Origin of the sequence: Dehalogenimonas sp. THU2, assembly GCF_039749495.1 — a bacterium.
GTDB lineage: Bacteria > Chloroflexota > Dehalococcoidia > Dehalococcoidales > Dehalococcoidaceae > Dehalogenimonas.
This window is the reverse complement of the sequence record NZ_JBDLLU010000004.1, coordinates 57006-111544: the sequence shown is the minus strand read 5'-3', so window position 1 is coordinate 111544 and position 54539 is coordinate 57006. Positions and strand designations below refer to the sequence as shown.

General features: G+C 56.0%; 67 protein-coding genes, 1 tRNA gene, 1 pseudogene and 1 riboswitch (1 of these 70 only partly in view). Of the genes and pseudogenes, 36 read left to right on the top strand and 33 right to left on the bottom strand.

Annotated features, from left to right (window positions below; all coding sequences use genetic code 11):
• Window positions 1-291, top strand: the end of a protein-coding gene (locus ABFB09_RS03335; protein WP_346999859.1) for an ATP-binding protein. It extends 1110 nt beyond the left edge of the window; the window shows 291 of its 1401 coding nt (coding positions 1111-1401); its start codon lies beyond the left edge, outside the window; it ends in the stop codon at window positions 289-291.
• 103 nt (window positions 292-394) lie between these two features.
• Here the strand turns inward: ABFB09_RS03335 and ABFB09_RS03330 are convergent, their stop codons facing one another.
• From ABFB09_RS03330 to ABFB09_RS03290, 9 genes are all read right to left on the bottom strand, one after another.
• Entirely contained in the window at window positions 395-724 is a 330-nt protein-coding gene (locus ABFB09_RS03330) for a cupin domain-containing protein (protein ID WP_346999858.1), read from the bottom strand.
• 624 nt (window positions 725-1348) lie between these two features.
• Entirely contained in the window at window positions 1349-2530 is a 1182-nt protein-coding gene (gene coaBC / locus ABFB09_RS03325; protein ID WP_346999938.1) for a bifunctional phosphopantothenoylcysteine decarboxylase/phosphopantothenate--cysteine ligase CoaBC, read from the bottom strand.
• Window positions 2530-2904: a hypothetical protein gene (locus ABFB09_RS03320; RefSeq protein WP_346999857.1), complete on the bottom strand. Its 375-nt coding sequence runs from the start codon at window positions 2902-2904 to the stop codon at window positions 2530-2532. The genes coaBC and ABFB09_RS03320 overlap by 1 nt, the downstream gene beginning before the upstream one ends.
• A gap of 39 nt (window positions 2905-2943) precedes the next feature.
• Window positions 2944-3711 (bottom strand): type III pantothenate kinase, encoded by a 768-nt coding sequence (locus ABFB09_RS03315; RefSeq protein ID WP_346999855.1) that lies wholly within the window; start codon window positions 3709-3711, stop codon window positions 2944-2946.
• Window positions 3695-5266: an NAD(P)H-hydrate dehydratase gene (locus ABFB09_RS03310; protein ID WP_346999853.1), complete on the bottom strand. Its 1572-nt coding sequence runs from the start codon at window positions 5264-5266 to the stop codon at window positions 3695-3697. Before ABFB09_RS03310 ends, ABFB09_RS03315 begins: the two co-directional genes overlap by 17 nt.
• A 54-nt stretch (window positions 5267-5320) precedes the next feature.
• Window positions 5321-6097, bottom strand: a complete 777-nt coding sequence (locus tag ABFB09_RS03305; RefSeq protein ID WP_346999852.1) for an MBL fold metallo-hydrolase — start codon at window positions 6095-6097, stop codon at window positions 5321-5323.
• On the bottom strand, window positions 6094-6774 hold the full coding sequence (locus tag ABFB09_RS03300) for a queuosine precursor transporter (protein ID WP_346999850.1): 681 nt from the start codon (window positions 6772-6774) through the stop codon (window positions 6094-6096). The genes ABFB09_RS03305 and ABFB09_RS03300 overlap by 4 nt, the downstream gene beginning before the upstream one ends.
• Before the next feature lie 23 nt (window positions 6775-6797).
• Entirely contained in the window at window positions 6798-7766 is a 969-nt protein-coding gene (locus ABFB09_RS03295) for a magnesium transporter CorA family protein (protein ID WP_346999849.1), read from the bottom strand.
• Window positions 7767-7853: 87 nt separating this feature from the next.
• On the bottom strand, window positions 7854-8639 hold the full coding sequence (locus tag ABFB09_RS03290) for a sulfite exporter TauE/SafE family protein (RefSeq protein ID WP_346999847.1): 786 nt from the start codon (window positions 8637-8639) through the stop codon (window positions 7854-7856).
• A 170-nt stretch (window positions 8640-8809) separates the two neighbouring features.
• Here ABFB09_RS03290 and ABFB09_RS03285 point away from each other — a divergent pair, with 170 nt between their 5' ends.
• Complete coding sequence (locus ABFB09_RS03285) at window positions 8810-9112, top strand: helix-turn-helix transcriptional regulator (RefSeq protein WP_346999845.1); 303 nt, start codon at window positions 8810-8812, stop codon at window positions 9110-9112.
• Between the two features lie 215 nt (window positions 9113-9327).
• Window positions 9328-9717 carry a hypothetical protein gene (locus ABFB09_RS03280; RefSeq protein WP_346999844.1) on the top strand — a complete coding sequence of 130 codons (390 nt, stop codon included), beginning with the start codon at window positions 9328-9330 and terminating at the stop codon, window positions 9715-9717.
• A gap of 111 nt (window positions 9718-9828) precedes the next feature.
• Here ABFB09_RS03280 and ABFB09_RS03275 read toward each other — a convergent pair whose 3' ends face one another.
• From ABFB09_RS03275 to ABFB09_RS03255, 5 genes are all read right to left on the bottom strand, one after another.
• Window positions 9829-10677 (bottom strand): 3-hydroxybutyryl-CoA dehydrogenase, encoded by an 849-nt coding sequence (locus tag ABFB09_RS03275; protein WP_346999936.1) that lies wholly within the window; start codon window positions 10675-10677, stop codon window positions 9829-9831.
• 14 nt (window positions 10678-10691) lie between these two features.
• The gene (locus ABFB09_RS03270) at window positions 10692-11453 is read right to left on the bottom strand and encodes an enoyl-CoA hydratase-related protein (RefSeq protein WP_346999842.1); all 762 of its coding nucleotides are present in this window, start codon (window positions 11451-11453) and stop codon (window positions 10692-10694) included.
• A 133-nt stretch (window positions 11454-11586) separates the two neighbouring features.
• Complete coding sequence (gene yedF / locus ABFB09_RS03265) at window positions 11587-12168, bottom strand: sulfurtransferase-like selenium metabolism protein YedF (protein WP_346999840.1); 582 nt, start codon at window positions 12166-12168, stop codon at window positions 11587-11589.
• Window positions 12169-12172: 4 nt separating this feature from the next.
• A complete protein-coding gene (locus tag ABFB09_RS03260; protein ID WP_346999839.1) occupies window positions 12173-12928 on the bottom strand; it encodes an acyl-CoA dehydratase activase in 756 nt (251 codons plus the stop codon).
• Between the two features lie 172 nt (window positions 12929-13100).
• Window positions 13101-14375: a double-cubane-cluster-containing anaerobic reductase gene (locus tag ABFB09_RS03255; protein ID WP_346999838.1), complete on the bottom strand. Its 1275-nt coding sequence runs from the start codon at window positions 14373-14375 to the stop codon at window positions 13101-13103.
• 419 nt (window positions 14376-14794) lie between these two features.
• Here ABFB09_RS03255 and ABFB09_RS03250 point away from each other — a divergent pair, with 419 nt between their 5' ends.
• From ABFB09_RS03250 to ABFB09_RS03235, 4 genes are all read left to right on the top strand, one after another.
• Window positions 14795-15085, top strand: a complete 291-nt coding sequence (locus ABFB09_RS03250) for a hypothetical protein (protein WP_346999836.1) — start codon at window positions 14795-14797, stop codon at window positions 15083-15085.
• A gap of 46 nt (window positions 15086-15131) precedes the next feature.
• Window positions 15132-15206 (top strand) — tRNA-Met (locus tag ABFB09_RS03245).
• A gap of 52 nt (window positions 15207-15258) precedes the next feature.
• Entirely contained in the window at window positions 15259-16059 is an 801-nt protein-coding gene (locus ABFB09_RS03240) for a hypothetical protein (protein ID WP_346999835.1), read from the top strand.
• A gap of 70 nt (window positions 16060-16129) precedes the next feature.
• The gene (locus ABFB09_RS03235) at window positions 16130-17932 is read left to right on the top strand and encodes an ATP-binding cassette domain-containing protein (protein WP_346999834.1); all 1803 of its coding nucleotides are present in this window, start codon (window positions 16130-16132) and stop codon (window positions 17930-17932) included.
• Window positions 17933-18319: 387 nt separating this feature from the next.
• On the opposite strand, the gene ABFB09_RS03230 is transcribed toward ABFB09_RS03235, so the two are convergent.
• The 3 genes from ABFB09_RS03230 to ABFB09_RS03220 are packed head-to-tail and all read right to left on the bottom strand — an operon-like array spanning window position 18320 to window position 20145.
• On the bottom strand, window positions 18320-18598 hold the full coding sequence (locus tag ABFB09_RS03230) for a DUF2277 domain-containing protein (protein WP_346999832.1): 279 nt from the start codon (window positions 18596-18598) through the stop codon (window positions 18320-18322).
• Between the two features lie 24 nt (window positions 18599-18622).
• Window positions 18623-19504, bottom strand: a complete 882-nt coding sequence (ispH, locus tag ABFB09_RS03225; protein ID WP_346999830.1) for a 4-hydroxy-3-methylbut-2-enyl diphosphate reductase — start codon at window positions 19502-19504, stop codon at window positions 18623-18625.
• Entirely contained in the window at window positions 19501-20145 is a 645-nt protein-coding gene (locus ABFB09_RS03220; RefSeq protein WP_346999829.1) for a lysophospholipid acyltransferase family protein, read from the bottom strand. Before ABFB09_RS03220 ends, ispH begins: the two co-directional genes overlap by 4 nt.
• Before the next feature lie 231 nt (window positions 20146-20376).
• Between ABFB09_RS03220 and ABFB09_RS03215 the strand changes: the two genes are divergently transcribed.
• Entirely contained in the window at window positions 20377-21135 is a 759-nt protein-coding gene (locus ABFB09_RS03215) for a class I SAM-dependent methyltransferase (protein WP_346999828.1), read from the top strand.
• 29 nt (window positions 21136-21164) lie between these two features.
• Here ABFB09_RS03215 and ABFB09_RS03210 read toward each other — a convergent pair whose 3' ends face one another.
• Window positions 21165-21587 carry a hypothetical protein gene (locus tag ABFB09_RS03210; protein WP_346999827.1) on the bottom strand — a complete coding sequence of 141 codons (423 nt, stop codon included), beginning with the start codon at window positions 21585-21587 and terminating at the stop codon, window positions 21165-21167.
• A 145-nt stretch (window positions 21588-21732) separates the two neighbouring features.
• Here ABFB09_RS03210 and mtnA point away from each other — a divergent pair, with 145 nt between their 5' ends.
• The 5 genes from mtnA (at window position 21733) to ABFB09_RS03185 (ending at window position 24557) form a co-directional block, all read left to right on the top strand.
• The gene (mtnA, locus tag ABFB09_RS03205) at window positions 21733-22737 is read left to right on the top strand and encodes an S-methyl-5-thioribose-1-phosphate isomerase (RefSeq protein WP_346999826.1); all 1005 of its coding nucleotides are present in this window, start codon (window positions 21733-21735) and stop codon (window positions 22735-22737) included.
• 50 nt (window positions 22738-22787) lie between these two features.
• Window positions 22788-23201, top strand: coding sequence for a hypothetical protein (locus ABFB09_RS03200; protein ID WP_346999825.1), 414 nt, complete (start codon window positions 22788-22790; stop codon window positions 23199-23201).
• Window positions 23202-23209: 8 nt separating this feature from the next.
• Complete coding sequence (locus ABFB09_RS03195; RefSeq protein ID WP_346999824.1) at window positions 23210-23575, top strand: DUF1801 domain-containing protein; 366 nt, start codon at window positions 23210-23212, stop codon at window positions 23573-23575.
• Between the two features lie 80 nt (window positions 23576-23655).
• Window positions 23656-23907: a glutaredoxin domain-containing protein gene (locus ABFB09_RS03190; protein ID WP_346999823.1), complete on the top strand. Its 252-nt coding sequence runs from the start codon at window positions 23656-23658 to the stop codon at window positions 23905-23907.
• An 89-nt stretch (window positions 23908-23996) separates the two neighbouring features.
• Entirely contained in the window at window positions 23997-24557 is a 561-nt protein-coding gene (locus ABFB09_RS03185; RefSeq protein WP_346999821.1) for an archaemetzincin, read from the top strand.
• Window positions 24558-24607: 50 nt separating this feature from the next.
• On the opposite strand, the gene ABFB09_RS03180 is transcribed toward ABFB09_RS03185, so the two are convergent.
• Entirely contained in the window at window positions 24608-25114 is a 507-nt protein-coding gene (locus ABFB09_RS03180) for a zf-TFIIB domain-containing protein (protein WP_346999819.1), read from the bottom strand.
• A gap of 154 nt (window positions 25115-25268) precedes the next feature.
• Between ABFB09_RS03180 and ABFB09_RS03175 the strand changes: the two genes are divergently transcribed.
• Window positions 25269-25463: a hypothetical protein gene (locus ABFB09_RS03175; protein WP_346999818.1), complete on the top strand. Its 195-nt coding sequence runs from the start codon at window positions 25269-25271 to the stop codon at window positions 25461-25463.
• 185 nt (window positions 25464-25648) lie between these two features.
• Here ABFB09_RS03175 and ABFB09_RS03170 read toward each other — a convergent pair whose 3' ends face one another.
• From ABFB09_RS03170 to ABFB09_RS03150, 5 genes are all read right to left on the bottom strand, one after another.
• Complete coding sequence (locus tag ABFB09_RS03170) at window positions 25649-25957, bottom strand: DUF134 domain-containing protein (RefSeq protein WP_346999816.1); 309 nt, start codon at window positions 25955-25957, stop codon at window positions 25649-25651.
• 9 nt (window positions 25958-25966) lie between these two features.
• Complete coding sequence (locus tag ABFB09_RS03165; RefSeq protein WP_346999815.1) at window positions 25967-26350, bottom strand: NifB/NifX family molybdenum-iron cluster-binding protein; 384 nt, start codon at window positions 26348-26350, stop codon at window positions 25967-25969.
• 302 nt (window positions 26351-26652) lie between these two features.
• Window positions 26653-26835 (bottom strand): YegP family protein, encoded by a 183-nt coding sequence (locus ABFB09_RS03160; protein ID WP_346999813.1) that lies wholly within the window; start codon window positions 26833-26835, stop codon window positions 26653-26655.
• A 23-nt stretch (window positions 26836-26858) separates the two neighbouring features.
• Window positions 26859-27329 (bottom strand): large conductance mechanosensitive channel protein MscL, encoded by a 471-nt coding sequence (gene mscL, locus ABFB09_RS03155; protein ID WP_346999812.1) that lies wholly within the window; start codon window positions 27327-27329, stop codon window positions 26859-26861.
• 186 nt (window positions 27330-27515) lie between these two features.
• Window positions 27516-29603: a glutamine synthetase III gene (locus ABFB09_RS03150; protein ID WP_346999935.1), complete on the bottom strand. Its 2088-nt coding sequence runs from the start codon at window positions 29601-29603 to the stop codon at window positions 27516-27518.
• A 452-nt stretch (window positions 29604-30055) separates the two neighbouring features.
• Between ABFB09_RS03150 and ABFB09_RS03145 the strand changes: the two genes are divergently transcribed.
• Together ABFB09_RS03145 and ABFB09_RS03140 are read left to right on the top strand one after the other, a co-directional pair.
• Window positions 30056-30484 (top strand): hypothetical protein, encoded by a 429-nt coding sequence (locus ABFB09_RS03145; RefSeq protein WP_346999811.1) that lies wholly within the window; start codon window positions 30056-30058, stop codon window positions 30482-30484.
• Between the two features lie 125 nt (window positions 30485-30609).
• Window positions 30610-31368 (top strand): SDR family oxidoreductase, encoded by a 759-nt coding sequence (locus tag ABFB09_RS03140; RefSeq protein ID WP_346999810.1) that lies wholly within the window; start codon window positions 30610-30612, stop codon window positions 31366-31368.
• Between the two features lie 244 nt (window positions 31369-31612).
• On the opposite strand, the gene ABFB09_RS03135 is transcribed toward ABFB09_RS03140, so the two are convergent.
• On the bottom strand, window positions 31613-33625 hold the full coding sequence (locus ABFB09_RS03135) for a thioredoxin domain-containing protein (RefSeq protein ID WP_346999809.1): 2013 nt from the start codon (window positions 33623-33625) through the stop codon (window positions 31613-31615).
• A 224-nt stretch (window positions 33626-33849) separates the two neighbouring features.
• On the opposite strand from ABFB09_RS03135, the gene ABFB09_RS03130 reads away from it, so the two are divergent.
• From ABFB09_RS03130 to gatA, 4 genes are all read left to right on the top strand, one after another.
• Window positions 33850-34881, top strand: coding sequence for a DUF4870 domain-containing protein (locus ABFB09_RS03130; protein ID WP_346999808.1), 1032 nt, complete (start codon window positions 33850-33852; stop codon window positions 34879-34881).
• A gap of 790 nt (window positions 34882-35671) precedes the next feature.
• The gene (locus ABFB09_RS03125) at window positions 35672-38314 is read left to right on the top strand and encodes a valine--tRNA ligase (RefSeq protein WP_346999807.1); all 2643 of its coding nucleotides are present in this window, start codon (window positions 35672-35674) and stop codon (window positions 38312-38314) included.
• Window positions 38315-38429: 115 nt separating this feature from the next.
• The gene (gene gatC / locus ABFB09_RS03120; protein ID WP_346999805.1) at window positions 38430-38717 is read left to right on the top strand and encodes an Asp-tRNA(Asn)/Glu-tRNA(Gln) amidotransferase subunit GatC; all 288 of its coding nucleotides are present in this window, start codon (window positions 38430-38432) and stop codon (window positions 38715-38717) included.
• A 9-nt stretch (window positions 38718-38726) separates the two neighbouring features.
• Window positions 38727-40187 carry an Asp-tRNA(Asn)/Glu-tRNA(Gln) amidotransferase subunit GatA gene (gatA, locus tag ABFB09_RS03115; protein ID WP_346999804.1) on the top strand — a complete coding sequence of 487 codons (1461 nt, stop codon included), beginning with the start codon at window positions 38727-38729 and terminating at the stop codon, window positions 40185-40187.
• A 149-nt stretch (window positions 40188-40336) separates the two neighbouring features.
• On the opposite strand, the gene ABFB09_RS03110 is transcribed toward gatA, so the two are convergent.
• Window positions 40337-40810, bottom strand: coding sequence for a hypothetical protein (locus ABFB09_RS03110; RefSeq protein ID WP_346999803.1), 474 nt, complete (start codon window positions 40808-40810; stop codon window positions 40337-40339).
• A 32-nt stretch (window positions 40811-40842) separates the two neighbouring features.
• A riboswitch (ZMP/ZTP riboswitch) is annotated at window positions 40843-40922 on the bottom strand.
• 98 nt (window positions 40923-41020) lie between these two features.
• Here ABFB09_RS03110 and ABFB09_RS03105 point away from each other — a divergent pair.
• The 7 genes from ABFB09_RS03105 to ABFB09_RS03075 all read left to right on the top strand — a co-directional run bounded on the left by ABFB09_RS03105 (window position 41021) and on the right by ABFB09_RS03075 (window position 45067).
• The gene (locus ABFB09_RS03105) at window positions 41021-41407 is read left to right on the top strand and encodes a TfoX/Sxy family protein (protein ID WP_346999801.1); all 387 of its coding nucleotides are present in this window, start codon (window positions 41021-41023) and stop codon (window positions 41405-41407) included.
• On the top strand, window positions 41404-41682 hold the full coding sequence (locus tag ABFB09_RS03100; protein WP_346999799.1) for a glutaredoxin family protein: 279 nt from the start codon (window positions 41404-41406) through the stop codon (window positions 41680-41682). Before ABFB09_RS03105 ends, ABFB09_RS03100 begins: the two co-directional genes overlap by 4 nt.
• Complete coding sequence (locus ABFB09_RS03095) at window positions 41679-42185, top strand: ferredoxin-thioredoxin reductase catalytic domain-containing protein (RefSeq protein WP_346999797.1); 507 nt, start codon at window positions 41679-41681, stop codon at window positions 42183-42185. The genes ABFB09_RS03100 and ABFB09_RS03095 overlap by 4 nt, the downstream gene beginning before the upstream one ends.
• A gap of 74 nt (window positions 42186-42259) precedes the next feature.
• The gene (locus ABFB09_RS03090) at window positions 42260-42736 is read left to right on the top strand and encodes a DUF6174 domain-containing protein (protein WP_346999796.1); all 477 of its coding nucleotides are present in this window, start codon (window positions 42260-42262) and stop codon (window positions 42734-42736) included.
• Between the two features lie 68 nt (window positions 42737-42804).
• Window positions 42805-43275, top strand: coding sequence for a hypothetical protein (locus tag ABFB09_RS03085; protein WP_346999794.1), 471 nt, complete (start codon window positions 42805-42807; stop codon window positions 43273-43275).
• A gap of 116 nt (window positions 43276-43391) precedes the next feature.
• Window positions 43392-43877, top strand: coding sequence for an Lrp/AsnC family transcriptional regulator (locus ABFB09_RS03080; RefSeq protein ID WP_346999793.1), 486 nt, complete (start codon window positions 43392-43394; stop codon window positions 43875-43877).
• Window positions 43878-43888: 11 nt separating this feature from the next.
• Window positions 43889-45067 (top strand): aminotransferase class I/II-fold pyridoxal phosphate-dependent enzyme, encoded by a 1179-nt coding sequence (locus tag ABFB09_RS03075; protein ID WP_346999791.1) that lies wholly within the window; start codon window positions 43889-43891, stop codon window positions 45065-45067.
• Window positions 45068-45181: 114 nt separating this feature from the next.
• On the opposite strand, the gene purU is transcribed toward ABFB09_RS03075, so the two are convergent.
• Both purU and trpS read right to left on the bottom strand, forming a co-directional pair.
• The gene (gene purU, locus ABFB09_RS03070; RefSeq protein WP_346999790.1) at window positions 45182-46036 is read right to left on the bottom strand and encodes a formyltetrahydrofolate deformylase; all 855 of its coding nucleotides are present in this window, start codon (window positions 46034-46036) and stop codon (window positions 45182-45184) included.
• Complete coding sequence (gene trpS, locus ABFB09_RS03065) at window positions 46033-47007, bottom strand: tryptophan--tRNA ligase (RefSeq protein ID WP_346999789.1); 975 nt, start codon at window positions 47005-47007, stop codon at window positions 46033-46035. Before trpS ends, purU begins: the two co-directional genes overlap by 4 nt.
• A gap of 187 nt (window positions 47008-47194) precedes the next feature.
• Here trpS and ABFB09_RS03060 point away from each other — a divergent pair, with 187 nt between their 5' ends.
• From ABFB09_RS03060 to ABFB09_RS03025, 8 genes and pseudogenes are all read left to right on the top strand, one after another.
• The gene (locus tag ABFB09_RS03060) at window positions 47195-48103 is read left to right on the top strand and encodes an SPFH domain-containing protein (protein ID WP_346999788.1); all 909 of its coding nucleotides are present in this window, start codon (window positions 47195-47197) and stop codon (window positions 48101-48103) included.
• Window positions 48104-48205: 102 nt separating this feature from the next.
• The gene (locus ABFB09_RS03055) at window positions 48206-48637 is read left to right on the top strand and encodes a MerR family transcriptional regulator (RefSeq protein ID WP_346999786.1); all 432 of its coding nucleotides are present in this window, start codon (window positions 48206-48208) and stop codon (window positions 48635-48637) included.
• Between the two features lie 21 nt (window positions 48638-48658).
• Window positions 48659-49096: a flavodoxin domain-containing protein gene (locus tag ABFB09_RS03050; RefSeq protein WP_346999784.1), complete on the top strand. Its 438-nt coding sequence runs from the start codon at window positions 48659-48661 to the stop codon at window positions 49094-49096.
• A gap of 211 nt (window positions 49097-49307) precedes the next feature.
• Window positions 49308-50282 (top strand): TerC family protein, encoded by a 975-nt coding sequence (locus ABFB09_RS03045; RefSeq protein WP_346999783.1) that lies wholly within the window; start codon window positions 49308-49310, stop codon window positions 50280-50282.
• Window positions 50283-50285: 3 nt separating this feature from the next.
• Window positions 50286-50606 carry a TfoX/Sxy family protein gene (locus ABFB09_RS03040; protein ID WP_346999782.1) on the top strand — a complete coding sequence of 107 codons (321 nt, stop codon included), beginning with the start codon at window positions 50286-50288 and terminating at the stop codon, window positions 50604-50606.
• A gap of 474 nt (window positions 50607-51080) precedes the next feature.
• Window positions 51081-51209 (top strand): annotated as a pseudogene (locus ABFB09_RS03035) (glutaredoxin domain-containing protein); the annotation flags it as partial.
• Window positions 51183-51557, top strand: coding sequence for a PDZ domain-containing protein (locus tag ABFB09_RS03030; RefSeq protein WP_346999933.1), 375 nt, complete (start codon window positions 51183-51185; stop codon window positions 51555-51557). The pseudogene ABFB09_RS03035 and the gene ABFB09_RS03030, both read left to right, overlap by 27 nt.
• Before the next feature lie 32 nt (window positions 51558-51589).
• Window positions 51590-52135 carry a GNAT family N-acetyltransferase gene (locus ABFB09_RS03025; RefSeq protein ID WP_346999781.1) on the top strand — a complete coding sequence of 182 codons (546 nt, stop codon included), beginning with the start codon at window positions 51590-51592 and terminating at the stop codon, window positions 52133-52135.
• Window positions 52136-52175: 40 nt separating this feature from the next.
• Here the strand turns inward: ABFB09_RS03025 and ABFB09_RS03020 are convergent, their stop codons facing one another.
• Window positions 52176-52514 carry a nitrous oxide-stimulated promoter family protein gene (locus ABFB09_RS03020; RefSeq protein WP_346999780.1) on the bottom strand — a complete coding sequence of 113 codons (339 nt, stop codon included), beginning with the start codon at window positions 52512-52514 and terminating at the stop codon, window positions 52176-52178.
• Window positions 52515-52522: 8 nt separating this feature from the next.
• The gene (locus ABFB09_RS03015; protein WP_346999778.1) at window positions 52523-52924 is read right to left on the bottom strand and encodes a hypothetical protein; all 402 of its coding nucleotides are present in this window, start codon (window positions 52922-52924) and stop codon (window positions 52523-52525) included.
• Between the two features lie 175 nt (window positions 52925-53099).
• Between ABFB09_RS03015 and ABFB09_RS03010 the strand changes: the two genes are divergently transcribed.
• Window positions 53100-53513 (top strand): cupredoxin domain-containing protein, encoded by a 414-nt coding sequence (locus tag ABFB09_RS03010; RefSeq protein WP_346999777.1) that lies wholly within the window; start codon window positions 53100-53102, stop codon window positions 53511-53513.
• Window positions 53514-53609: 96 nt separating this feature from the next.
• Here ABFB09_RS03010 and ABFB09_RS03005 read toward each other — a convergent pair whose 3' ends face one another.
• From ABFB09_RS03005 to ABFB09_RS02995, 3 genes are read right to left on the bottom strand one after another with little or no spacing between them, the layout of a single operon-like run.
• A complete protein-coding gene (locus ABFB09_RS03005; RefSeq protein WP_346999776.1) occupies window positions 53610-53864 on the bottom strand; it encodes a YtxH domain-containing protein in 255 nt (84 codons plus the stop codon).
• Between the two features lie 48 nt (window positions 53865-53912).
• Window positions 53913-54167, bottom strand: coding sequence for a YtxH domain-containing protein (locus tag ABFB09_RS03000; RefSeq protein WP_346999775.1), 255 nt, complete (start codon window positions 54165-54167; stop codon window positions 53913-53915).
• 47 nt (window positions 54168-54214) lie between these two features.
• The gene (locus tag ABFB09_RS02995; protein WP_346999773.1) at window positions 54215-54487 is read right to left on the bottom strand and encodes a YtxH domain-containing protein; all 273 of its coding nucleotides are present in this window, start codon (window positions 54485-54487) and stop codon (window positions 54215-54217) included.
• Window positions 54488-54539 lie beyond the last annotated feature (52 nt).

The following is a 54539-nucleotide window of genomic DNA, read 5'->3' as shown; positions in this document are numbered from 1 at the left end:
GTGTCGCTTAGTAATTCCGAACTGGACGGCAAACCTGCAGTTACCGCCGCCGTATCCGATACCGGCGAGGGCATCGCTGCCGACGAACTGAATCACATCTTCGACCGTTTCTACCGTGTCGAGGATTCCCGTGCACGGAGTGAAGGCAACGGGGCCGGGCTGGGACTGGCCATCGTCAAACAAATGGTCACCGCCCATGGCGGGAAGGTGCGGGTCGAGAGCATTCCGGGTCATGGGACTACTTTTTATATCATCCTGCCGGCAGAAGCCAAATCCCAAGCACTAATCTAAATATCCTAAACAAATCCAAAACATTTTGAATTTATAATTTTGGATTTTGAGATTATTTAGTGCTTAGATATTAGGATTTAGGATTTTCGGTCTTGATTTTGGATCAAGACCGGATCATCACCAGCAGCATTTTGAACGGCTTGGTGGCGCGTAAGGCGTGGGGTTCGTTTGCCGGCATGATGATCATCTGCCCCCCGGTTACGTGGTGCAGCTTACCGGAAATCGTAACATCGGCTTCTCCATCCGCGGCATAAACGAAGGCGTCATACGGCGCCGAGTGCTCCGACAACCCCTGCCCTGCGTCGAAGGCAAATAGGGTGATCGTGCCCGCCGGCCGGTCGGCCAGGGTGCGGCTGACCACGGCGCCAGCCTGATAATTGATCAGTTCGGCCAGCATCAAAGCTTGAGCCGATAAATTTTCTTTTTCCGTCATGTTATCTCCTCTCGAGATGTCGTTGTAATAGTTTAACATACCTATCCTGAAACTTATGCCTGCGGATCATCTGGCGATCATCCTACCCAAAAGACCAGTGCAAAAACTCCCTTTTTGCATGATGCAGCCAGGTGACCAATAGGTTATCATCTCCGTAACGAGGGTCACCCTCAAGATTAAGATCAGGAGGCGACAATATGGGATGGTGGATAGGCGCCGCATTCTTCTTCATCCTGCAGCTTGTCTGAATAATTGCAGTGATGGCGGGCGTGTTCCGCAAGAAAGAAAAACCCTGGAGCAAAAACTCGATGACCGGTTATGCCATCCACGGCACCTCCGCTCTGCTGGCGCTGTGGATGTTCGTGAACGCGGTACAGGCATAAGGGAGGAATGAAATGAGCGCATTTTACAAAGGCCTGGGATACACTTTACTCGGTATCGGCATAGTCTGAGCCGTCAGCATCGTCGCGGCGGTCGCCGCGGATGACGCGCCCTCTTTCCTGTCACAGATACCGGCCGTGATCTTTCACGTAGTCTCGATGATAGGCGGGTTTTATTTTATCGGACTGGGGTATAAGCATAAGAGAAGGGCGGTTACGGCCGTTTAATACCTGCTCTAGACCATCACTCTATCCCGTTGGCCATCCAATCGATAATAGCCTCCCCCACCTCACGCTTACTCATCAGCGGCAGGTCTTCGATTCGACCATCCTTGAACAGCAGCGTCACCTTGTTAGTGTCCGCGCCGAAACCAGAGCCCGTGGCGGTCACATCATTAGCGACGATCAGATCCAGGTTCTTGGCGGCAAGTTTCTTTTTGGCATTTTCGATGAGGTCGCGGGATTCAGCGGCGAAGCCGACGCGGATGAAATCGCCCTGGATCTCAGAGAGAATATCCGCCGTGGGTTCCAGTTTCAAGTAAGGCGAAATCGAGTCTTTTTTGATCTTATCGGCGGCAACTTGAGACGGTCGGAAATCAGCCACCGCGGCTGCCATAATGAGGGCGTCGGCGCCCTTGACCGCTTCTTTTACCACTGTCAGCATTTCCCCGGCGGTTCCCACCCGAAACACATCCATCCCGGTGGTATCCGGCAGATCTATCGTCGAAATGAGTTTCACTGTGGCGCCGCGGTCACGGGCGGCAAGCGCCAGCGCGTAACCCATCTTGCCCGAGGACCGATTGCCGATATAGCGGACAGGATCCACCGGCTCGCGAGTTCCGCCGGCGGTAACCACAATGGTTTTACCGGCCAGGTCGCCGTTGCGGCCGAGGACCATATGCACCGTCGAGAGAATCGCTTCCGTCGCGGCCAGGCGTCCCCTGCCCTCGGTGCCGCAGGCCAGCCGCCCGGTCTCCGGTCCGACGAAGGTGAAGCCGCGGCATTCCAGTTTCTGGATATTCTCCTGGGTGACGGTGTTCTCATACATATTGCAGTTCATGGCCGGGGCGATGATGACCGGCGCCCTGGTTGCCAATACTGTCGAAGCCAGCATATCATCGGCGAGGCCGCAAGCCAGCCTGGCGATGGTGTTGGCGGTGGCGGGAGCGATGAGGACGATATCCGCTGCTTCGGCTAAGGAAATATGCTCGATCGAGAACTCACCGGTCATCTCCCACATCGAAGTTACGGCAGGGCGGCCGGTGATCGCCCGGAAGGTCAGGGGCGTTATAAATTTCTGGGCGGATTCGGTCATGATAACCTCAACCGTCGCCCCAGATTGCACCAGTTTGGAAGCGATATCAGCCGCCTTGTAGGCGGCGATACCGCCGGTGACGCCCAGGACGACCGTTTTACCTTCGAGTATCATATGAAACTCCCTATCAATATCAGAATCCCCGCCAGAAGTTCCAGAGGTACGCCAAACTTACCCACGGCGGGTATCACCCTGTAAACACGGGGACCGGTTAAAAGAACCAGAGCGATAAAAGCCATGCCGGAAAGGAGAGTTATGGATCTGACAGTTTCATTTTCGGTGCCCAGATTGGTGATCGCCGCAAGGATAACCAGGCCCGTCACCAGCACCAGTACGCTGCGGCTGATCCAGACAGGCAGAACCAGGCGCGTCATCTCTCCGGCCCGCCCCATCAGATAAGGGGTAAGGAACAGAGACGCCACACCCCAGATAATTGCGATAATCGACCCCGCAAGCAGGAAATAGTCATCGATGATGTGGATCATAATTCAATATCTAATTCCTAGAACTTCAAAAATAAATTCCTAAGCCCGGTTCATGAAGTATATCAGTCGGAGTCCGTAAAGGGTGAGATCCGGGCTGAGGATATCGAAAACCTTGGTCTCGGCATTCAGGAGTTCGGCGTAACCGCCGGTGGCAATGACCTTTGCCGGTGACGGTAACTCTTTTTGAATGCGCCCGACGATGCCTTCTACCAGGCCGACATAGCCAAAAACCAGGCCGGATTGCATCGCCTTGATGGTGCTGGTACCGATGGCCTTCTCCGGGCAGTGAAGTTCTATGCGGGGCAGCATCGAGGTTTTCGAAGTCAAGGCTTCCGCGGCGGTGGTCAGGCCGGGGGCGATAGCTCCGCCGATATAATCCCCGGTCGCCGACACCGTATCGAAGGTGGTGGCGGTGCCCAGATCGACGACGATGCAGGCCGTCCTGTAGAGATTGAAAGCGGCGGCGGCGTTCACGATACGGTCCGCGCCGACCTCCGCCGGGTTATCCATGCGGATCTTGACCCCGGTCTTGACCCCGGCGCCGACCACCAGGGGATCGGTATTGAAATAGCGGCGGCATAATATTTCGAAAGTGTCGGTCAGCGGCGGCACGACCGAACACATGGTCACCTTGCCGATGGATTTAGGGTCGATGCCGTTGATATCGAGAAGATGTAATAACAACGAGGCGTACTCGTCAGGCAGGCGGTGCATGACGGTGGCCACCCGCAGGCTCACCTTCAGCTTATCGCCATCGTAAATGCCCAGGGAAATGCTGGTGTTGCCGATATCAATGACAAGCAGCATGGCGGTGCTCCTTAAGCGCTTTAATGGCGCGGGGCAGTTGGGGCAGGAGATCAGAAGCGATCATGCCGCAGTCGCCGAAATGATGACTGACCGCCTCTGCGGCCTGGGCGTGGAGATAGACCCCGGCGCGGGCGGCATCGAACTCAGAAAGTCCCTGCGCCAGCAGCCCGGTGATAACGCCTGTCAGAACGTCTCCGGTACCGGCGGTGGCCAGCCCCGGGTTAGCGTATGGCGAGACCGCCACCCTCCCGTCCGGCGCGGCGATAACCGTATGTGCGCCCTTCAGAACGACGGTCTGCTGCCAGAGCTCAGCGTAGCGGCGGGCCACGCCTATCCGGTCGCTCTCGATCTGTTCGACGGACAGCCCGGTAAGCCGGGCCATCTCGCCGGGGTGGGGGGTGAGGACGGCGGGGTGTTCCAGCGCCGTCCACCAATCACTGGTCAAAGCTATAGCGTTGAGCGCGTCCGCATCGATCACCGTTTTTATGTTTGGGGTCAGGGCGGATAGTATGCCATGAACGAACTCGATGGTGTTGCTCGCCAGACCCAAACCGGGACCGACCGCCAGTGCCTGGTAGCGTTCAAGATGATTGCCGACGATCAATTCCGCCTCGGCTGAAATCTGTCCGTCGCTCGTTTCGGGCAGGATGAGATGGGTAGTCTCGGTCAGTTTTGCGGCAAAGACAGGGTTAAGGCTTTTCCGGGCCGCCAGGGTCACCAGACCGGCGCCTGAACGGTAAGCACCGAGACAGGCCAATACCGCCGCGCCGGTAAATTCCGGTGAACCGGCGACGATAAGCGCCTTGCCGAAAGCCCCCTTGTGCGCGTCGGGTCGGCGTTCCGGCAGAAGCGAACGGACAGTTTCATCGGTCAAAAGCTCGGTGACGACGTCTTCGTCCAGACCCTCGGGTATGCCGATGCCCGCCACGATGACCTCACCGGTGTAAGCAGCACCGGGATAGAGGAAAAAGCCGCGCTTGGGACAACCGAGCGCGATGGTATAATCCGCCCGCAGCGCAGCTTTATCGACCGCCCCGGTGTCAGCGTTGAGGCCGGAGGGCAGGTCGAGGGCGATGATTTCCATTTGAGGTCTTTCGATTCTGGCTTGGGCGACCGCATTCAGGGTCTCGGCAATTATGCCCTTTATCGGGCGTCCTATCCCGGTGCCGAAAACGGCGTCCAGAACGATGTCCGCTTCACTCAGCGTTTCCTGCAAGCGTTCGAAGCCGGCATCCATACGGGCTTCTATGGGTGTCAGGCCGGAGGCCAGGGCTTCACGGTATACGACCTCTCTGGCCTTTCGTGCCGCCAAGAGGTAAACATCCACCAGCGCCCCGGCTTCTTTAAGGTGTCGCGCCACCACCAGGCCGTCGCCGCCATTGTTGCCGGGGCCGGTCAGCACCAGGATCCGTTTGCCCTCGATGGGTTCGAAGATCCCGGCAATCTCCGTAGCCACGGCGCGGCCGGCGTTGCGCATCAGTTGAACCAGGCTGACGCCGTTATCTACAGCGAGCGTTTCCAAAACCCGCATTTCCGCGGCGGTAACCAGTTTCATAGAATGAGTGTAGCAGTGGGGTGGGTGAAGGTCAATATGAGGCGAAAGATCTACTTAGACAGTGACGGTCATCCCCTCGCAGGCAAGGTAGATAGGCGCATTCAGCTCCGCGGCCAAAGCAGCGATTTCGGCTTCGATCTCGGTCTCGATACCGGGACTCATGTGCACGCAAGCGATCTTGGGCAGATAACCCTTGAGACGCTGGAAGATTTTGAGTTCCCGGCGAAGCAGTTCCGGCGTCAGGTGCTGGCCTTCCGGGCTGGAAAAGAAATCGGTGAACCTGTTGGATCCAGTTACCTCCACCACCATCAGGTCTGGTGCGATCGATTTTAAACACTGGGACAGGCCGGGGCCGGTGTCGCCGGTGTAGAAGATTCTTTTGCCGCCGGCATCGGTCACCTGGTAGCCCAGCACGGGCAGCGAGTGCGGCAGTTCGACCGCGAGAATCTCGTACTTCCCTGCCGTGAAGGTCATATCCGGCTCGATGATGTTGAAGCGAAACGTCGGATTCTCAGCCGGTTTCTCAAAGAATTTGGAATAAATCGTGCCGTTCACCAAACAGTAGGCCAAATTTTCCCTGGTTTTGGCATTACCGTAAAGATCGAGGGTTTTTCCATTAAGGTACAGATTCATCCCCAGGGTAGGCACGTCCCGGACATGATCGTAGTGACCGTGGGTCAGCAGCACTCCCTCCAGGTTGAACATAGCGGATGGTGACAAATGCCGCGTCAGGGCGCCGGCGTCCAGCGCTAAAACGTCATCGACCAATAAGCAGGCCAAGCCGGTGGAGGCTGTCTCGACGTTATGAGCGCCGAGAAAACGCAGTTTCAAGTCTTAGCCTCGGCCAATCCGAAGGGGTTGAGGCTGACGCCGACATCGAAAGTATCCACTTGTTCCACGCCTTTAAGATAGTTGACCACGGCATAGGTCACCGGCGTAGCCACCACTTCGATCATCGTCTTGGCCGCCCAGTGATAGACGATGAAGATGGGCGCGAAGGCCGGCGTGCCGATGAAAGCGATGGTAATGAAAACCGCGGAATCCAGACCTTCACCGATGACGGTGGAGCCGATGGTCCGGCTCCACAGGTGACGGCCCCGGGTCAGTATCTTCATCCGCGACATGATGGCGGCGTTGGAGAAACTGCCGATAAGGTAACCACAGAACGAGGCCAGCAGCAGGCGCGGCGTGTAGCCCAGGATGGTCTCATAAGCCGCCTGACCGCCCCAGAACGAGGCGCCGGGCAGCAGGCCGCCGATCCAGGCAAAGAAAACGAAGAGGAGGTTGCACATGAACCCCAGCCAGATGACGCGCCGGGCCCAGGCGAAGCCGTAAACCTCGGTCAGGATATCGCCGATGATGTAGCTCAAGGGAAATACCAGGATAGCGGCGGGCAGCACGATGTCGGAACCCACGGCGATCAGTTTCACAGCGATGATGTTAGCCGTGATGAGCGCCGTGACGAACAGGGCGGCAACGACGATAAGGCGATAGGAAACGGTGTTCAATGACTGGGGATCCTTTCCGGAAATTAGATTATTTTAAGCCGCCGGAGGATAAGCGCTGTGAGCATGGATAATCCCAGGGTGATGCCCGCCACGATGATGAAGGAATGTTCCGTGTCCTGAAAAGGCAGCGGAATGTTCATACCGTAAACGCTGGCCACGATGAGGGCGGGCAGGGTGATGGTGGCGAAGATGGTAAGCGTGCGGATACCGGAGTTATAGTTGTTGTAGGACATCGAGTCGTAGGTGGCCGAAAGACCCTCGATAACTTCCTTGCATTCGTCCAGGCTGTCCCAGATCTTGTCCACGTGATCGATAAGATCGCCAAAGTAGACGCCCATATCGTGATCGGTATAGCGCCGCAGTTTCGGTTCCAGACTGGTGGCCACAGTGCGCATCGGCCAGATAGTGCGGCGGAAGGTGATGATGTCCCTGCGCAGAACGGATATATCTCGCACCGTGCCGGTGCGGCGCCGAGCGAATATCTCGTCCTCGATGGTGTCCATGTTGTCGAGTATCTTGCTGACGATAGGCTGACAGTAGTCCACCAACCGGTCGACGATACGGTAGAGAAGGTATCCCGGTCCGTGACTGAGATATTCATTACGGGACTCTACGTCGATCTCGCACTCCCGGAACAGTTTCGACAGCGGCTTTAAATTCCCGGCGTGCAGGGTGATGATGTAATTGGCGCCGACGAAGACAGAGACCTGGGACGGCATGAGCAGGCGCTCCGTCTTGTTATAGACAGGAAAATGGAACACGAAGAACAGATAGTCCTTGTATTCATCGATTTTCGGGCGCTGCCGTTTGGACAGCACGTCATCGAGGTCGAGGGGGTGGAAGGAATAATTCGCCGCCAGATGCGATATTTCGGTATCGGTAGGCTTCTCGATATTGATCCACGTCAGATCCCCGAGAGAAACTTGTTCTATCACGGTTTCGGGCGCCTTGGGCGCGTTCTTTATCGATTTAGAATTCGGAATAATCGCCATGTCGGATGCCTCGCCGGCCGGTGATTTGAGTGAGCTAATTTTAGCACAAGTCGGCCGCGATGGCACGGCAAGGCGAACAAGAGTCAATCAACTCATCACCAGACGCAGCCCCGTCACGACGAGGGCAATCGCGAGAAGGCGTATCAGGATCTTGCCATGCACCCGCCGCGACAACCTGGCGCCCAATTGAGACCCCGCCATGACCCCGGCGGCCAGCAGCAGGATAATACTCCAGTCCTGGCCGTAACTGCCCTGAACAAGATGAGTCAGGCTGCCCGCCAGCGCGGTGAAAACCAGGATGAAAATGGATGTGGCGGTAGCGATATGCGCCGGAAAACACATGATGTAGACCAGCACCGGAACATGGATGATGCCGCCGCCGATACCCAGCAGCCCCGCGAGGTAGCCCACACCCAGGCTCAGCGTCACCCCGGCCGCCAGACGGCGACGATAGTTGCCGTCACCCTCCGTGGCATACCTGGGTTCCGAGCGGAGTGAGATAAAGGCAGCCACCGCCATCAGCACCAGCCCGAAGATCAGGGCGAAGGTGGTGCGGGGGATGAACTGGAGAGTCATCACGCCGAGGATCACCCCGGGGATGGTCGCCAGGGCGAAATAGGTGCCTTTCCGGTAGTCAATCCGCCGCTGCCTCGCATAGGCGTAGGTGCCGCCGAGAGCGTTGACCAGGACGATCACCAGTGAAATACCAGTAATTATCTGAGGGCTGGCGTCAGGATAAAGCCAGAAAAGCGCAGGAACCAGTATCAACGCACCACCGACGCCTATAAGTGTGCCGTAAGTTCCGACAAGAATGCCGATGGCGATCAGGGCGATTGGCAGCAGCCAGCCGCCGTCGATTAATGATTCGCCCATGATTAAGCGAAAGCCTTAGCTAATTGGTGTTGCATATATTTGGCACAGTATACGACCGTCGATATCATTTTGCCAGCAATGCATGTGCCTGATTACTTGAACTCAATAGTTTCGAAGCGTAATATTATATAGTTTTCTTAGTTGCCAATAGGTCAGAATCGGAAACATGGATGTCACTCGAAACGCAGACTTATAGTTCTGTCAGCGGCATGATCGTCCTGGTCAAGACCGGTGACGGTGCGTCATTAGGACATCTCAGAGAATCCCTGGGCCGGTCTCCAGCGGAGATCGCCGCGGCCGTGGGAGTTTCGGAACGGAAACTCCTCGAATGGGAGAACGGCAAAGGATCACCGACATCCGGTCAGGCGGCCAAGTGGCGCTTAGCCTTCTGTCCCGACGTGGACAACCGGATCAGCAATTACCTGTCCACCGATAACCCTGAAGTTTTACACCATTTCTGGGAACTCGCATGACGGTTAGAGTAATTTAAAACACTAGCCTATCGGAATTACTCAAAATTTCCTCTCCCCAACGGGGAGAGGTTAGGTGAGGGGGTACCTTAACTCTCGCTCCGCTCCAAGCTGAAAACCGAATCACTCAGAAATCCCAACCCAAGGGCTGGCATGGGGTTGAAGACGGTTTGTTCAGCGGGCCCACTAATTTCCGATTATCAAAGGACGTACTATTCATGGCTACTTTTTCGAAAGACGAATTAGAAGAAGCTCTCCGGGCGATTGTTTCAACGATCAGTAAGAGCGAAAAAGTACAACTGAAATTGAAAGCAGGTACTTTCCAGCATTCGATGACTGTCCGAGGAATAAAGGCATATTACATCGCTGTAGAGTTGATAAATCAAGAATCGGGAACGAGTACTACAGAAGGCTCTGTTGGAAGCAGCTATGGGAAAGCAGAATTGGAAGAAGCTCTTCAGTCTATAATCTCAGCGATCACCAGGGTTGAGAAAGTACAGCCTAAATTCGAAACAGGCACTTCGCAGCATACTCTGGCCATACGCAGGGTGAAAGCCTTTGGCATCGCGACAGAACTGATAAAAAGAGAATTAAAGCATTTCAAATAGCATCATCATTGACAATACGAACGGTATCTTTGATTCTGGTTATTTGGTGCTTGTTTGGTTCACCGTGAATGGCTCACCATGAATGGTTATTGTATCTTGTAACTTGGTTATTTACCGGTATTCGTAAAAGCCCTTGCCGGATTTTCTTCCCAGCCACCCCGCTGTCACCATCTTCTTGAGCAATGGCGGCGCGGCGTACTGCGGCTCCTTGGATTCCTCGTACATGATATTGGCGATAAAAAGCAGGGAATCCAGCCCGATATAGTCCGCCACCTGAAGCGGCCCCATGGGATAGTTCAAACCGGCTTTGATGGCGGTGTCGATATCCTCATGACCAGCCTGCCCACGGTCCAGCATGCGGATGGCATTCAGCAGGTACGGAATCAGCAAGGTGTTGACGATGTAGCCCGGTGCGTCGCGGGCGACGATGATCGTTTTTCCCAGCGACTCACCAAAGGCTTTACCGGCTTCTAAAGTCTCATCGGACGTGGCGATGGTTTTCACCACTTCTAGCAGCGGCATTAGCGGCGCCGGGTTGAAAAAGTGCAACCCCAGCACCTGGTTCGGGCGCCGCGTCGCCATGGCTAGGTCGATGATGGACAAGGACGAGGTGTTGGTCGCAAGGATAGCGTCCGGCCGACACACACCGTCCAGTTCGGTAAACACGCTCTTTTTGAGGTTCATGTCCTCAACAGCGCTTTCGATGACCAGGTCGCAAGCCGCCAGACCGTTCATCTCATCGGTGGCGCTGATACGGGAAAGGGCAGCCGCTTTGTCCTCCGCGGTGATCTTCTCTTTATCGACCAGCCGGCCTAAGTGTTTCTCGATGACGGCCAGGGCTTTGCGGGTCCGCTCCGGGTCGCGTGAGTAACCGACCACTTCATACCCGGATTGAGCACAAAGCTGCACGATCCCGGCGCCCATGACACCGGTAAACCCCACGACGCCGACCTTTTTAATTTTCATATCTAACTCTATCTGCCCTCGAATTCGGGTGTTCTTTTCTCCAGGAACGCTTTGACGCCTTCGTCGTGATCGGCGGTTTGCATGACCGTGTCTTCCAATTCGGCCTCTACATCGAGCGCCAGTTCCAGCGGCAGATTCTCACCCCGCCGTAGCGCTTCCTTGGCATAACGCACCGCCAGCGGTGCCTTTTCGGCGATGACTCTTGCCATATCCAGCGCCGCCGTCATTAGCTCATCGCCGGGAACGACTTTATTGACCAGTCCTATCCGTTCCGCCTGTTCCGCGTTGACTGGCTGACCGGTAAAGAGCATCTCCGCCGCCCGTCCGCTGCCTATGAGGCGCGGCAGTCGCTGGGTGCCGCCCCAACCCGGGATAAGACCCAGGTTCACTTCCGGCAGTCCGAATTTGGCGTTAGCGGCGGCGATGCGGATATCACAAGCCAACGCCAGCTCCAGCCCGCCACCCAAGGCGATGCCGTTGACGGCGGCGATGAGTGGCTTGGTGACGGTCATGCCGCGCGTCGGCAAGGCCGGAAAATTGTCCATGCCGTGCTCTTTCATGTAGGGCAGGGTTTCCCGTATGTCAGCCCCGGCGCAGAAAGCCTTGCCGGTGCCGGTGATGATAGCCACCTTTAATTCAATGTCCGCTTCGAACCGTTCCACAGCCTCGGCCAGGGACCGGACGCTGTCCATGTCCATGGCGTTATAGACCTCCGGCCGGTTCAGGGTGATGATGGCGACGGGGCCTTCTGTTTTGTAATCGATAGTCATCTATTCGCACACTCGTTGAACGATCGTTCAGGGGGCATTGTAACAAGGTGGGGTACGGTGGGTCAAGAACAATAACCTGCCCGGTCGGACCACACGACCGAGTCTTCCCGAGCACCGAACTGGATGTTGCCGACTAGAGACTTATGACCTTCCCCGCCCGCGTCATCGTATCGGCAATCGTAAACATGTTGGACACCTGCCCCACCCCCACCCTGTCCGACAACCCCAGGCGTGAAAGGCATGTGCCGCAGGCCAGAAGTTCCACCCCGGCCTCGGCCAGTTGCTTGAGCTCACCCAGGACATGCGAGTCCTCAACCACCAGTTTGACGCCATTGTTCATAAAGATGATGCTCTCCGCCCGGTTAGGCAGGGACTGAAGCGTATTCAGGAAGCTCTGCATCAGCAGTTTGCCCAGTTCAATATTCTCGCCCCTGCCGACGATGTCGGAACCGATAAAGACGACGATCCCGCCCTGCGACGGTTCGGCCATCGGCTGGCAGGCTGCCGCCTCCCGTTTCAGGTGCAGGTAGATACCGTCATCCTTTTCTTCGACGGTGACACCGCAACCCTGGCTTTTAGCGAATTTGGCTACGTTCTGCCGGGCCACCACGTTATCGACGATGATGACGACCTCGTCCGACGTCTTGATGGCACTGCCGGCTAACAGCACCGGTTGCGGGCAGGGTTTGGCGCGGGCGTCGATGATCTCAGGCATATCTCTACTCCTTATGTTTACCGTTAGCAGCAATGATGGCGGCGCCCAGCGCCGCGGTGATTTGAGGGTCTTCCGGCACGGTCATCTTGAGACCGAGCCTTGATTCAAGTAATTTTACCAGGCACGGGTTCATGGCGCCGCCGCCGGCAAAGACCAGCCTTTCCGCCACCCCCACCCGTTTAGCCATGGAGGTCAGGCGGCTGGCCACGGACTGATGCAAGCCCAGGGCGATAGCGTGGGCGTCCTCGCCCTTGTTGATAAGGGAAACGACCTCGCTCTCGGCGAAGACAGTGCAAAGCGAGTTCAGAGTCACCGAGCGTTCAGCTTCAAGGGCGGTTTTGGCGAACTCATCGATGTTCAGCTCCAGTGCCCGTGCCATGATCTCCAGGAACTTGCCGGTGCCGGCGGCGCAGCGGTCGTTCATCTCGAACTTCAGTACGCCACCCTTGTCGTTCAGCCGGATGACCTTGGAGTCCTGCCCGCCGATATCGATGACGCTGCCGGCGTCGGGATAAAGATACCGAACGGCGGCGGCCTGGGCGGAGATCTCGGAGATGGTGGCGCCGGAAAGCTCCGGCGCCACCAGGTCACGGCCGTAGCCGGTCACTACCAGTTTATCGAACGATCTCCCGTCCAGCAGCCTGCGGCAGCGCTCCACCGGTTTCAGACCGCTGTCGATGACGGCACGATGAGACACCTCGTTCTCGAAGAGCACCAGCTTGATGGTGCGCGAGCCGACATCCAGCCCGGCGGTGATCACCTTACGTTCCCTTCGGTGTAGGTGAGGGTCTGAGACCCTCCCGCCCGCTTTTCCCCCTTTGGAAAAGGGGGACTAAGGGGGATTTTCCTGCTCATTTTCAAGTCGATCGCTCCTTCTCTGCCACCACGTCGTAACCCGCAACTGATAACTGAAAACTGATAACTGATAACTATTACAGCATCTCCAAAAACGCATCGATGCGGGTCTTGAGCTGACCGGCGTCCTCGTCTGAATAGTCGGTCTCGACCCGCAGCAGCGGGATGCCGGCCTCAGCCAGTGCCCGATCCACCTGCACCGCCTCATTGGCATAGGTGTGGCAGAATTGCAGGTTGTAGTGGATGACGCCGTCGGCCTTGAGATCCCGCGCCATGCGGATGATGTCGTCCAGCCGTTCGGTGTTGGGGGTGAAGCAAGCACAGTTGGTTTTCAGGTAGCGGTCGGCCAGGACGGTCAGCATGTCCTCAAGATTCTCAGTACCTTCCGGCACCAGTTCGTCGAAGAAACGGGAACCGGTGCAGGACTCCTCGCCAACGACCACCGCGCCGGCGCTCTCGATGATGTGATGTAGCTTCCAGTTGGGGATGGCCATCGGCGAGCCGGAGATGAGGATGCGTTTGGCGCCTTTGGGGGCGACGCCTTCGCCTTTCCTGACCCGTTCTTCCAGTTCGTCGTTGAGCGCCTGCATCATCTGGACCTCACGGTCGACATCGTCGTACATCGAAACCTGGGTAGCCAGCAGGGCGTCCTTGCCGGAAATGGGCGCGGGATCCGCGGCACGCAGGGCTGACAGGCGCTTGAACTCCTTGCGGCGGGCGTTGACCTTCTTGATGGCCCCGGCGAGGTTTTCGGCGGTGATCTCGTTGCCGGTGAGTTCCTCGATCTTAGCCTTGAAGTCCCGGACCTCCTGCTGCCACAACGTCCGCCCGGCGGCGCCGCGCTTGTTGGGCACCTCCATGACATAGACCGGGTGCTGCTCAGCCATAAGTTCGAACATCTTCTTCTTGCCGTCACATGTGGTCTCGCCGACGATAAGGTGGCTGACCTGGACGTAGGGGCACAACCGCCCCAGCTTGAAACCGTAAGAGGACTTGATCAGGGCGCAGGTGTTGCGGGGCAGGACTTCCTCGGCCACGGGCACCGAGAACTGGGTGCCGGCGCACAGGCTGATGGGAATGGCCCCGGTAGCCCAGCAGAACTCCTCCGGCACGAAGACGCAGTAGGTGGCCACCACCTTGCCGCCTTCCTTGGCGTGCTCCCGCAGTTCCTTGACGCGGATGCCGTGAATGTCGCCGACCACGAAGTCATAAAAACCCATGCCCTTGGGCCGGTTTTCCTGGCTGAGATAGATCTCCCCGTAAATGGGACCGAGGGCGTTCATCAACTGGCCGTGGGATTCCAGGTCGATACCGAGGTCCGACCACATCTGTTCGTTAGCGTTTAAAGTCAATGTAATAATCCTCTCGAAATTTTTAGTTGGATCGGTGGTACTGTTCGAGGGGACTGCGTCACCGCGGCTTCCGGTTACGGTTGAAAAACCGCAAAAGAAAAACGGGGGAGTTGCCTCCGCCCGTCACGATCGAATGGATAAGTAGCGATGATTCGACTAACTAGCCGAAAACACCTGACGGAATGGAGGCGTAAGCAGTCCCATGGCGCGGTACCCGCGCCGTTAATTCAACCCGTCAAGTGCGGCGATGGAAGGGTACTCCGGACATGCTTATCACCTCCCTTCTTAGAGGAATGTTCGTCATAACCTGTTCGATTATACGCCCGGAAGTCGCTTCAGGTCAAAAAGTACTAAGACTTTTGACAGATGCCGGGCAAAAAACCTTTCGGCTTTATCGGCCTGGAGAGTATAATGTCTCCATGGATAATTTAGTTGCCACGATTACGGAACTGCTCACAGCAACAGGTGAAGCCCATCACCAGGCTTTCATTTCCAGCGGCGGCGAGGATCCGGAGTGGGCTCGTTGGTACGCCACGAAACTGGAACCGGAACTGTCCGGAAAGCTGACGGCGCCGTTGAGCCGTGAAGATATCGCCTGCCTGCTGCCGCTTCTGGAAAAGGAACGGGTGCTCAAAGAACCCCAAACCGGCTGGGCGCAGTATTATGCCCGGGCAATAGTAGAGCGCTTCAGTATTATTCATCGCGATTGACAAGGCTGCGGGGCTAATTATAAAATTGGGGTTCAGTGTTCATTCCGCCATCGTAGCTCAGTGGCAGAGCAGGGGACTCATAAGCCCTTGGTCGGTAGTTCAAATCTACCCGATGGCACCATCTCTATTCAGTCAACCATTCACCCGTTTTTATACGGCGGGCGACCGGTTTCTTGAAAGCGGACTATGAAATGATCCACCTGGCTGTTATGCCGCCGGTAGAGACACCGGCTCCCCTGATACGTAGTGTATCTGAAATCGTCGCCCAACCGGATTACCAGGTCAGATTATTGCTGGCCGGTCGTTTACCCAGGATCATCGCCCATTACCCGGATGAACCGCCCGCCGTTGTCGCGCTAAAAGCCCTCGCGAACCTGGGTCTGACCGTCTTCACTATAGCCGATGCAGAACTCAGGCAGCCGGTATCGCCTGAATTATTCGCCCATTCGGTCCGGATCGAGGGCAATCAGGCGACCTTCACCAGTCACGACGGCAGAACCATGACCTTGAAGGATTCCGATGTCCTGTTGCTCCTGACCGGACGCCGCGCCGGTATCCCCTGGGAAGAACCCGCCGCGCAAACCCGTGTGAAATTGAATCTGCCGGCGACGCTGGCAACCGTGGGCATCCCGATAATGAAAAGAGTCGCGGTTGAACAGAAAAATGCACCGGAGGAAACGGTCCAGCAGTTTATCCGCCTTTATGATTTCCGGTCGGACATCCCCGCGGTGGAGATCCGGCAGTCTGACTTCGACTATTCTTTCCTGGGAAGCCGAATGGGGCTTTCCGCGGCAGCCAATATCGGGGTTGCCGTAACCGTCCTCAGGGAGTGTTTCAATGGGTCATATTTCGACGATGCCCTGCTGAGCGGGTTTCAACACCAGTCGCGGAGCATTTCGGGTATCGACAAGGTGGAAGAAAACTGCCTGCTACTCGCCCGGTATTACCGCACGCTTGCCAATCAATCTGAATGATCAGGACCGGGATTTCACGACAGCAAATTTCGATTCATGAGCCTTTCGCTCCAGGGAGACACACTGTCTGATGGCATACATTAATATCCAGGATACTTCACTGAGTTTCGGCGGTCTTCAGCTATTCGAAGGCATCGGTCTGACCATCGAGCAGGGTGAGAAAGTCGCACTGGTTGGCCGCAACGGTTCCGGGAAATCAACCCTGCTCAAGGTGATCGCGGGATTGATCCGGCCGGACTCAGGTAATAGCGCTATCCAGAAGGACATCCGGACCGCCTACCTGGACCAACAGGTCCCCGGCGATATGCCGGGCTCCATATTCGAGGTCGTGGCATCGGGCAGGATTCCGGACCACCTGGAAAATGAAGCTGAGCGCCATCAGCAGGTCAGTAAAATTATCTCGCAATTCAGCCTGGACGGTGAAAAGGCGTTCAATGAACTCTCCGCCGGATTGAAACGCCAGGTGATGCTGGCCAAGGCGCTCCTCGCCGAACCGGATATCCTTTTGCTCGACGAACCTACCAACCACATGGATATCGATTCGATCCGGCGGCTGGAAGAAACTCTGCTCAAATTCCGGGGCGCCGTGGTCTTTGTCACTCATGATCGCGCCTTCCTTCAACGGATCGCCACCCGGATCGTGGAGATCGACCGCGGAAAACTCTTCGATCAGTCCTGTGATTACCAGACATTCCTGGAGCGGCGGGCTGCTGCCAGGGAGATCGAGGCGACCGAAAACGCGCTCTTCGACAAGAAACTTGAGAAGGAAGAAGGTTGGATCCGGACCGGTGTCGAAGCGCGCCGGACGCGTAACGAAGGCCGTGTGCGAGCGCTGGAAAAGATGAGGGAGACTCGCCGCGCCCGGAAAGAGCGCCCGGGATTGATCCGCTTGGAAGCCCAGAAAGCCGAACGATCCGGCAGCCTGGTGGTCGAAACCGAGAACATCAACTTCGATTATGACGGCCTCCCGGTGATAACGAACTTTTCCACCACCATCATGAAAGGCGACAGGGTCGGCATCCTGGGACCCAACGGCAGCGGAAAGACAACCCTGCTGCGCCTGCTCCTGGGTGAGCTCCAACCGGCATCCGGAACCATCCGGCTAGGCACAAATCTCCAGATAGCTTATTCGGACCAGTTACGTGAGCAGCTTGATGAGAACAAGACCGTGCTGGAAAACGTTTCAGAGGGCAAAGACACCGTCACCATCAACGGCCGAACAAAGAACGTCTTCGGATACCTGCAGGACTTCCTGTTCAACCGTGACCAGGCGCTCTCGTACGTCTATAATCTTTCCGGCGGGGAACGCAACCGGCTGGTCCTCGCCCGGTTGTTCACCCGGCCCTCCAACCTGCTGGTCCTGGACGAACCGACCAACGACCTGGACCTGGAAACGCTGGAACTCCTGGAGGATTACCTGACGGGTTACACCGGGACGATCATCCTGGTGAGCCATGACCGGAGCTTCATCAACAATATCGTCACCAGTACTATCGTCTTCGAGGGGGACGGCGTCGTCAGGGAATATGTCGGCGGTTATGACGACTGGCTCCGCCAGCGTCCCGCCCCAACCCCCCCGGCGAAATCGCCCGCAGCGCGCCCTGCTCCGGCAGCGGCCAATAGCCCCAGGATCAAGTTCGGCTTCCGGCAGCAAAAGGAACTGGATTTACTGCCTCACACCATCCAGGCGCTTGAAACGGAGCGCGATGAACTGTTCAGGGAGATGGGCGATCCCGCCCTCTACAAAAAAGATAAGACCGAACTGGAAAACAGGAAGCAGCGGATCGAGACCATAAAAGAGCTATTGGTTCCCATGTACGCCCGCTGGGATGAACTCGAACAACTTCAAAGTGAAAACGCGCAAAAGCAGTGAACGTTTTTGGCGGCAACATCGTTTCGATCAAACCGGAACTTTAGCCGCCTCCGGATTGCAGATATAGTTTCCGCACGTAGAGCACGTGTGAACTGACCATACCGGCCCGCGGGCTCCGATTAGTCCCGGTAATCTTCGGTCAGAGGCTGAAACGCCGGTGTTATAACGTTGATCGTTAGAGGGCGGGAAAGACACCGGTTTCCGGCAGGCAGGGCAGATGTAGCGAAGGTTGTTCATAGCTCCTCCTATGTCTCACCTGGGCCTATTATTCATCGAAATGACCCGTTTGTGAATCACCCGAAAGAGCTATAACCGCCCCGTACATGAGTACGGGTGGGTGGAGCGCGTAGGGGCGAGGCATGCCTCGCCCGCCCGGTCGGTAAGCGCCTAAGCGGCTTTGTCTCCGAACCTGCGCACCGCCCGCTCGTGGGCTTTGGCGGCTTCGATCTCCCGGTCCTTCGGCGCGGCCTCGGTCACCAATGAATCGATGAGATTAGCTGTCGATCGCGCTACTTCCTCGACGGCGCGGTCGAAAGCTTTACTATTGGCCGCGGACGGTTTGGAGAAGCCGCTGACCTTCCTGACATACTGCTCCGCCGCCGCCCGAATCTCCCCAGCGGTGGCCGGCGGTTCAAAATTATACAGAGGTCTGATATTCCTGCACATGCGCGTGACCTTTCGCCGCCGATGTTATTGAGATCGATAGGCAGCAGTTTGGTATTCCCCGATGCTCCCCAACTCCTCCAGCCGCCGCACCACGGCTTCGATGGTCTCCGGCGCGGTGGACGCCCCGGCAGTGACACCTATGAGGTCACGGCCCTCAAGCCAGGCGGGGTCGATTTCATCCGCCGTTTCGACGAGGTAAGTGGCGGTAAGCGGTGAACACAGCTCCACAAGGTGCCGGGTGTTAGCGCTGTGATGGCCGCCAATGACCAGCATCAGGTCTGCCCGGGCGGCCAGGGAAAGCGTCGCCGCCTGCCGCAGCCGGATATCGTGGCATACCGTATCGACGATACGCAGTTCGGCGTCCTTGACCAGGGCTTTTTCAGTGGCCGCCTTGGCGAATTCGATGAAGCGCGCCGGTACTTGGGTGGTCTGCGATAGCAGACCCAGATGGCGTGATAACTCAACATTTTCGAGATCCTCGGACGCCAGTGTCGCCAGACCCCGCCCCTCCGCCCAACCCAGTATGCCCTTGACCTCGGGGTGATTGACGTCGCCGTAGATGAGGGTGAAAAAACCGGCCTCAGCCAGGCGGTGCGCCGCTTTCTGAGCGCGTTGAACGAAGGGACAGGTGGTATCGACTATCCCGATGCCCCGTTCCCTGATGGCCTCCAGCACCTTCGGCCCAACGCCGTGAGAACTGATAACCACAGTGTCGCCGGTGATCTCGGAGATATCCTTGACCACCTTTACCCCCAGCCCGTTGAGGCGGGCCATCACCTGCTGATTATGCACCAGCGCCCCCAGCGTCTCCACCCCACCCTTCTGCCGCGCCACTTCTTCCAGCGTGGCCAAAGCACGTTTGACCCCAAAACAGAAACCCAGGTCCGCGGCTTTTTCTATCTTCACTGTTTTTTTCCGTGAACGCCGTGCCTTTCCGGCGGCAGCAGTTCGGCGATAGCGCCCATGATGCGTTCGCCGTATTGTTCCAGATCCTTTTTATCCGGTTTCTCATCATCTTCGATGAGCCGGAACGGTTTGCCTATGATGATCTTCACCCGGTGCGGTTTCAGAAACCACAAATGGCCCTTGATCGTCTCGGTGCCGATGATGGCCACCGGTACCACCGGCACCTTGAAGGCCGCCGCCATGTAGCCCGCGCCGGGCAGGGCGACGGACATCCTGCCGTGAGGATTGCGTTTGCCCTCCGGGAAGATGATGAGCACCCCGCCATTCTTGGTCACCCCGGCCGCCAGCTTCAGCGAACTGCCGGAAACGCCTTCCCGGTTGAGCGGTATGGCTCCTGACCCTTTGAGTATACCGCCGAAAAAGCTGCTCTTGAAAAGCTCTTTCTTGGCTAAAAAATAGACCGGGTAACGCGGCAGGCTGAGGCCCAGCAGCGGCGGATCGGCGGAACTGACATGATTGGAGCAAACCAGAAAAGCCCCGGTTGGGGGCAGATTTTCTTTGCCGCTGACCGTGACCCGCGTCAAAACAAACATGATCCGGGCAGTAAGACGAACCAAACGATAATACCAGGCGATCTTCATAGTTAAAGATTATAGCGGCATACTCCCCCCCCACGCCACCCCACCCAAATCCGAAATACTAATATCGAAATCCGAAATAAATTCCAATGACCAAGAACTCAAAACCGGTACGCTTTCCAATGTACACTCCTACCTGGACCCATTCGCGTCTCTCCCTTTCGCAAAGGGAGATTTAAGAGGGATTTCGGCCCCCCACCCCCTCCCCCGCCCATCTGCTATAATAACCCAACAATGACCACCGACAATAAACAGCGCTTCTCCAACCGCGTCGAGAACTACACCAAATACCGGCCGTCCTACCCGGCTGAGTATATCGATTACCTGGTTGCCGAGGTAGGGTTAATCCCCGGCTCGGTCGTCGCCGACATCGGCGCCGGCACCGGCATCCTGTCCAGGCTGCTGGCCCCTCGCGTCAAAACGGTGCTGGCGGTGGAGCCCAACACCGGGATGCGCCTGGCCGCCGCGGAGTTCTGCAGGGACACCGCCAACATCGTCATCGTCGACGGCAGCGCCGAGGCCACCGGCCTTGCCGATTCGAGCTTAGATTTCATCACCGCCGGGCAGGCTTTTCACTGGTTCGATATCGAGGAGTCCCGCAAAGAGTTCCGGCGCATCCTGAAACCCGGCGGCAGGGTGGCCCTGGTCTGGAACACCCGGGACATCACCACCCCCTTTGGCCGGGAATATGAATCCCTGGTCAAACAAACCTGCGTGGAATACCTCGGCTCCGGCGGCGGCTCCTCCGAGACCCTGGCCTACCGCGTATTTTTCAAAAATGGCGAGTACGATTACCGCGTCTTTTCCAATGACCGCCGCATCGACTTGGAGACCCTGATCGGTTACTCCTTATCGACCTCCTACGCCCCGGTGAAAGGCGATGCCGCCTTCCCCGGATTTGTGGAAAACCTGATGGCGCTTTATGATAGATACGCTGACGACGGCGGCTTGCTGCTATCGACCGCTACCCACAGCTATGTCGGGAAAATCTAGTTAGCCAGCTTTACCTTCGGATTCTACCGTTAATTTTCATTCGCGATCGCCGCCACTATCAGCCCTGCGATACCTCCCACCACAGACGGGACTACGGTCTCGAATATCGTTTTTCCAACGCTACTGCCGATCAATCCGTAACTCTCAGCGGAAACAAGAACCACGTAACTGGTAATTGCCCCGATGGCAGCCCCACAGATTGACCCAAGTATTAAAGTGAAGTTCCACCCTTCGCCTTTGTTATTCCTCTGTTTCAGGTAATAAAACGCAAAGGCCAATATAAAAACCACCAAACCAATACCGCCTCCGGCTGCGATGGCAAAGTTTTGATATGGCAACGGATCGATACGGATCAAAGGCTGTTCAGCGCCCATTGCCGATAAATAACCGACCGCACCGCCGAACCCCATGGTGACGAGGGCTAATACCGTGATTTTAAGACCTATTCTCATGTCATACAGTATACCCCCGGATGCAACCGTGGGAAAGCATTATTTTGATGTGCATTATCGTTTTCAATAATTCATTCAAAACCCTTGCGCCGTATGCCTCCTCTGCTATAATGACGTGAGAGCGTAATTCAGGGACAGTATTAGGATGAATGAAACAAAACCCGTAGAATGGCTCGGCGACCGTCTGATGATCATCGACCAGACCCGCCTGCCGCAGCATGAATCCTATATCGAGCTAGCCGACCACTACCAGGTCGCGGAGGCCATCAAGTCCCTCAAGGTGCGCGGTGCCCCGGCCATCGGCGTCGCCGCCGCCTACGGCATCGCTCTCGGCGCCCTGAAGATAGACTCACGGGACCTCACCGAATTCCGTGACCAGTACCGCGCCATTGCAGCGGAGATCGCCGCCACCCGTCCGACCGCCCGCAACCTCTTCATGGCCGCCGAGCGCCTGAACGCGGTCGCGGATAAAGCCCGGGACGTCATCGCCGCCAAGGAAGCCCTGGTGGCCGAGGCGGAAAAGATCCATTGTGAGGAAATAGAATCCACCCGCAGGATCGCCGAATACGGCGCCGCGCTCATCAAAGATGGTGACACTGTGCTGACCCATTGCAACACCGGTCCCCTGGCCACCACAGGCCGCGGCACAGCCCTCGGCGTCATCATCGAGGCCCATCGGCAGGGCAAGCGGATACAGGTGTTGACCACCGAAACCCGCCCGTTATGTCAAGGGGCCCGCCTGACCACCTGGGAACTCAAAAAGGCCCATGTCCCCTTCCGCCTCATCACCGATTCCATGGCCGGCCATTTCCTGAAGGAAGCCCGGGTAGACCTGGTCATCACCGGAGCCGACCGCATCGCCCGCAACGGCGACACCGCCAACAAGATCGGCACCTACGGCATCGCTGTGTTGGCGCGGGAAAACAAGGTACCCTTCTACATCGCCGCCCCTTCGACGACCTTCGACGACCGGATCGCCACCGGTGAGGAGATCGTCATCGAGGAGCGCTCGCCGGACGAGGTCACCCACCAGGCCGGCAAGCGCGTCGCCCCTGAGGGCATAGAGGTCTGCAATCCCGCCTTCGACGTCACCCCCGCCCGCTACATCACCGGTTTCATCACCGAAACCGGCATCCGGAAATCCGCCTGAGGCGATGTCGTCGGTAATTGATATGAATTTATCCAAGAAGGAGCAGACATTTGACCGACAAAGAAACCCCGGCACAGTGGCTGGCAGTATTCTCTGCGATCCGCGAGGACGCCAAACGGATCATCCAGAAGGTCGATGACGCCGTCGCCGCTGAAAACGAACAGGCCACCATCGAAGCCCTGAAGGAGGCCGCCGCCAATTTCCCCGCCGTGATCGACCGGTTGAAGGCTGTTCCGGATCCCGCTGAAAAAGACTTGAAAGAGATCAAAAAAAAGTTCCAGGCGGCTTACAAAGTATTTTTTGACGGTTTAAATTACGGCCTGGACTATTTTAACGTCACCTCCCCCTGGAACCGGAGCGTCTGGTGGAGCACCGCGGAAGTTGCCACCACCAAACTGGGAGAGGCCAATACCGCGTATATCCGGGCCTCCAAACGATTGAAAGCAAGTAAAGATCAGGGGTGAACCGGCCGATGACCACCGAACCCAGCGAAGCGATCGACGTTTATATCGCGGCTTTTCCTGATGACATCCGCGATATCCTGGAGAAAATGCGCCGGGTGATCAAGGAAACCGCCCCCGGTACCACGGAAGCAATCAGCTACGGCATGCCCACCTTCAAACTGAACAAAAAGAACCTGGTCCACTTCGCCGCGTGGCAGAATCACATCGGCTTCTACCCCACCCCCTCCGGCACCTCCGCCTTCGATACGGAACTCTCATCGTATAAACGTTCCAAGGGCGCCGTCCAGTTCCCCCTCGACCAGCCCATCCCCTACGACCTGGTAAAAAAGATCGTCCGATTCAGGGTAGATGAGGTTCTGGGCGGGAATAAATAAACGGCTCGGAGTATCTCCCCCCGGATTACCAACTACCCGCCTGAACCCGCTAAAATAAATCGACGGTAGAAGGAGGATCTATGCCGGATCAAACCAGACTCTACGGAACAACCTGGTGTTCCCACACCCGCCGCTCCCGGGCTATCCTGGACCGGCAAAACGTCATCTACACCTGGTTCGACATCGAAGCCGACAAGGAAGCCTGCGCCTTCGTGGAACAAACCAACCGCGGCAACCGCAGCGTCCCCACCATCGTCTTCCCGGACGGCGTTATCCTGGTCGAACCGGAAGACTCCGAACTCATCGATAAATGCGCTGAATTAAAGCGGTAACCCCTTTTCGGTCATTATAATTTCGGTAATTAGAATTTGTTTCGTATTTCGATATTCGGATTTCGAATTTCTCTCCCCTGGAGAGCCGTATGCCCATAACCAATCCCAACCCCGGCCACATCATCCTCGCCCTCATGAGCGAGCTTCCCCCTGCCACCCTGCCTGAACTGTCGGCTCAACTGAAAAAAGAATTCGGCCTCCCGGTGGAAACCGTGGAGATGAGTCATGACGTTTCCTTCGCCTGGAACCGCAGGAGGAAGCAGTATTCATCTCCCCTGATCCTTGATAAACTTCGGGAGATACCCAAAGGACCTCAGGACAGGATACTGGGCATCGTGGATGTGGATCTTTTCTGCCCGGATTACGATTTCGCCTTCGGCGAAGCGGAACCCACCGCCGGCATCGCCACACTATCCACCTTCCGCCTGAAGGAAGACCACCCGGACGCCGCCCTGCTCCGCACCCGCACCGTTAAAGAGGCAATCCATGAGACAGGTCATCTTTTCGACCTAGGCCACTGCGAGGACCCCGGCTGCGTGATGAGTTTCTCCTCCGGCAACCTGCCGCAGATAGACGCCAAATCCGCCTCCGTCTGCCCGTTGCCCCACCCATCGGAGGAATTCACTGAACAAGAAGTGATACCGGATTGAAGCCCGCCAACGCCTGAGTTAGCGTTTAACGATGGGTTCCGATTATCCGCTTAAAACCTCAGCACGAACGCGCGTAGCAACGCCATCACCACCCCCATCACCGTGCTCACCGCCTGTTCCGCCTCAGCGTTCCGGGGTGCGCCCGGATCCATCGGTGTGGACAGGAATTTTCCCAGCTTCTGCAGAGTCTCGGTCGATTTACCCGCCTGGTATTCATCTACCAGTTGTTGAAGTTCTGCCCTGAGTTTCGGATCGCCCGGCGTTTCTATCCGGGCTGTCCACTGTTGCTCGCGGAACCGCTGGTACCCAATGAAGTGACCCCGGTTGAGCCACAGTCCTCTACAGGCGGGGCACTGTTCCAGAATGATTTCCTCTGGAAAGTGTTCGTCGCTGAAGCGTGTCAGCCACTTTCCGTCGCGCGGGCAGGTCATGGGGTGGTCTTCGATAGCCGCGGGCCGGATCAGAATTGCCATATTCGCCGGCTCGAGCTTCGCCGCCTCCCCCTGCCGCGCCCTGAAAAGCTCTGACTCATCTTTCGAAAGGATGATTTTATCCAACGGCAGCGCTTTTGGCAATTATGCTTGCAACCGCAAAATTCCGGGCATCTCCCGATCCCTGAATCCTCGTTTTTAAAGCAGGACTGATAATATTTACAATTAGGTGTATAATTATTTGTAACGTAATATAAACTTTTAGTAAGGAGAAATCAAAGTGGTCCGGGACATTGCCGAAACAGTGGTGGGGATTTTTGAGACGAGCAATCGATATGGCTTCGAGGACGTCTTAAAAATGGTCAAGAAGCACTATCATATTTCAGCCAACGAACTGAAAAAGGTCAAAAAGGAAGCTGAAATACTTTTAACATATGATTTACTGGAACCCGAGCGACACGTAGACGTCTGCTAATCCAGCCAAACGCTGGCCCGCATTCTGGAAGCCGGTTATAATACACCCTCTTATCGGCTTGTACGAGTAATCTCCTCTCCCCCACGAGGGAGAGGACTAAGGCCTGTACTGAGCAAAGCGAATGTATGAGGGGGCACCTCCAGCAACGAAGAACCGATTGAATTCGAGTGTCCTGTTGCTTCAGCCTAGATCGACTGAGAATCGGTTAAGAAGAACACCCCGCCTTCAATCTTGATAGCCTTACCGGTCGTTAGGGCCTCGGCAACGGTCTTTCTCGCTTTTGCCAATACTCTCTGAAAAGTGGCGCGGGATATCCCCATTTTTGCGGCACATTCGGCCTGGTCCAACCCTTCCAGGTCTTTCAACCGCAACGCTTCCAGCCCCTCGACCGGCAATACCAATTCCTCGATCAACCGCAAAGGAATGCCCGCCGGTTTATAGTAGGTTACGCCCGGCATGCTTTCGACGGCGCGGCACTTGGGAGGTCTGGTCATTAGATTCGGCTAGTTGTGCCCGTGATGATGCTGGCCCGCGTGATCACAGGGAGAGTCGCCGTGGCTACAGACATTCTGCCCGCTGACGAGCGTCCTGTTGAAATGCCCTATAACTGCCTGTTCCGGATCCGGCTCAACTACTCCCAAAACAACCTGAATATTCTGCCGTTCAAACGCAATCCGGGGGCCCATCCCCATCCCCCCGGCCAGCACCACTTTGACTCCCTTGTCCGCCAGTATCTTAGGATTCCCGCCGCAATTATGGGGCGTTACCGCAATGGTTTCCTTGTTCGATAATGTACCCTTCTCATCCACATCGATCAGCATGAATTCGCTGGACTGACCGAAATGAGCTGATAAACGTCCCCCGTAAACCGGAATCGCGTATTTCATAAATCTCTCCTTTTGCCCCATTATGAGCATATACCCAATATTATACTACTACTTCATTGGGAGTCAAGTAGGTGTTTATGGTTTTAATAACCCAACTTAGCGCCCATTCGCGTCTCTCACTTTCGTAAAGGCCTGGTCCCGAGCGAAGTCGAAGGAGAGACTAAGAGGGATTCACTCTTGTTATTGTGCGGTTCATGCCCCTGCCCGATAAAACCGCGCGTCTGACTAATCTATACATGCAAATAAGCCGTGCCTGGGGTATCTGTCCCAGGCACGGCATAGTCTCTCAGGTTTCTTGCTTTTTAGGTGGTTTTGTCTTCGATGCTCGCGGTGGGAGCGTTTGTTTTTACGGACTCAATGCCATTCAGGGCACTGGCCTTTGCCTTGTACCCTTCGGAAACCGCGATCGTCTGCCCGTTCGATGCGACCAATCTGAATCGGAACTCCCCTGCCTTGTCCTGGTACAATTCGAATTTTCCTGCCATTGTATCCTCCTTTTTTTAATTTTCTAAGTTAGAGCCGATGTACAATTAGGGCACCTTTTTGCCTTGACGGGGATTGAAGTCGCGCAGTAAGGACAATCCTTGGTAGTCGCTTCCGCTGGAATTGCCGCTGCGGCTTCCCTGGCTTTTTGACGGGCGGCAATCTGATTGAGTGGCCTGACCACCAGGAAAAATATAGCCGCTGCCACGATCAGAAAGCTGGTTAGAGCGCTGATAAATACGCCGTAATTGATGGTGACTGCCCCGGCTGCCTGGGCCGCAGCCAGTGATTCATAAGGAGCAGCCGTAGCGCCCTCTTTTAGAACGATAAAGAGATTTGCGAAATCCACATTACCCAGGAGAAGGCCTATTGGCGGCATTAGTACGTCTGCGACAAAAGAATTGACGATAGACCCGAAAGCCGCGCCGATAACGATACCAACCGCCAGGTCCACAACGTTGCCGCGCATGATGAAGGTCTTGAATTCTTTAAGCATAGCCCTCCTTTCAACGGTTCTCATCATCATCTTACTCCGCTAATTCGGCATATACAAGATATCTTAACCTTACTTATACTAACTTTTCCTTACTATCTTTCCCAAATGTCCCATAAAAAAAGCTGGCCCCTTGCGGGGCCAGCTTTCTCATGTTCGATTCGACTGATGAGTCTGATTCAGCCGGAGTTACAGATTGAACAACAACTTCGCGTAAGTCGGCATCGGCCAATAATCGGAATCGACGACCGTCTCCAGCGTATCGGCATCCTTGCGCAGTTCCGCCATCGCCGTGAAGACCAGGTCGCGGTAGGCGATCGCCTGGGCTTTGGTGTCGCCGTGCAGGTGGCTGGCCTTCTGGACCGCTTTCTCCAGTTTGGCAAGGTTGGCGCTGAACGACTTCAGGGTTTCGCTGACCTGGTTGAACAGGGCTTTCTCCACATCCGCGTTTCCGTCGATGTCTAGGATACTGCTAATCGACCCGGCCAGGTCGGCCCGGAAGCTGATTACGGCCGGCAGGATCTGGCGCTTGGACATCTCGACCATGGTCAGCGCTTCGATGTTGATCGTCTTGATATAGATCTCGTACTGGATCTCGCAGCGGGATTCCATCTCGACGCGGGACAGGACGCCGTGTTTTTCCATCAGTGCGATATTCTTTTCCGCCCTGATCGCCCCGATGGCGTCGACAGTGGAGCGGATGTTGGGCAGGCCGCGCTTCTCGGCCTCGGTAACCCACTCCTCAGCGTAATTGTTGCCGTTGAAGATGACGCGCTTGTTCTTCTTGATAACCTCGAGGATGATCTCGGCGATCTCTCTATCGACGTTGGCGGCCTTCTCCAGCCGGTCGGCAAACTGGTTCAGGCTCTCGGCGACGATGGTATTGAGCGTGAAGTTAGCCTTGGCGATCGACTGCATCGAACCGACCATCCGGAACTCGAACTTGTTGCCGGTGAAGGCGAAGGGCGAGGTCCGGTTGCGGTCGGTGGTATCCTTGGGCAGCGACGGCAAAGAAGCGGTACCCAGGTGCATGATGCCGCCGGCCTTACTCTTGGTGGCGCCGCCCGCCTCTATCTGAGCCAGGATATCCGTCAACTGTTCACCGAGGAATATGGAGATGATAGCCGGTGGGGCCTCATTAGCTCCCAGGCGGTGATCGTTGCCCGGGCTGGCGGCAGAGTGCCGCAGCAGGTCCGCGTAATCATCGACCGCTTTGATGACGGCGCTCAGGAACACCAGGAACTGGACATTCTGATGCGGGTCGGTGCCGGGTTCCAGCAGGTTCTGCCCGTCATTGGTGGACATGGACCAGTTATTGTGTTTGCCGGAGCCGTTGATGCCGGCAAAGGGCTTTTCATGCAGCAGGCAGACCAGTCCGTGGCGCAGGGCGATTTTTTTCATCGCCTCCATCGCCAGTTGATTGTGGTCAGTGGCGATGTTGGAAGTGGTGAAGATCACCGCCAACTCATGCTGCGCCGGGGCCACTTCATTGTGCTTGGTCTTGGCGGCCACACCCAGCTTCCACAGTTCGATATCCAGGTCGGCCATGAAAGCCAGTATCCGGTCCTTGATCTGGCCGAAGTAATGGTCTTCCATCTCCTGTCCCTTGGGGGGTTTGGCGCCGAAAAGCGTCCGGCCGGTGAGAATCAGATCCTCGCGCTGGTCGAACAGTTTTTTGTCGATGATGAAATATTCCTGCTCCGGCCCGACGGTGGTCACGACCCGCTTGGTCGTTTTATTGCCCAGGACCCGCAGCACCCGGAGCGCCTGGCGGTTCAGGGCATCCATAGAGCGCAGCAGGGGGGTCTTCTTGTCGAGCGCTTCGCCGGTATAAGAAGCGAAGGCGGTCGGGATGCACAGGCTGCCGTCCTTGACGAAAGCCGGAGAAGTGCAGTCCCAGGCGGTATAGCCGCGGGCTTCGAAGGTGGCGCGCAGACCACCGGAAGGGAAAGAAGAGGCATCCGGCTCACCCTTGATGAGCTCCTTGCCGGAGAACTCCATCATCGTACGCCCGTCAGCCGTCGGCGAAATAAATGAGTCATGCTTTTCCGCGGTGATGCCGGTCAGGGGCTGAAACCAGTGAGTGAAATGGGTGGAGCCCTTGGCTATAGCCCAGTCTTTCATGGCGGAAGCCACTACTTCCGCGACCTGCGCGCCAAGCGGCAACCCTTCTTCAATCGTCTGCCTGAAGGATTTGTAGATCTCCTTCGGCAGCATCTGCCGCATGACCTGGTCGTTGAAGACATTACTGCCGTAAATATCGACCAGGGGTACCATTTCCTTGTGGTTCGATTGGTGCATCTTTAATTCTCCTTTATTAACGGACATGATTGTACTGCCTCTCCAATGCTTAATCAACGCGGCGTTTTCAGCCTCCGGGAAACTGCTCGCCGCATATTCTTAACTGATTATATCCGACATTTGTTACGAACATATTACCGCGCGTCGGTAACCCGCCGCGCACCTCTCCTTTTCGTAAAGGGAGATTGAGAGGGATTTCGTCTCATCCGCTACATGACGAGATCGCAGCACTATTTTGTTGGTTGGTTTGTTTCTCCACCCAGGAATACGTTCGCCCTGAGCCTGTCAAAGGGTCACCCGTTTTGAATTTTCGGCTTCGATATTTGGATTTGTTTAGAATTTAGATATTAGATATTAGGATTCTCCCCTCCCCCCACACCCCCCACCCCGATTCATGATACACTCCTATCGATATGATTGAGGCACAGATGATAAACACCCCCCGGATCAAAACCGATATTGAACCCGCCATCAAAGCCTGGCTGAAACAGGAATTTGACGATACCACTTTTCAAGAGCGCCAGGTCAAGTTTCCCGCCGGCGGAAGCTATACGTTCGACGCGGTGTCTCAGGACAACCGCATCGTCGCCGCCATTATCTATGATCGCGCCAACGCGGGAACCAAACACGAAAACACCGCCGGGTTGAAAAAGACGTTTTCCGTGCTTGAGCAGTTGAAACACCTCAGCCACGATACCGTCAGAATGGTGGTGTTCACTGATTTGGATCTACTGAACCTGGTTCAACGTAGAGCCTCCCGCTTGGGGATCAGGGGTATCAAACTCCTCTTATGCCCGCTGCCGCCGGACAAAAAAGACTTGCTGGACCAAATCCTGGACGCCGCCAACCAGGAATAACGGCTGAGTAAAATCAAAATGCCCACGCATCCCCCCAACGCGCTTTGACAGTACTAGTACCCCCATGTTATAAAAGAGTTACCCCCTAATTACTTGCCCCCGAGTAAAAAAAGGAGGCACCTTCCATGAAACTCCAGGACAAAGTCGCCGTAGTGACCGGAGCCGGTTCGGGAATGGGCAGAGCCATCTCGATGCTTTTCGCCAAAGAAGGCGCTAAAGTCATCGCCTCGGACTACAACTTCGATGCCGTGAAACAGTTAGTCGATGAGATCGTCGCGCTGGGCGGTACCGCTCAAGCCGTTCAGGCTAACGTAACTTCCGAACAAGACATCCAAAAAATGATCGATGCGGCCGTCAGCACCTACGGCACCCTGGATATCCTGGTCAACAACGCGGGGATTATGGACAATTTCGTTCCGGCGGCAGAACTGACCGATGAGCTTTGGGAAAAAGTCTTTGCCGTCAACTCTACCGGACCGATGCGCGCCACCAGAAAAGCTCTGAAAATATTCCTGGAAAAGAAATCTGGCGTCATCGTCAATATAGCCTCCGCCGGTGGTCTCATGGGCTCCAGAGCCGGCGCGGCTTACACCGCTTCCAAACACGCCGTCATCGGACTGACCAAAAACGTCGGTTTTCAGTACGCCAACCTGGGTATCCGTTGCAACGCTATCGCCCCCGGCGCCGTCAATACCAATATCGGGACCACCATCACCGCGCCGGACAAGTTCGGTATGGAAAGAGCCATGGCCGGCTTGAATTTGAACCCCCGGGTTGCCGAACCAGAAGAAGTCGCCAAAGTAGCCCTGTTCCTCGCCAGCGACGATGCCGCCCTGATCAACGGAACAGTAATAACTGCGGATGCTGGCTGGACAGCCTATTGATCCCTGGCGGGTAACCCACACCGTAGGCGGGCAACATGTTTTGGGGGCTACCGCATGCCCTCACCCACCCCGTCCCACCCACCAGTAGGGGCGACGCCTCGCCCACGGGCCGACCGGGGAGCTCGTCGAAGGTCATACATTGTTTTCCCCACCCGCACGCCTTTCCCTTTCGTAAAGGCCCGTCCTTGAGCGAAGTCGAAGGAGAGATAGAGAGGTATTTCGTCTCATGCCCGCCGTTGCGAGGTTACCCCACCCTCTCCAGCACCTCCCCCAACCCCTCAACCGTCGTAACCGGTGGAAAACAATTGAACTCCCGGCAAACATAAGCGGTAGCACGTCCATCGACTTGTGACCGGTCCTTGAATATAGCCAGCCCCGATACCGCGGACTCTTCGCCAGGATTCAACCCAACCGTGATCGTGTTGGGCCTGAAACCGCCACAAACCACCCCCACCAGGGCCAGTACAGCAGGATCGTCCGGCGCACCGATGATAGCAACTTCCTGTGACGGCCCCAGGTAAAGATCCAACGCCGATAAATGATGCCCGAACCCCAAAGGGTAGCGGGCCATGTTCTCACCGAGACCTCTGAGTGATCTCTCCGCCGCCGATAGGTACTTCTGATTGTCAGTTACCCTGGCTAATTTGAGCAATACCGCCGTCGCCGCCGAGCTGCCGGAGGGCACCGCGCCGTCCTGGACGCTCCTGGGCAGCTTGAAAAGTCCGGGAGTCCCCATGGGGACATCGTAGAACACACCTTCCGAATCATTCCAAAACAGCGCGATCATCCGGTCCGCTATTTGAAGCGCCTGTGACAACCAGCGGGAACTTAAAGTTACCTGGTGCAGCCACAGCATGGCGTCGATCATCTGGGCATAATCTTCCAAGAATCCTTCTTCGACTGAGGAGGTATGCCGCAGCGAGCCGTCCTTCACGAGTGAGTTCAGGACATTGTCAGCGCTCCTGACCGCCGCCGCCAGGTAGTCCGGTCGCCCCAGTACACAGGAAGCCTCCGCCAGACTGGCAACCATCATCCCGTTCCAGGAGGCCAGGACCTTGGTGTCCTTGCCGGGCGGAACCCGCTGTTCCCGCCGTCTTAGGAGTGCCGATTTAGGCTCCCGGTCGCGCCCGATCGCCTCCGCCGTGAATTCTCCCGTCAGGTGCAGGATGTTCATTCCCTCGAAGTTGCCCCCCGCCGTCACCCCGAACCTTTTGCGGAAGGTCTCCCCCCTCGCCTCCCCCAGGATGGAATCGATCTCACCGCCATCCCACGTATAATACTTACCCTCTTCGCCCTCGCTGTCCGCGTCTTGGGCGCTGTAAAAGCCGCCCGACGATGCGTCGGTCATTTCCCGCAGCACATATTCGAAGATATCCTCGGCGACGGCGCGGTACTCCGGATTTCCCGTGATCTGGAATGCATGCAGATATACCCGGCTGAGCAGCGCGTTATCATAGAGCATTTTTTCAAAGTGAGGGACCTGCCACGCGTTGTCGGTGGCATACCGGTGGAATCCCCCGCCCAGGTGGTCGTACATCCCGCCGCGGTACATCTTCTCCAGCGTGATTTCGACCGTTTCAAGTGCGTGTCTATCCTTGCTCCGGTGAAAGTATCGCAGCAGGAAGTCCAGCACCAGCGGTTGCGGAAACTTGGGCGCGCCGCCGAAGCCGCCGTTAGATTTGTCGAAATCCCGTTGCAGTGCCCCGTAAGCCCGCTCCATGATATCCGCCGACAGCTCCGTCCCGCCACCCGCCGGCACGGCTTCACTCAACGCCGTAACCAGCGCCTTCGCGGTTTTGGCTACTTCGGTGGGGCGGGTGCGGAAAGTATCGGCAATGGCTTCCAAAACCCGGGAGAATGCCGGCAGCCCGTGGCCGTCTTCCGGCGGAAAATAAGTACCCCCGTAAAAAGGCTTTCCGTCCGGCGTCAAAAAGGCCGTCAAAGGCCATCCGCCGTGGCCGGTCAGTGCCTGGACGGCAGACATATATATCGCGTCCAAGTCCGGCCGTTCCTCCCGGTCCACCTTGATGTTGATAAAATTCCGGTTCATCAATCCGGCCGTTTCCGGATTCTCAAAACTCTCATGAGCCATGACATGACACCAGTGGCAGGCGGAATACCCGATACTCAAAAGTATCGGTTTGTTCTCCGTCCGCGCCCGCGCCAGCGCCTCTTCCCCCCATGGATACCACTCCACCGGATTTTCAGCATGCTGCAACAGATAAGGACTTGTCTGCCCTGCCAGGTGGTTAGTCATGAGGGATATCCTCCGGGTTCTTCAATATCTGGACTCTGATGTTTATTCCAGTGTATCGTAAAATTCTTCCATTCCAAAGTGGAAGCCAGGTAATGGCCTTGATAATAATAAACCCGGAACTGAACAGGACGTGATCGCCCGATTGAAAACACCCAATCTTCGGAGTAAAGTAAAATCGCAAGTCGATTCATTCAAGAATTACGGATCGTTGCAGGAGTCGTAGTATGTCACTTACACCGGAAGAACGAATGCGCATTTACCAGGAAGAAAAGGCGCGTATTGAAGCTCAAGAAAACGTACAACAAGAAAGATTCGAATCTGATTCAAAATCAAAACCCCCGGGCGGATTGAGCCCGAATGTTGCGGGATTATTGTCCTATGCCGGGGGCTGGGTTAGCGGCCTAATCTTCCTTGCCCTCGAGAAGGAGAATCGTTTTGTTCGTTTCCATGCAGCTCAATCGATTATCGTTTTCGGAATCCTGAATATTATTAGCATGTCACTTGGTTGGATACCAGGAGCAGGCGGTGTCATTTCTGGCCTGGTGTTAGCCTTTAGTCTTGTATTTTGGATTGTATTGATGGTCAAAGCCTACCAGGGTGTGACGTATAAGCTTCCAATGATTGGTGATATCGCTGAAAGCTTAGCTCGGAACAACCAGCATGAAAAACAGCAGGTTGAAAATGAAATTCCACAATTTTCTCAACCTGGCTCCACTGTTGCAACTGTGAGTAAAGACCTGGGTGAAAGTGTTAAACAGCAATCTAGATCCAAAGCTGGCAGAATGATTGCTTCGGCGTTTGCTATTGCATGGAGCATCGTTTGGTTGATAGTCTTCAATTTCTTTCATCAATACTTGGCTTTCTACAACGGCGAAACTGTGGGAGGCGTTACAATTTGGAAAAGGTATCCCGTCTTTACGGAAGAAATCAGCCTATGGTTGCCAATCCTGACTCTAACGCTTATGTTGACTATCGTTGTTCATATAATCCTCATCATAATCGACAAATACTTGCTCCGTGAATTATCTACGATATGCCTGAATATTTTTTCTCTCATCACTGTTCTCGTACTGCTTGCAATTTTTCCTTTCGATTTTAGCGCAATCCCCGACACAACTGCGGCTGATATTACCCAAACTTCAGTAACTATAGCATTAATACTGATTGTTACAGCTATCACAATAGGTGTTTTAGTAAAATTCATTAAACTGGTAATGCGTTTGGCCTCAGGAAAGGCTAGCTATTCTTCAAGATAATTACGTATTGGTAGTATGTCCCGTGAGCAGTAATCAGCGAGTTTAGTTGGGGGTGATACAGATGCTATTGAGAATCATAGGAGCAGTAATCCTCGTACTCGCAATCCCGGTAGCCGCTTTCTCTATAATGGGCCTAATCTTTAGCGGCAACAGTGCAGAATTAGTTCAAGGGGTTATTGGGACGGTAATAACTGTTGGTTTAGTTCTGATCGGATATATGTTAGTTAGGCGAAGTTTCAAAACACGGTAGATCATGGAAGGGCAATGATCCCAAGGAATGTCCACTGGTACCCCCACACCGCCAAAATCCCATTGACAACCGCCCGTCCCCATGCTATCATCCGTTCTCCAATAAATGTTTGACCTGAGAGATTTGCTGATTTATGAGTGTCACCGCTTGCCCCGCCATCCCCCCGCCCCCATCGTGGATTAGGATAATTGTTTCAATTGTTTTTGCCTCCGCAAACAACTCGTCAACGCTTCCCGGCGCCATCGTCGGAAAAACTCTACCCGCGGCTGGCTGCCGTTTCATGAAAATTCACCCTTCGACGGAACAACGGGTAACACCGCTGCCCGTCCAGGCGCTGCCATAATCGCAAAATACTTTCGTTTCTGCACTTTGGAAAACGACTCAAAATATTTTTCATCAAAACATCTACGTTTCGCTAGTCTTTCCGCCCATCCACCGCGGAGGCCGTGAGGAAACTGATAGCTGAAAGCTGACAGCTGATAGCTAACCCCCCTTCATGCTAAAATAGCCCATTAACGCATTCATAAGGATTTTACCGCCATGACCGACATTCAGAAAACCGAGCTCCCCAAGGCCTATGAACCCTCCCAGGTCGAGGACAAGTGGTACGCCTTCTGGATGGAAAATAGGTACTTCAAGCCGCGCATCGACTCGGATAAGGAACCTTTCACCATCATCATGCCCCCGCCCAACGTCACCGGCGAGCTCCACCTCGGCCACGCCCTGACGGCTACGCTTGAGGACATCATGACCCGATGGCACCGCATGATGGGTGAGCCGACCCTGTGGCTACCCGGCGTGGATCATGCCGGCATCGCGGCGCAGGTGGTGGTGGAGCGGATGCTGGCCAAGGAGAAGAAGACCAAGTACGACCTGGGGCGGGAGGCCTTCACCGCGCGCATGTGGGAGTGGGCCAATTCCTGCCGCGATACCATCCGCAAGCAGCATATGAAGCTGGGCGCCTCCTGCGACTGGGACCGCGAGGTCTTCACCCTCGACGCCGGCCCCTCGCTGGCGGTTCGGACCACCTTTAAGAACCTCTACGACCAGGGCCTGATCTACCGCGGAGAGCGCATCATCAACTGGTGCCCCCGCTGCCACACCGCCATCTCGGACCTGGAGGTGGATCACAAGGATCTGTCCGGCCACCTGTGGCACATCAAGTACCCTCTTGTCGACGACCCTGACCGCTTCGTGACCGTGGCCACTACCCGGCCGGAGACGATGCTGGGCGACGTGGCCGTGGCCGTACACCCTGACGATGAACGCTATAAGGAACTCGTCGGCAAGAAGCTGCTGCTGCCGATCATGAACCGGGAGATTCCCATCGTCGCCGACGAGATCATCGACATGACCTTCGGCACCGGCGCGGTCAAGACTACCCCGGCCCATGACCAGACAGATTTCGACATCGCTCAGCGCCATGGCCTGCCGCTGGTCAATATTTTCAATAACGACGCCACGCTCAACAACAACGCCGGGAAATTCGCCGGTATGGATCGCTACGCCGCCCGCAAGCTCGTCGTCGAGGAACTGGTCAGCCTGGATCTCCTGGCTTTGGTGCAGGATTACGCCCATTCCGTCGGCCACTGCCAGCGCTGCGCCACCGTCGCCGAGCCGACCGCCTCCCGCCAGTGGTTCGTCAAGATGGAGCCGCTAGCCAAGCCTGCTATCGAGGCGGTGACCTCCGGACAGATAAAGATCCTGCCGGAGCGCTTCAACCGCGTCTATCTCAACTGGATGGAGAACATCCGGGACTGGTGCGTTTCCCGCCAGCTCTGGTGGGGCCACCGCATCCCCGTCTGGTACTGCCGGGACTGCGACGAGACCATCGTCGCCATCGAAGCCCCCGCCGTCTGCACCAAGTGTAAATCGACGAAGATCGAGCAGGATCCGGACGTTTTGGACACCTGGTTCTCTTCCGGGCTGTGGCCGCATTCGACGCTGGGCTGGCCGGAGGAGACGCTGGACCTTGGTTATTTTTATCCCACCAGCGTCATGGAGACCGGCTACGACATCCTCTTCTTCTGGGTGGTGCGCATGATCACCATGGGGCTGCACAACACCGGCAAAGTGCCCTTCCGCACCGTCTATCTCCACGGCCTCATCCGCGACGAGAAGGGCGAGAAGATGAGCAAAGTCAAAGGCAACGTGCTGAACCCGCTGACCCTCATCGACCAGTACGGCACCGATGCCCTGCGCTTCGGCATCACCACCGGCAACTCGCCCGGCAACGACATCAAGCTGTCGCCCATCCGCCTTGAGGCCGGGCGCAACTTCGCCAACAAGCTGTGGAACGCCTCCCGCTTCGTCATCGGCTATCTCGACAAATCGGCGCCGGGTGCTATCGACGATGCCGCCCTGCCCGCCGAGGACCGCTGGATCCTGTCCCGACTCAGCCGCACCGTCTCCCAGGCGACGGCCTATATGCAGGATTTCCAGTTCGGCGAGGCCGAGCGCGTCCTCCACGATTTCATCTGGGGCGAGTTCTGCGACTGGTACATCGAGCTGGCGAAGGTCCGCCTCCAGTCCAACTCCGGCCCCTCGCCGCTGCCGGTGCTCCTCAAGGTGCTGGACAACTCCCTGCGGCTGCTGCACCCCTTCATGCCCTTCGTCACCGAAGAACTCTGGCAGCGCCTGCGCCCGTACCTCGATAACGCGCCGGAGTCCATCATGATCGCCGCTTATCCCGAAGCCGACCTCGCCGCCATCGACGAGTCCGCCGAGGGCTTCATCGAAGGCCTGATCGAGGTCATCAAGTCCGTCCGCAACGTCCGCGCCGAGCACAAGGTGGAGGCCGGGCGCTTCATTCCCGCCGAACTCCACGCCGGAGACCTGGCCGGGTCTTTAGAAGCCTATAAACCGATCATCGAGACCCTGTCCCGCGCCCGCCCCCTCTCCATCGAGGCCGACCGCTTCCAGGGTGAGAGCGACTCGGAGCGTCTGGTGCTGGTACTCAAAAACGCCGAACTCGTCCTGCCGCTGGCCGGCATGATAGACCAGCAAGCCGAATCCGCCCGCGCCGCCAAGGAACTGGCAGAAACAGAATCCCAGGTAGAGCGGCTCTCCGCCATGCTCTCCAACGAATCCTTCACCGCCAAAGCCCCGGAGCAAGTAGTAGCCAAAGAACGCGCCAAACTGGAAGCCCTGGAGGATAAACTAAAACGGTTGAGGGGCGGCTAACACCAAATTCATCATTGCGAGGCCGACTTTAACCATCATTGCCTCTTAATCCGTCCCTTGTAATTTGTTACTTGGAATGGCGCAAACTCCATTCCTGATGCTATAATCCACCGATATGGAACTGACTAAAGAAGAAGTACTGCACATCGCCCGCCTGGCCCGCCTCGGCATAGAAGACGCCGAGATCGACCGCCTGCAAGGTGAACTCTCGGATATCCTGGGCCACTTCACCGTGCTCTCCCAGGTGGATACCGAGGGCGTCCCACCCACCGCCCATACCGTGGCCCAATGCAACGTCCTGGGCTACGACGAACCCGCCCCGTCGCTGCCGACCGAAGAGGTTCTCTCCAACGCCCCCGACCGCGACGGAGACTTCTTCCGCATCCACGCCGTACTTGAATAAGGATTTAAATTGACCATAGACGTTAGCTCATTCACCATCGTCGAGGCCCGCAAACTCCTCGATGCCAAAGAAATATCCTCTGTCGAACTCACCCGCGCCTACCTCGACCGTATCGACGCCGTCGATGGTAAGGTCCAGGCGCTGATGACCGTCACCGGGGATCTGGCGCTGAAGCAGGCCAAAGACGCCGATGCCGCCATCGCCCGCGGTGAGGTCGCCGCCCTGACCGGCGTGCCGGTGATCCTCAAGGATGTCCTCTGCACCAAAGGCGTCCGCACCACCTGTTCCTCGAAGATGCTGGAGAACTTCATCCCGCCTTACGACGCCGGTGTCGTCGAGAGATTGAAAGCCCGCGGCGCCGTCATCATCGCCAAGGCCAACATGGATGAGTTCGCCATGGGCTCATCGACGGAGAACTCGGTATATTTCACCACCCATAATCCATGGGATCTGACCCGGGTGCCCGGCGGCTCCAGCGGCGGTTCGGCCGCGGCCGTATCCGCCGGCGAGGCCCCGGCCGCCCTGGGCTCCGACACCGGCGGCAGCATCCGCCAGCCGGCCAGCTTCTGCTCCGTCACCGGCCTGAAGCCGACCTACGGCCTGGTGTCGCGCTACGGCCTCATCGCCTTCGCCTCATCACTGGACCAGATCGGCCCGCTGACCCAGGACGTGGCGGATTCGGCCCTGATGCTGAATGCCATCGCCGGTTACGACCCCCGCGATTCCACCTCGGTGCCGCAGCCGGAGGCGGATTACTACGGTTGCCTCGGCGGCAGCGTCAAGGGTATGCGGCTCGGCGTGCCCAAAGAGTACTTCGCCCAGGGCGTCACCCCTGAGGTCAAAGCGGCTGTCGATGCCGCCCTCAAGGTGTACGAGGATTTGGGCTGCTCCATCGAGGAATGCTCGCTGCCGACCACCAGCTACGCGCTGGCGGTTTATTACATCATCGCCCCTTCGGAAGCCTCCGCCAACCTGGCCCGCTACGACGGCGTCAGGTACGGCTTCTCCTACAAGGACACCGGGAGCATGTGGCAGGCCATGGAAAAGACCCGCGGCCTGGGCTTCGGCCCGGAGGTCAAACGGCGCATCATGCTAGGCACCTATGCCCTGTCCGCCGGCTACTACGACGCCTGGTACGTCAAGGCGCAGAAGGTGCGTACTGTCATCCGGAGAGAGTTCGACGCCGCCTTCGAGAAGTATGACGCCCTGATCACCCCCACCGCCCCGACCGTCCCCTTCAAGATCGGCGAAAAGGCTGCCGACCCCTTCTCCATGTACCTGTCGGATATCTGCACCATACCGGTCAACATCGCCGGCCTGCCGGGCATCTCCATCCAGGCCGGCTTCGCGGATAACCTGCCCATCGGCCTGCAGATCATCGGCAAACCCTTCTCGGAAAAAACCATCCTGAACCTGGGCCACGCCTACCAGCAGAACACCGCCTGGCACAAGCGCCGCCCGAAACTTTAAGAACCGCCAGGGTAGTACCCCCGTCGTTCTTCGTCCAATCTCCTCTCCCCCACGCCTGCCCTGAGCCTGTCGAAGGGGGGAGGGAATTAAAGCCTGTCCTGAGCGAAGCCGAAGGAGTGAGGGGGCACCTTACCTACCCGAATCCCAACCTAAGACCCGTTGCTATCGTAAAGCCCCTTCCCCTTATTCTGCTGCACGATCTTGTAGAACTCACCATTAACATCCGCCCCCTGCTCCCTCAGCACCCGCTCCGTCATCTCGACGGCATGGGACAGGTCGAGGAACTCATGCAGCCACTGGCTGTGATCCTCCGGGCTCTTGCGGTAAGCCTCGGCGAACTGTGAGTACTCTTCGGCGATCTTGTCGAACTGGTGCGCCGGGGTGAACTCGCCCCGCACCCGGGGGAACTTGAACATCTGCTTGACGCTGCCGAAGTGCCGCTGGAAGATGTACTTATCCACGTACCAGAAGACGGAGGCCAGGATAAGCTGGTTGAGCAGGAAGGCCGGAAATGTCGGCACCCCGATCTTGTCGGCGATGATGACCTGCATGATCGCCCCGGCGATGCCAGACAGCAGTATCCACCGTCCGAATACGTACACGAACCACTCTCTTGAGAACATAGCCTTCCCTCCGAAAACACAAAACCGCCTGAGCGGTTTGCCCAGGCGGTCGGCTTCTTGATAATCGCGCTCCACGTGGTTCATTCCACTTCCGCCAGTCGCGCGACTGCTTATATACAATGATACGTTCGATTCGCCGGCCTGTCAATAACTTTACCGCCGGTCATCGCCATTTTGACACAACTCAATCGATAGGCCACAATTAAATATATGACTATGAAATGGGAAAAGTGCTCCACCGGGCTTTCGGATATCCTGGCGGACGCCATGGGCGCCTTCCCGGCCCAGAAGCGCATGATGTTCGGCTGTCCGGCGTACTTCGTCAACGGCAACATGTTCGCCGGGGTGCACCAGTCCAGCATTATCCTGCGCCTGACCGAACCCGACCGGAGGCATATCCGTCAGGACTACGACGAATCATTGCCGTTCGAGCCTTTCCCGGGCCGGCTGATGAAAGAGTACATGACCGTGCCCGAGGCGCTGTATGAAAGTCCCGCTGATTTCGCCGCCTGGATCGGCAAATCGATCGCCTACGCGGCAGCTCTACCGCCGAAAACTCCCAAACCCCGGGTAACGAAGAAGGAGAAGCTGAAATGACCAAGATTAAAGTCGAAGGCGCTCACAAAGGCGACGTCATGCTCTATGCCCTGTCCACCTGCGTCTGGTGCGGCAAGACCAAAAAACTCCTGGACGACATGGGAATAGAATACAATTACGAGTACGTTGACCTGCTGACCGGCGCGGACCGGGACGCCGCGGTCAAAGAGATTACCACCTGGAATCCTGCAATCTCCTTCCCTACACTGGTCATCGACGGCGAGAAATGCATCGTTGGTTTCAAAGAAGAGGAGATCCGTCAGGCACTCAAATGAAAGACTACAAACTTGATCCGGAGGCGGTCGAGAAACACTACCGGAAGCTTAACACAGAAGCCGAAGGCGGGGGTTACCATCTGAATCCAGACATCGATTTCACCAGATCGCTGGTCGAGGGATTATTGGTTAATATCGACCGTTACGGTTACCAAGCGTGTCCCTGCCGCCTGGCTTCCGGCGTCAAATCGGAAGACCTGGACACCATCTGCCCCTGCGACTACCGCGACCCGGACATCAGTGAATACGGTGCCTGCTTTTGCGGTCTTTACGTCAACACGCCCATACTGCAAGGCAAACAGGAGTTGCAGCCGGTGCCGGAAAGAAGAGGTCAGCAAATGCCAGAACCGAAAGAATCAGCCGCCCCCGGCGGCTTCACGGTTAACTTATCCCAGCCGGTATGGCGGTGCAAGGTCTGCGGCTACCTGTGCGCCCGGTCCGAACCGCCGGACAACTGCCCCATCTGTAAGGTACCCAAGGAACGCTTCGAACGATTCGTATAGCGGCGACCTGTACGTCTCCCCGATCGGGTTTAGGCCAATACTATCTCGTGCGTTGATTTGCCGTTATAAAAAATATGAAAAATATAAATCGACATCTGATCCTGTTATTCACCTTGAGCCTGGCGCTGGTAATTCCCATGCTGTCAGGTTGCTCACCGGCAAAAGATCCGGCACAGGAGGTGCTCGATACCAACCGCGCCAAATGGGAACAGGCCGCTATCGCCAGCTATGATTTCCAGTTGCGCATCGGATGTTTCTGCCCGCCGGACAACACCCGTCCGGTCGATATCGAAGTAGAGGACGGCGTCGCCATAAGTATCGAGTACACTGATGAACCCAAAACCGTCACCACCGATTTCTTCCAGCGGGCCGACACCATCGAAAAACTCTTCGACATCATCCAGGATGCCATCAATACCGAAGCCGACAGCCTTCTCGTGGAGTATGACGCCACTTACGGCCACCCCACGTCCATCACTATTGATCCCATCAAACTGGCGGTTGACGAGGAGATCGCATATTTCGTTGAGGCCTTCGCACCGAAAGCATAAATTAAACCCACCTGATGATCGCTGGGTGAAATGCTACAATATTTTCAATCGAATGTATCGAGGCGAGTATGGCAGACACGAACGCTCCAAATGCGGCTCTCGAAGCTAAAATCCAGTCCCTTAGAGACGGCCTCAGCCCGAAGGAGCAGAAACGGCTCCGCCTGGACATGGTCCTTCAGGTGATAAGGCGGCTGGAAGCTCTTTCCGCTGATTGTGACTTCTGTGCTGGACATCCGCAGATCACCGACCAACTGACGGAAGCGCTCAATTCGTTCGATCGTGAAAAATGGCGTATCGACGACTGGAAAACTTACTATCGATTGATCGATAACACCGTCAAACATCTGAAGGAAGCTCATCAACTTGTCGAGGAAGGTGAGAACATGGGCATGTGGATCGCCCTCGGGACTGGTATTGGCGTCGCGCTGGGTGCGGCTTTCGACAACGTTGGCGCCGGTATCGTCATCGGCATCGCTATCGGTACCGCCTTCGGCGCTTCGTTAGACGCCGTCGCCCATAAGCAAGGCAAAGTCATTTGATATGGCTGCCAATTAAAAGAACATACCCCGGAAAATACCTGCTCTAATCGTGCGCCGTTGCACGAGACGTCTCGAATGCGTATAATGACGGGCACAACTGACGTTAGGGGTTTGCTATGCTCAAACAAGAAATCCTCAAAATACTGGAAGCCGATGCCCGTACCTCCCCCGAACAGATTGCCCGCATGACCGGCGCTGATCTTTCAGAGGTCAAACAGATCATCAGCGACGCCGAGGCCGACCGCACCATCGTCCGTTATAAGACAGTCATCAACTGGGAAAAGATCTCCAACGAACGGGTTGAAGCTATCATCGAGGTCAAGGTGGTGCCGCAGCGTGACACTGGTTTCGACGCCATCGCCGAGCGCATCTACCGCTTCCCGGAAGCCCGCACCGTCTACCTGATGTCCGGCACCTATGACCTGGCGGTACTGGTCACCGGCAAAACCATGCACCAGGTGGCTGATTTTGTTTCCCAGAAGCTGTCGCAGATCGACGGCGTTCAAGGCACCACCACCAACTTTATGCTCAAACGCTACAAGGAAGATGGTGCCGTGCTGGCCGGAGCCGAAGAGATTCCGCGTCAACAGGTCGTCCTGTAGGTTTGGATACGATGTCGATCGAAACCAGAATCGAACGTTCACTGACCTCGCAGCGCGTCAAGGCGATCAAGCCTTCCGGTATCCGGAAGTTCTTTGACCTACTGGCTGGTATGGAGGGCGCCATTTCACTGGGCGTCGGTGAGCCTGATTTCGCCACGCCCTGGCATATCCGCGAGGCGGCCATCTTCGCCTTGGAGCACGGGCGCACCATGTACACCAGCAACGCCGGTTCGCCGGAACTGCGCCATGAAATCGCCCGCTATCTGAGCGAGACCCACCAGCTGAACTATGACTGGAACGGCGAGTTGCTGGTCACCGTAGGCGTCAGCGAAGCCCTCGACCTGGCCGCCCGGGCCATACTCGATCCCGGCGACGAGGTCCTTCTGCCGGACCCGTGCTATGTCTCCTACTCATCCTGCGTCACCCTGGCCGGCGGCGTGCCGGTACCCGTGCCGACTTATGAAGACCAGTCATTCGAACTTAATCCTAACGATGTCGCCCGTTGCATCACACCCAAGACCAGGGCAATCCTATTGGGCTATCCCGCCAACCCCACCGGCGCCGTCATGCCGGCCGACAAACTGGCTGAGATCGCCGTGCTGGCCCAGCGTCATAACCTGACCGTCATCTCCGACGAGATCTACAACCGCCTGACCTACGGAGTCTCCGTCCCGTCCTTTGCCAGCCTGCCCGGCATGAAGGAGCGCACCATTCTCCTGAACGGCGTCTCCAAGTGTTATTCCATGACCGGCTGGCGCATCGGTTATGCCGCCGGCCCGCGTGAGATCATCGCCGGTATGACCAAGATCCATCAATACACCATGCTCTGCGCCTCTTCCATGGGTCAGGCCGCCGCCATCGAAGCCCTCAAGAACGGCGAAGAAGACATCCAGGCCATGGTGGACGACTATAACCGCCGCCGCATGGTCATGGTCTCCGGCTTCAATTCCCTCGGCCTGTCCTGTTTCGAACCCCGCGGCGCTTTCTACGCCTTCCCCTCGGTAAAAAGCACCGGCCTTTCCTCTGACGAGTTCGCGGAACGTCTCCTCAAGGAAGAAAAAGTGGCCGCCGTACCCGGCACCGCCTTCGGTGAACAGGGAGAAGGTTACCTCCGCTGTTGCTACGCTACATCTCTGCCCCAGATAGAGGAAGCACTCGAACGGATCAAGCGGTTCCTGAGCCGCCTGTAGTAATCCACGCATTGCGACGACCGATGTGCGTGTGACGGTTCCGAACGCCAGAAACGCTGCACTCGACGATCGATGAGGTGTTTATCTTAGATGGAGCTGGCGAGGTTGACCAGGCTATAAAATAACCGTCCGGTTCTCGTGCACGAACACCCTCCGGGCGATAAACAGTTTCACCCCGTCCGACAGCACCCTCTTCTCGATATCCCGCCCTTTAGTGATCAGGTCATCCACGCTGTCCTGGTGAGAGATCTGAAGCGTGCCCTGATGTATGATCGGGCCCTTATCGAGGTCAGCCGTAGCGAAATGCGCCGTCGCGCCGATGACCTTCACCCCCCGCTCGAACGCCCGGTGGTACGGTTTAGCACCCTCGAAAGCCGGTAGAAAGGAATGGTGGATGTTGATGACGCGGTTTTCGTACCGGCTGAGGAAATCCGGGCTCAAGACCTGCATATAGCGCGCCATGACGACAAAATCAGCGCCGCAGGTATCTAGTATCTCGAACTCCTGCCGCTCCGCGTCGGTCTTGTTCTCCGCGCTCTTGGTTACTACCTGGAAATCGATTCCGAAGAGATCGGCGATATATCTGAGATCTTCATGATTGCTGATTATCACCGGGATGTCGCACTTGAGCTCCCCGGCCTTGTGCCGCAGCAGCAGGTCCCACAGGCAGTGGTCGAACCTGGAGACCATGATTGCCATCCTGGGGAGGCCGTCGGAATAGTGCAATTCCCAGTTACCGCCGAAGCTGTTGTCCGCAGCCAATGCATCGACGGCATTCCTGATCTCGGGCTGTTCGATGGTAAAATCCTTGAGATCCCACTCCACCCGCATGAAAAAGGTATTGCTGGTCCGGTCGACGAACTCATCCAGCGTGATGATATTGCCGCCGTTCATCGAGATGAAATCGGCCGTGGCGGCAATGATGCCTTTGCGATCCTGACAGCTAACCTTGAGAATGGCAGAACTCAAAGCAGCCCCATCTTTTGCTTGACCTCGACCATTGTCACCCTGGCGATAGCCCGGGCCTTCTCGGCGCCCTCTTTGATCACCTTGTCGATATATGCCTGGTCCGCGGCGATCTCCGCCCGGCGGGCCCGCAGCGGCGCCAGGTATTCGTTGATAGCGGCGCCGAGTTGTTTTTTACAGTCCACGCAACCGCGGGAAGCGCTCTGGCACTCGGAAGCGATCTCATCGACTATGGCCGGACTGAAATGCTTTTGCAACTTATAGATGTTGCATACCTCCGGGTGGCCCGGATCGGAGCGCAGGCGTCTGGCTGGATCGGTCACGGCGCTCATCACCTTTTTCATCGTTTCTTCGGGGGTAGCCGCCAGTTCGATGTGGTTGTTCAAGGACTTGCTCATCTTGTCCCGGCCGTCCAAGCCGACCACCATCGGGAAGCTGGTCAGTTTGCCCTTCGGTTCGGGGAAGGTCGGGCCGAACTGGTCGTTGAACCGCCGCACGATTTCCCGCGCCAGTTCCAGGTGCGGCAACTGATCTTCGCCGACCGGTACAGCCTCAGCTTTATACAGGACGATGTCGGCGGTCATCAACACTGGGTAACCCACCAGCCCGTAATTGACGTTATGAGGTTGTTGCTTCGCTTTTTCCTTGAAGGTCGGCACCCGCAACAGCCAGGACAGCGGCGTCGCCATCCCCAGCAATGTGAAAAGCTCAGTCACTTCCGGTACGTGTGATTGGACGAAGAGGATGCATTTATCGGGATCCAGACCGGCAGCCAGAAGGTCGATCATCTGCTCCCTGACATTGTCTTTCAACAGGTGGGTATCTTCCAGGGTCGTCAGTGCATGGATATCCACCACGCAATAGATGCAATCATATTCGTCCTGCATGGCCACATAGTTCTGCACCGCGCCCAGGTAGTTGCCCAGGTGGATGCGGCCGGTCGGCCTGATGCCGGAAAAAACGCGCTTTTTCATGGAACTCTTTACTCCTTAACGAGAGGCCATTGTAACACAGCTATAAAAGGCCCTCAAATAAGGAGAGCTAGTATAAATTTTTATTGACACCGGGCAACCCCAGGATTATGCTTTGTTCAAGATTGAACCGGTATCCTGTCCCGTATCGGGGGATACTGGGACGTCGTAACAAAAGAGGAGAAACACTATGTCTGTCGGTCTGATAATCGGTCCCGTACTTCTGCTGCTTATCCTGATCTATCTGGCTCTCGGATTCAGGATCGTCCGTCCCACCCATCGTGGTCTCATCGAACGGCTGGGCAAGTACCAACGTTTCGCCTCCCCCGGCCTCAACATCATCATCCCTTTCGTGGATACGATACGGCGGGTGGACGTCACTGAACGCATGATCGACGCCGGATCTCAGGAGATCATCACTGCCGACAAACTGAATGCCTCCGTTGACGCCCAGGTTTACTTTAAAGTCCGCTCCACCGAGGACGGGGTCAAGGCGTCACAGTATAACGTCCAGGAATTTGAACGCCAGATCGTTTCCCTGGCCCGCACTACCCTCCGCAATATCATCGGTACCCTGACTCTGACCTCCGCCAACAGCGAGCGTAATATCATCAACGGCAATCTCTATGCCACCCTGGAGAAGGAAACCGGGAACTGGGGCATAGACATCGTCCGGACGGAACTTAAGGAAATAAATCCGCCGGCGGACGTCCAGGCTACCATGAACAGCGTGGTCATGGCCGAAAATAAAAAACAGGCCGCCGTAGACTTCGCCACCGCTGCTGAAACGGAAGCTGACGGCAGACGGCGTGCGGCAATCAAAGCCGCAGAAGGCGAACGGCAGGCCGCCATCCTGGAGGCCGAGGGTAATAAGCTGTCACAGATATTGATCGCGGAAGGTGAAGCCGCCGCCATCAAGCTGGTCAACGAGGCAGCGGAGGCCTACTTTAAAGGCAACGCGCAGAAACTCCGCCAGTTGCAGGCAGTGGAAACCGCTCTGTCCGGTAACTCAAAAATAGTATTGCCGAGCGGCACGTCTATAACCAATGTCATCGGCAATCTTGCCGGCTTCGAGGATTCGGGCGCGGGTAATCCGTAAAAACACCTTAACCGATCCCGGACTCGAAATTAAATAGGTCGCCCTGCTATTACGTAACGTTATGGGTTGACAGTAACGTCATGTTGTCTTAAACTATGCACCATGACAGACATGCTCAATCCCCTCTTTCAAGTCAGCGAGGTAGCCAGGCGTGCCGGCGTCAGCATCCGTACCGTCCGTTTCTACGAAGAAAAGGGGCTTTTGGAAGCGCCGGACCGCACTTCAGGCGGCATGCGCTTATACGACAGCCGCGACATCAGCCGGATCAAGCTTATCCGCCGGTTACGCAACGTTGGGTTGGACCTGGATGAAATCAAAGGCACCTTAAGCGACCGGGAGTCTAACCACCGGGAGCGGGTGGAACACACCATTGAAGTCTTAAAACTCGAGGCAGAGCTCAGCCGTCGGCGCATCGCTGAACTTCAACAGGAAGACCGGGAGCGTGAATCTCTGATACTCATGATCTCGCAGTGCCTTAAATGCGATGCCAACCCGTGCCCCGCCAAATGTCCGCCGCAACAATATGTCATCTAAAATAAAAGGAGGTATTTTATCATGGGCAAAATCGTAATCGGATACCAGTCGTTCACCGGCAGTTGCAAGGCGCTGGCCCAGGCTGCAGCGGAAGGCGTCGCGCAGGCCGGGGGCAAGGCCGAGGTAAAGAACATCACCGAAACATCTGCCTCTGACCTGGCGAACGCCGATGCCTTTATCCTGGTGACCACTCAGCCTTTCCAGTCCCTGGCCGGCGACACCAAGAAGTTCTTCGAGACACTCTGGCCGGCGCGTGAGCAGGTCAGGAAAGGCTTATCATTCGCTGCCATCATCTGTCACGCCAATGAAGCCGTAGATTCCGCGGCGGCGCTGGACAAATTTGCCACTTACCTGGGTTGGAAAAAATTCGGGGACTGGGTACTGGCTGCTCCGGCCGAGCTGGAAGTAGGCAAAATCAGTGCCCGGCAACTCGGCATCGCGGTCGCCCAGGGCGGTTAAGCTCTCCCTCAGCCCGACGGATTAATTAGAACCGAAACGAAGAGCCGACGGCGATATTACCATTTGCCATCGGTTCTTCGTTTTACATCAAAACCCACTGCCAGTGATATAATGTTTACATTCATTATGCTCTGAGCTATACTTTCCCACTGAACAGTAACCGTTTTAGTCATCATTCAATCCGCACTGCGGCTCATCACAAAGGAATTCTATGAACATCGGCATCTGGCCTTGGATACTTTTTAATATCTTCCTGGTAACCATGCTGGCACTGGATCTTTTCGTCTTTCATCGGCATGCGCACATCATCAAGACCAGGGAGGCCGTCGGCTGGGTGGTATTGTGGGTCAGCCTGGCGCTGATCTTCGGTTTCGGCGTCTGGATTTTTGCCGGGTCAACTCACGCGGTCGACTACTTTAGTGCCTACGTCGTCGAGGAATCGCTCTCCGTCGATAACCTCTTTGTCTTCCTGATGCTCTTTACTTACTTCTGCGTGCCGCAGGAATACCGGCACCGGGTGCTGTTCTGGGGCATTATCGGAGCCATTCTGATGCGCGCTGCTTTCATCTTCGGCGGCATCGCGTTGATAACCAGTTTCGAGTGGATCATCTACGTCTTCGGCGCCTTCCTGATCTTCACCGGCGTCCGTATGGGCATGAAGAAAGAAGAAGACCCGCATCCGGAAGCTAATCCCGTCCTTAAATTACTACGGCGCTACCTGCCGATGAGCCACAACTACCACGGTGGCAAGTTCTTCACCGTGGAAAATGGGCGCAAAGTGGCTACACCGCTACTGGCAGTGCTCATCGCCGTGGAAACGACCGACATCATCTTCGCTGTGGATTCCATTCCGGCGGTACTGTCGATCACCACTGATCCCTTCATCGTATATACCTCCAATATGTTTGCCATCATGGGCCTTCGCTCCATCTACTTCGCTCTGGAGGGATTCGCCAACCGGCTCTACTACCTACATTACGGCCTGGCGTCGGTGCTGGTCTTCCTCGGCTTCAAGATGCTCATCTCCGGCATCTACCACATGCCGACTTTCCTGTCCCTGCTGGTTATCGCTACGATCCTCGGCATCGCGGTCATAGCTTCACTGAAACGCCCGCCTGTGCCCGAACTGCCGCCGGAATCCCCGGTCTGCGACTATGACTTTGAAAAACCGGACGGGGGAAGATAAATCATGGCCGCGACTCAAGAATTCCTCGATTTGGTCCTGGAAAAACTCGCCCGTCTCGGCGTCGTCTCCGGGCGTCGCATGTTCGGTGGCTTCGGCGTATTCCATGAAGACGCCATGTTCGGTCTGATCTCGAACGACATCCTATACCTCAAGGCCGATGACTCGAATCGCGATGTTTATGTCAAATACGGCAGCCCACAATACAAGCCCATGCCCTATTTTCAGGTACCGGACGATGTTTTTGAAGACGCGAAAGAACTCCTCCGATGGGCAAAACAGTCCATCGATATCGCTCACGCCGCACCACCCAAGAAAAAGCGTTGACCGTTCATACAACCCGCGCCAATAAATAAATATTTTCAAAACCCGCCAAAATCCCATTGACAACCCATGAGTGACCGTGTGGTATCATGGGTGCTCCCTCTCAGAAACCAGGCTTCCCGATGCTGTATTGAATTGTTCCGCATCTTTTTGCGAGGGGAATCCCGGGAATGGACAGAAAAGGACCGATTTAGCCACCGTGTTTTTGAACCTGCTGACGTTGATCATTACTCCCTGAAGCCGCCTGCTTGACCGAAATAATTGTTTCCATTGTTTCCGGCTCCGAGAACAATTCAGCCATCCCGCATCCACCCAACGGATCGTTTCCCGAAAATATCATCGGTGAGGGGAACAATCTCGCCCGGCGCCGGAGCGGATTCGAATTTTGACTATAAGAAGAGCCGCGATATACTGGTAACTGAGGTGTCAACAATGAAAGTGACCGTATATACCACCCAGACCTGACCGCACTGCAATACAGTGAAAGGGTTCCTTTCACAACGGGGCATACCTTTCACCGAGGTCGATGTGTCACGGGACGCCGCCGCCGCCCAGGACCTTGCGCGACGCACCGGGCGCATGGCGGTACCGGTGACCGAGATCGACGGCAACCTGGTGGTCGGCTTCGACCAGCGCCAGCTTGAACATTATCTCTCCCAGGCAAAGGCTGCATCGGCACCCTCTTTCGGTGCTGCGGTCGCCGACGCCGAAAAATACACCGCCGCCCACGGTCTGAAGGTGATGCGCGGGGCTTATGTCGGCTCGATAAAACCGGGACTCCCCGCGGCCGTCGCCGGTCTCAAACCGGGTGACATCATAACCAAAATAGATGCTGCACCGGTAAACACCGCTGCTGACCTCGACCGGGCCCTCTCCGGACTGGAGAAGGGCGCACGGGTACGCATCACTTTCACACGGGATGGGCAACCGCGCCAGGCTGAGGGATTGCTCTAGCCATCGGCTGTCGGGCGAGGTAAAATACCCGGGTGGTCAAAGCTATTACCTTACAAACACCCCGGTTAACACTCAGGCGGTTGACCATCGATGACGCTCCGGCACTTTTTCGATACAGGTCATTGCCGGACGTATTCCGTTACCAGACATGGCGTCCAACCGATATCGCCGACTCAGTGAGGTTTCTAGAGGCCACCGCCGAAGCACCGGATACGCCCGATACCTGGTATCAGTTGGGCATTTTCATCGCGGACCAACCGGAGTTGGCCGGAGACATCGGCATCCACTTCCTGCAGTCCTATGAAGGGGAAATCGAGTTAGGATGCACGCTGTCCCCGGTATACCAGGGCTGCGGCTACGCCACTGAGGCCGTGGCGGCAGTCATCGGATATCTTTTCAAAGAGTTGGGTAAACGCCGCGTTATCTTCTCCATCGATCCCCGTAATACCCCTTCGCGAAAACTGGCCGAACGCTTGGGTTTGAAGCAAGTCGGATACATCGAAAAAAGTTATTTAATCGCCGGAGAATGGTGCGACGATATGATCTACGCACTGGATGTTACCGATTGGATGGCATAGCTTTGGATGGCATAGCTGCGGTCTTCCGGAACCTCATCGATTAGACCGATGCCAATGGTTTTTTCCGTCGCCGGTCGAACATATGCATCGCTGCCATGATCGGATGGTGTAACATCATCCTGGGTCCGGCGTAGCGCATCACATCCCGGATCTGTTTTCTCGATTCCGGTTTATAACAGTGAACCGGGCATAACGCACAAACAGTTTTTCCTTCGCTGAAAGGGCATTTGTCGAGGCGCTGCAAAGCGTACTCCGCCAAAGACTGGCAGGAACGACAAAGATCCGGCGCCTTATGGTGATCGCGGCAGTACATACCGATCATCACCCTGATAGTCCTGGCTTCGCGGCTCAGGCGCCGGCGACTATGAAAATCTGTCATCCAAGCAATCACCAGAGAAAGCGATACATATCAAATCCGAGAATGAGGGATGCTATCCAGGATACCATCGCCAACCGCATCACGCCGATCAATCGGCCATTTACCTTGATTTTACCGGATACCGCAAGGTTAATATAGATCCATAAACCCACTACAAGCAAACCAAGTATATGATGCACCCACATCTCCAGGCCAGGCCGCCCACCGATAGGCAGGAAGCCTGCCAGATCGATGAGTCGAGGTGCCATAAATACGGCAATAGTCAATATCTGCACAATGATCGCGAATCTCATGATCTTACAATGCTTATCAAGTTGGCGTTCCCTGGCTAGATAAGCTGCATATAAAATAACGCCGACCAACCCGATTTGAACTGCCAAATTGATGCTGACCAGCGTAGGTATGTCCATTCAGTATTCTCCTCTTCGCGCCCTGAGAAAGTTCCCGGCTCACCTTGACTTATTATACTTTATCGAGAGGTTGTGGGCGAGGTAATATTCCCATGTTCAATTAGGATCAACCGCATTTATAGCTTATAATGAAATGTGATATACGGAATATCATTGATAATTTACGGAGATTTTAATGAAGTTCAGAATGTGGCACCGGATAGTCCCCGCAGCACTTATCCTGGTTATGGTGCTTTCAAGCCCGATCACCGCCTGCAGCGGCAATTCCAACACGCCTTCACCCCCGCCGACAACAAACTCCGACGGCAGCATCACCTATTATTTGAAAGCCGACAAAATGAAATTCGATAATGACCGTATGACCGTGCCAGCCAGCACCAAGGTCACAATAGTCTTTACCAACGCAGAGGGAATACTCCATAATTTCGCGCTGTACACGGAACGTTTCGCGTCTGACCCCATTTTTCGGGGCCAACTGATCAGTAAAACAACCATCGAATACACCTTCACAACCCCGTCGGAACCCGGAACCTACTCTTTCAGGTGCGATCTTCATCCGGTCATGTACGGCGAATTCATCGTTAATTAGTTGATAATCTGCGGAAAATAGAATAACGGACAGCCAAATAGCTGTCCGTTATTCGTTAATTCAGTTCCTCACTCGGCTAAAAAGGTGATTTATTAATCAGCCAATTTTAGACATCACCTTGCGCCGGTATTTTTCGGTCCCTTCGGCGACGGTGCTGCCGATGTCTTCAGCTCGCTCCTTCACTGTTTCACTGAAATGCTCCGCCCGCTTTTTCATCTCGAGGGCCTGCTTTTCGATGTCCCGCCGCGTCTTACGCCCGGATTGCGGGGCATAAAGTAAACCCACTCCCATCCCAATAGCCGCCCCGGCCATGATACCTAATACCATACCGCCCATAGTCTCTTTTTTCATTGGATGGTTCCTCCTTTGCGATTTATTGTTTCCCGAAATTTCCAGAATTCACTTCATCTTCGCCAGCATCTCACGGCGATAGTTTTCTGTTCCTTCTCTGATGGCCTTACAAAACTCCGCGTCCCGCTCTTTAACGTTACTGATGAACTCATCGGCATGTTCTTTCAGGCCCAACGCCTGTTTTTGAATTTCCTTACGGGTCTTGCGTCCGGACTTCGGAGCATATAACAGGCCGAATCCCGCTCCTACGGCAACCCCGATCAACAGTCCGGCCGCGAGTCCGCCCGCCTTGTCGCTATCCATATTTCCTCCTTTGCCAACCCTTTTTCTTGTGACTTGAATCGAAAAGTTCAGGCCTGGTGCAATCTGCCGGCACCGTCGCCTTTCACCGCCACACGAATGCTTCTACCACATTCTCGAACGGTACAACCGACATCATCCATGCGTCCCATCAGTGTATCACCGATCCCTGCCACCTGGCTCAGGACCTCCTGCGCCTGCTTGTACAACCCGGCCCTTATTTCACTACCGGGCCTCGGCGCATAAAGCAAACCCAGCCCGATGCCAATCGCCGTACCTAAGAGCAGGCCCGTCAGTATATTACCTGAATAATCCCTTTCCATATATCACCATTTCCTCCTGTGATTTCCACCTCTATTAACGCCCGAGGTACTT

Coding starts and splice junctions, on each gene's coding strand:
- ABFB09_RS03295 (WP_346999849.1), bottom strand. CDS start 7,766: ATGGCGATTATTCCGAATTCTAAATCGATAAAGAACGCGCCCAAGGCG.
- ABFB09_RS03285 (WP_346999845.1), top strand. CDS start 8,810: ATGTCACTCGAAACGCAGACTTATAGTTCTGTCAGCGGCATGATCGTC.
- ABFB09_RS03185 (WP_346999821.1), top strand. CDS start 23,997: ATGCCCATAACCAATCCCAACCCCGGCCACATCATCCTCGCCCTCATG.
- mtnA (WP_346999826.1), top strand. CDS start 21,733: ATGAATGAAACAAAACCCGTAGAATGGCTCGGCGACCGTCTGATGATC.
- ABFB09_RS03215 (WP_346999828.1), top strand. CDS start 20,377: ATGACCACCGACAATAAACAGCGCTTCTCCAACCGCGTCGAGAACTAC.
- ABFB09_RS03320 (WP_346999857.1), bottom strand. CDS start 2,904: ATGATCCACATCATCGATGACTATTTCCTGCTTGCGGGGTCGATTATC.
- ABFB09_RS03060 (WP_346999788.1), top strand. CDS start 47,195: ATGTCTGTCGGTCTGATAATCGGTCCCGTACTTCTGCTGCTTATCCTG.
- ABFB09_RS03110 (WP_346999803.1), bottom strand. CDS start 40,810: ATGTTCTCAAGAGAGTGGTTCGTGTACGTATTCGGACGGTGGATACTG.
- ABFB09_RS03005 (WP_346999776.1), bottom strand. CDS start 53,864: ATGAAAAAAGAGACTATGGGCGGTATGGTATTAGGTATCATGGCCGGG.
- ABFB09_RS03020 (WP_346999780.1), bottom strand. CDS start 52,514: ATGACAGATTTTCATAGTCGCCGGCGCCTGAGCCGCGAAGCCAGGACT.
- ABFB09_RS03130 (WP_346999808.1), top strand. CDS start 33,850: ATGTCACTTACACCGGAAGAACGAATGCGCATTTACCAGGAAGAAAAG.
- ABFB09_RS03000 (WP_346999775.1), bottom strand. CDS start 54,167: ATGGATAGCGACAAGGCGGGCGGACTCGCGGCCGGACTGTTGATCGGG.
- ABFB09_RS03085 (WP_346999794.1), top strand. CDS start 42,805: ATGGCAGACACGAACGCTCCAAATGCGGCTCTCGAAGCTAAAATCCAG.
- ABFB09_RS03280 (WP_346999844.1), top strand. CDS start 9,328: ATGGCTACTTTTTCGAAAGACGAATTAGAAGAAGCTCTCCGGGCGATT.
- ABFB09_RS03050 (WP_346999784.1), top strand. CDS start 48,659: ATGGGCAAAATCGTAATCGGATACCAGTCGTTCACCGGCAGTTGCAAG.
- ABFB09_RS03160 (WP_346999813.1), bottom strand. CDS start 26,835: ATGGCAGGAAAATTCGAATTGTACCAGGACAAGGCAGGGGAGTTCCGA.
- ABFB09_RS03105 (WP_346999801.1), top strand. CDS start 41,021: ATGACTATGAAATGGGAAAAGTGCTCCACCGGGCTTTCGGATATCCTG.
- ABFB09_RS03195 (WP_346999824.1), top strand. CDS start 23,210: ATGACCACCGAACCCAGCGAAGCGATCGACGTTTATATCGCGGCTTTT.
- ABFB09_RS03135 (WP_346999809.1), bottom strand. CDS start 33,625: ATGACTAACCACCTGGCAGGGCAGACAAGTCCTTATCTGTTGCAGCAT.
- ABFB09_RS03290 (WP_346999847.1), bottom strand. CDS start 8,639: ATGGGCGAATCATTAATCGACGGCGGCTGGCTGCTGCCAATCGCCCTG.
- ABFB09_RS03190 (WP_346999823.1), top strand. CDS start 23,656: ATGCCGGATCAAACCAGACTCTACGGAACAACCTGGTGTTCCCACACC.
- ABFB09_RS03080 (WP_346999793.1), top strand. CDS start 43,392: ATGCTCAAACAAGAAATCCTCAAAATACTGGAAGCCGATGCCCGTACC.
- ABFB09_RS03315 (WP_346999855.1), bottom strand. CDS start 3,711: ATGCTGCTTGTCATTGATATCGGCAACACCAGCATTTCCCTGGGCATT.
- trpS (WP_346999789.1), bottom strand. CDS start 47,007: ATGAAAAAGCGCGTTTTTTCCGGCATCAGGCCGACCGGCCGCATCCAC.
- gatC (WP_346999805.1), top strand. CDS start 38,430: ATGGAACTGACTAAAGAAGAAGTACTGCACATCGCCCGCCTGGCCCGC.
- ABFB09_RS03100 (WP_346999799.1), top strand. CDS start 41,404: ATGACCAAGATTAAAGTCGAAGGCGCTCACAAAGGCGACGTCATGCTC.
- ABFB09_RS03125 (WP_346999807.1), top strand. CDS start 35,672: ATGACCGACATTCAGAAAACCGAGCTCCCCAAGGCCTATGAACCCTCC.
- yedF (WP_346999840.1), bottom strand. CDS start 12,168: ATGCCTGAGATCATCGACGCCCGCGCCAAACCCTGCCCGCAACCGGTG.
- ABFB09_RS03015 (WP_346999778.1), bottom strand. CDS start 52,924: ATGGACATACCTACGCTGGTCAGCATCAATTTGGCAGTTCAAATCGGG.
- ABFB09_RS03055 (WP_346999786.1), top strand. CDS start 48,206: ATGACAGACATGCTCAATCCCCTCTTTCAAGTCAGCGAGGTAGCCAGG.
- ABFB09_RS03235 (WP_346999834.1), top strand. CDS start 16,130: ATGGCATACATTAATATCCAGGATACTTCACTGAGTTTCGGCGGTCTT.
- ABFB09_RS03270 (WP_346999842.1), bottom strand. CDS start 11,453: ATGACTATCGATTACAAAACAGAAGGCCCCGTCGCCATCATCACCCTG.
- ABFB09_RS03165 (WP_346999815.1), bottom strand. CDS start 26,350: ATGAAATACGCGATTCCGGTTTACGGGGGACGTTTATCAGCTCATTTC.
- ABFB09_RS03075 (WP_346999791.1), top strand. CDS start 43,889: ATGTCGATCGAAACCAGAATCGAACGTTCACTGACCTCGCAGCGCGTC.
- ABFB09_RS02995 (WP_346999773.1), bottom strand. CDS start 54,487: ATGGAAAGGGATTATTCAGGTAATATACTGACGGGCCTGCTCTTAGGT.
- ABFB09_RS03140 (WP_346999810.1), top strand. CDS start 30,610: ATGAAACTCCAGGACAAAGTCGCCGTAGTGACCGGAGCCGGTTCGGGA.
- ABFB09_RS03220 (WP_346999829.1), bottom strand. CDS start 20,145: ATGAAGATCGCCTGGTATTATCGTTTGGTTCGTCTTACTGCCCGGATC.
- mscL (WP_346999812.1), bottom strand. CDS start 27,329: ATGCTTAAAGAATTCAAGACCTTCATCATGCGCGGCAACGTTGTGGAC.
- ABFB09_RS03010 (WP_346999777.1), top strand. CDS start 53,100: ATGAAGTTCAGAATGTGGCACCGGATAGTCCCCGCAGCACTTATCCTG.
- ABFB09_RS03095 (WP_346999797.1), top strand. CDS start 41,679: ATGAAAGACTACAAACTTGATCCGGAGGCGGTCGAGAAACACTACCGG.
- ABFB09_RS03150 (WP_346999935.1), bottom strand. CDS start 29,603: ATGGTACCCCTGGTCGATATTTACGGCAGTAATGTCTTCAACGACCAG.
- ABFB09_RS03210 (WP_346999827.1), bottom strand. CDS start 21,587: ATGAGAATAGGTCTTAAAATCACGGTATTAGCCCTCGTCACCATGGGG.
- ABFB09_RS03090 (WP_346999796.1), top strand. CDS start 42,260: ATGAAAAATATAAATCGACATCTGATCCTGTTATTCACCTTGAGCCTG.
- ABFB09_RS03145 (WP_346999811.1), top strand. CDS start 30,056: ATGATAAACACCCCCCGGATCAAAACCGATATTGAACCCGCCATCAAA.
- ABFB09_RS03310 (WP_346999853.1), bottom strand. CDS start 5,266: ATGAAACTGGTTACCGCCGCGGAAATGCGGGTTTTGGAAACGCTCGCT.
- ABFB09_RS03230 (WP_346999832.1), bottom strand. CDS start 18,598: ATGTGCAGGAATATCAGACCTCTGTATAATTTTGAACCGCCGGCCACC.
- ABFB09_RS03030 (WP_346999933.1), top strand. CDS start 51,183: ATGGCGGTACCGGTGACCGAGATCGACGGCAACCTGGTGGTCGGCTTC.
- ABFB09_RS03045 (WP_346999783.1), top strand. CDS start 49,308: ATGAACATCGGCATCTGGCCTTGGATACTTTTTAATATCTTCCTGGTA.
- ABFB09_RS03330 (WP_346999858.1), bottom strand. CDS start 724: ATGACGGAAAAAGAAAATTTATCGGCTCAAGCTTTGATGCTGGCCGAA.
- ABFB09_RS03250 (WP_346999836.1), top strand. CDS start 14,795: ATGGATAATTTAGTTGCCACGATTACGGAACTGCTCACAGCAACAGGT.
- ABFB09_RS03040 (WP_346999782.1), top strand. CDS start 50,286: ATGGCCGCGACTCAAGAATTCCTCGATTTGGTCCTGGAAAAACTCGCC.
- ABFB09_RS03170 (WP_346999816.1), bottom strand. CDS start 25,957: ATGACCAGACCTCCCAAGTGCCGCGCCGTCGAAAGCATGCCGGGCGTA.